The sequence below is a fragment of the Symplocastrum torsivum genome (genome assembly GCF_059505465.1).
Genome location: NZ_JCACKQ010000046.1, coordinates 1 through 54,036, shown reverse-complemented (window position 1 = coordinate 54,036; position 54,036 = coordinate 1). Strand labels below are relative to the sequence as shown.

The 54,036-nt window shown below is 44.4% G+C and carries 54 protein-coding genes and 1 pseudogene; 26 read left to right on the top strand and 29 right to left on the bottom strand.

Annotated elements, in window-relative coordinates; translation table 11 throughout:
• Positions 1 to 147: 147 nt before the first annotated feature.
• From AC5JL3_RS15910 to AC5JL3_RS15875, 8 genes are all read right to left on the bottom strand, one after another.
• Entirely contained in the window at positions 148 to 1,131 is a 984-nt protein-coding gene (locus tag AC5JL3_RS15910; protein WP_496075404.1) for a TIGR00341 family protein, read from the bottom strand.
• 105 nt (positions 1,132 to 1,236) lie between these two features.
• Positions 1,237 to 1,494 (bottom strand): DUF5985 family protein, encoded by a 258-nt coding sequence (locus tag AC5JL3_RS15905; protein ID WP_496075403.1) that lies wholly within the window; start codon positions 1,492 to 1,494, stop codon positions 1,237 to 1,239.
• Positions 1,495 to 1,532: 38 nt separating this feature from the next.
• Positions 1,533 to 1,790 (bottom strand): DUF5985 family protein, encoded by a 258-nt coding sequence (locus AC5JL3_RS15900; RefSeq protein ID WP_496075402.1) that lies wholly within the window; start codon positions 1,788 to 1,790, stop codon positions 1,533 to 1,535.
• Position 1,791: 1 nt separating this feature from the next.
• Complete coding sequence (locus AC5JL3_RS15895; RefSeq protein ID WP_496075401.1) at positions 1,792 to 2,184, bottom strand: hypothetical protein; 393 nt, start codon at positions 2,182 to 2,184, stop codon at positions 1,792 to 1,794.
• Between the two features lie 385 nt (positions 2,185 to 2,569).
• Positions 2,570 to 3,589 carry a TIGR00341 family protein gene (locus tag AC5JL3_RS15890; protein WP_496075400.1) on the bottom strand — a complete coding sequence of 340 codons (1,020 nt, stop codon included), beginning with the start codon at positions 3,587 to 3,589 and terminating at the stop codon, positions 2,570 to 2,572.
• A gap of 111 nt (positions 3,590 to 3,700) precedes the next feature.
• Entirely contained in the window at positions 3,701 to 4,978 is a 1,278-nt protein-coding gene (locus AC5JL3_RS15885) for a DUF389 domain-containing protein (protein WP_496075399.1), read from the bottom strand.
• 316 nt (positions 4,979 to 5,294) lie between these two features.
• On the bottom strand, positions 5,295 to 6,401 hold the full coding sequence (locus AC5JL3_RS15880) for an S-layer homology domain-containing protein (RefSeq protein WP_496075398.1): 1,107 nt from the start codon (positions 6,399 to 6,401) through the stop codon (positions 5,295 to 5,297).
• 63 nt (positions 6,402 to 6,464) lie between these two features.
• On the bottom strand, positions 6,465 to 7,034 hold the full coding sequence (locus tag AC5JL3_RS15875; RefSeq protein ID WP_496075397.1) for a DUF3611 family protein: 570 nt from the start codon (positions 7,032 to 7,034) through the stop codon (positions 6,465 to 6,467).
• A gap of 403 nt (positions 7,035 to 7,437) precedes the next feature.
• Here AC5JL3_RS15875 and AC5JL3_RS15870 point away from each other — a divergent pair, with 403 nt between their 5' ends.
• Together AC5JL3_RS15870 and AC5JL3_RS15865 are read left to right on the top strand one after the other, a co-directional pair.
• Complete coding sequence (locus AC5JL3_RS15870; RefSeq protein ID WP_496075396.1) at positions 7,438 to 8,358, top strand: DUF2382 domain-containing protein; 921 nt, start codon at positions 7,438 to 7,440, stop codon at positions 8,356 to 8,358.
• 33 nt (positions 8,359 to 8,391) lie between these two features.
• Entirely contained in the window at positions 8,392 to 8,841 is a 450-nt protein-coding gene (locus AC5JL3_RS15865; protein ID WP_496075395.1) for a potassium channel family protein, read from the top strand.
• Between the two features lie 39 nt (positions 8,842 to 8,880).
• Here the strand turns inward: AC5JL3_RS15865 and AC5JL3_RS15860 are convergent, their stop codons facing one another.
• Positions 8,881 to 9,513, bottom strand: a complete 633-nt coding sequence (locus AC5JL3_RS15860) for a tyrosine-type recombinase/integrase (protein WP_496075394.1) — start codon at positions 9,511 to 9,513, stop codon at positions 8,881 to 8,883.
• Positions 9,514 to 10,014: 501 nt separating this feature from the next.
• On the opposite strand from AC5JL3_RS15860, the gene AC5JL3_RS15855 reads away from it, so the two are divergent.
• Genes AC5JL3_RS15855 through AC5JL3_RS15845 form a run of 3 tightly spaced genes read left to right on the top strand, consistent with a single transcriptional unit; the run spans position 10,015 to position 11,876 of the window.
• Positions 10,015 to 10,767, top strand: coding sequence for a ParA family protein (locus AC5JL3_RS15855; protein ID WP_496075393.1), 753 nt, complete (start codon positions 10,015 to 10,017; stop codon positions 10,765 to 10,767).
• A gap of 6 nt (positions 10,768 to 10,773) precedes the next feature.
• Positions 10,774 to 11,688, top strand: a complete 915-nt coding sequence (locus tag AC5JL3_RS15850) for a ParB/RepB/Spo0J family partition protein (RefSeq protein WP_496075392.1) — start codon at positions 10,774 to 10,776, stop codon at positions 11,686 to 11,688.
• On the top strand, positions 11,685 to 11,876 hold the full coding sequence (locus AC5JL3_RS15845; protein WP_496075391.1) for a hypothetical protein: 192 nt from the start codon (positions 11,685 to 11,687) through the stop codon (positions 11,874 to 11,876). The genes AC5JL3_RS15850 and AC5JL3_RS15845 overlap by 4 nt, the downstream gene beginning before the upstream one ends.
• Before the next feature lie 305 nt (positions 11,877 to 12,181).
• Here the strand turns inward: AC5JL3_RS15845 and AC5JL3_RS15840 are convergent, their stop codons facing one another.
• From AC5JL3_RS15840 to AC5JL3_RS15825, 4 genes are all read right to left on the bottom strand, one after another.
• Positions 12,182 to 12,790, bottom strand: a complete 609-nt coding sequence (locus tag AC5JL3_RS15840; RefSeq protein WP_496075390.1) for a hypothetical protein — start codon at positions 12,788 to 12,790, stop codon at positions 12,182 to 12,184.
• Complete coding sequence (gene dnaB / locus AC5JL3_RS15835) at positions 12,783 to 14,147, bottom strand: replicative DNA helicase (protein ID WP_496075389.1); 1,365 nt, start codon at positions 14,145 to 14,147, stop codon at positions 12,783 to 12,785. Before dnaB ends, AC5JL3_RS15840 begins: the two co-directional genes overlap by 8 nt.
• Positions 14,147 to 14,896, bottom strand: a complete 750-nt coding sequence (locus tag AC5JL3_RS15830) for a hypothetical protein (RefSeq protein ID WP_496075388.1) — start codon at positions 14,894 to 14,896, stop codon at positions 14,147 to 14,149. Before AC5JL3_RS15830 ends, dnaB begins: the two co-directional genes overlap by 1 nt.
• Positions 14,897 to 14,968: 72 nt before the next feature.
• Complete coding sequence (locus AC5JL3_RS15825; protein WP_496075387.1) at positions 14,969 to 15,121, bottom strand: hypothetical protein; 153 nt, start codon at positions 15,119 to 15,121, stop codon at positions 14,969 to 14,971.
• Positions 15,122 to 15,255: 134 nt separating this feature from the next.
• Between AC5JL3_RS15825 and AC5JL3_RS15820 the strand changes: the two genes are divergently transcribed.
• From AC5JL3_RS15820 to AC5JL3_RS15800, 5 genes are all read left to right on the top strand, one after another.
• The gene (locus tag AC5JL3_RS15820; RefSeq protein ID WP_192219063.1) at positions 15,256 to 15,600 is read left to right on the top strand and encodes a helix-turn-helix domain-containing protein; all 345 of its coding nucleotides are present in this window, start codon (positions 15,256 to 15,258) and stop codon (positions 15,598 to 15,600) included.
• A gap of 618 nt (positions 15,601 to 16,218) precedes the next feature.
• Positions 16,219 to 16,518: a helix-turn-helix domain-containing protein gene (locus tag AC5JL3_RS15815; RefSeq protein WP_313929854.1), complete on the top strand. Its 300-nt coding sequence runs from the start codon at positions 16,219 to 16,221 to the stop codon at positions 16,516 to 16,518.
• A gap of 239 nt (positions 16,519 to 16,757) precedes the next feature.
• Positions 16,758 to 17,039: a hypothetical protein gene (locus AC5JL3_RS15810; protein ID WP_496075386.1), complete on the top strand. Its 282-nt coding sequence runs from the start codon at positions 16,758 to 16,760 to the stop codon at positions 17,037 to 17,039.
• A 63-nt stretch (positions 17,040 to 17,102) separates the two neighbouring features.
• Positions 17,103 to 17,408 carry a hypothetical protein gene (locus AC5JL3_RS15805; protein WP_496075385.1) on the top strand — a complete coding sequence of 102 codons (306 nt, stop codon included), beginning with the start codon at positions 17,103 to 17,105 and terminating at the stop codon, positions 17,406 to 17,408.
• A 742-nt stretch (positions 17,409 to 18,150) separates the two neighbouring features.
• Positions 18,151 to 20,115, top strand: coding sequence for a hypothetical protein (locus tag AC5JL3_RS15800; RefSeq protein WP_496075384.1), 1,965 nt, complete (start codon positions 18,151 to 18,153; stop codon positions 20,113 to 20,115).
• A gap of 678 nt (positions 20,116 to 20,793) precedes the next feature.
• Here the strand turns inward: AC5JL3_RS15800 and AC5JL3_RS15795 are convergent.
• Positions 20,794 to 21,390: a hypothetical protein gene (locus AC5JL3_RS15795; RefSeq protein WP_496075383.1), complete on the bottom strand. Its 597-nt coding sequence runs from the start codon at positions 21,388 to 21,390 to the stop codon at positions 20,794 to 20,796.
• A 337-nt stretch (positions 21,391 to 21,727) separates the two neighbouring features.
• Here AC5JL3_RS15795 and AC5JL3_RS15790 point away from each other — a divergent pair, with 337 nt between their 5' ends.
• Positions 21,728 to 23,038, top strand: coding sequence for a hypothetical protein (locus AC5JL3_RS15790; protein ID WP_496075382.1), 1,311 nt, complete (start codon positions 21,728 to 21,730; stop codon positions 23,036 to 23,038).
• A 615-nt stretch (positions 23,039 to 23,653) separates the two neighbouring features.
• Here AC5JL3_RS15790 and AC5JL3_RS15785 read toward each other — a convergent pair.
• Positions 23,654 to 24,190 carry an IS630 family transposase gene (locus AC5JL3_RS15785; protein WP_496075405.1) on the bottom strand — a complete coding sequence of 179 codons (537 nt, stop codon included), beginning with the start codon at positions 24,188 to 24,190 and terminating at the stop codon, positions 23,654 to 23,656.
• Positions 24,187 to 24,735, bottom strand: coding sequence for a winged helix-turn-helix domain-containing protein (locus tag AC5JL3_RS15780; RefSeq protein WP_496075381.1), 549 nt, complete (start codon positions 24,733 to 24,735; stop codon positions 24,187 to 24,189). The genes AC5JL3_RS15785 and AC5JL3_RS15780 overlap by 4 nt, the downstream gene beginning before the upstream one ends.
• Positions 24,736 to 25,000: 265 nt before the next feature.
• On the opposite strand from AC5JL3_RS15780, the gene AC5JL3_RS15775 reads away from it, so the two are divergent.
• From AC5JL3_RS15775 to AC5JL3_RS15750, 6 genes are all read left to right on the top strand, one after another.
• Positions 25,001 to 25,474: a hypothetical protein gene (locus AC5JL3_RS15775; RefSeq protein ID WP_496075380.1), complete on the top strand. Its 474-nt coding sequence runs from the start codon at positions 25,001 to 25,003 to the stop codon at positions 25,472 to 25,474.
• A 238-nt stretch (positions 25,475 to 25,712) separates the two neighbouring features.
• Positions 25,713 to 25,871, top strand: a complete 159-nt coding sequence (locus AC5JL3_RS15770; RefSeq protein ID WP_496075379.1) for a hypothetical protein — start codon at positions 25,713 to 25,715, stop codon at positions 25,869 to 25,871.
• Positions 25,872 to 25,887: 16 nt separating this feature from the next.
• A complete protein-coding gene (locus AC5JL3_RS15765) occupies positions 25,888 to 26,445 on the top strand; it encodes a hypothetical protein (RefSeq protein ID WP_496075378.1) in 558 nt (185 codons plus the stop codon).
• Between the two features lie 125 nt (positions 26,446 to 26,570).
• Positions 26,571 to 26,993 (top strand): hypothetical protein, encoded by a 423-nt coding sequence (locus AC5JL3_RS15760; RefSeq protein WP_496075377.1) that lies wholly within the window; start codon positions 26,571 to 26,573, stop codon positions 26,991 to 26,993.
• A 177-nt stretch (positions 26,994 to 27,170) separates the two neighbouring features.
• Complete coding sequence (locus AC5JL3_RS15755) at positions 27,171 to 28,031, top strand: SGNH/GDSL hydrolase family protein (RefSeq protein WP_496075376.1); 861 nt, start codon at positions 27,171 to 27,173, stop codon at positions 28,029 to 28,031.
• A gap of 121 nt (positions 28,032 to 28,152) precedes the next feature.
• Positions 28,153 to 28,422, top strand: a complete 270-nt coding sequence (locus AC5JL3_RS15750; protein ID WP_496075375.1) for a hypothetical protein — start codon at positions 28,153 to 28,155, stop codon at positions 28,420 to 28,422.
• Positions 28,423 to 28,481: 59 nt separating this feature from the next.
• On the opposite strand, the gene AC5JL3_RS15745 is transcribed toward AC5JL3_RS15750, so the two are convergent.
• The 12 genes and pseudogenes from AC5JL3_RS15745 to AC5JL3_RS15690 form a co-directional block, all read right to left on the bottom strand.
• Positions 28,482 to 29,135: a recombinase family protein gene (locus tag AC5JL3_RS15745; protein ID WP_496075374.1), complete on the bottom strand. Its 654-nt coding sequence runs from the start codon at positions 29,133 to 29,135 to the stop codon at positions 28,482 to 28,484.
• A gap of 157 nt (positions 29,136 to 29,292) precedes the next feature.
• Positions 29,293 to 29,895, bottom strand: a complete 603-nt coding sequence (locus AC5JL3_RS15740) for an SH3 domain-containing protein (protein WP_496075373.1) — start codon at positions 29,893 to 29,895, stop codon at positions 29,293 to 29,295.
• Positions 29,896 to 30,271: 376 nt separating this feature from the next.
• A complete protein-coding gene (gene pstB, locus AC5JL3_RS15735; RefSeq protein WP_496075372.1) occupies positions 30,272 to 31,099 on the bottom strand; it encodes a phosphate ABC transporter ATP-binding protein PstB in 828 nt (275 codons plus the stop codon).
• Positions 31,100 to 31,205: 106 nt separating this feature from the next.
• Positions 31,206 to 32,099 carry a phosphate ABC transporter permease PstA gene (gene pstA / locus AC5JL3_RS15730; RefSeq protein WP_496075371.1) on the bottom strand — a complete coding sequence of 298 codons (894 nt, stop codon included), beginning with the start codon at positions 32,097 to 32,099 and terminating at the stop codon, positions 31,206 to 31,208.
• Positions 32,100 to 32,144: 45 nt separating this feature from the next.
• Positions 32,145 to 33,095: a phosphate ABC transporter permease subunit PstC gene (gene pstC / locus AC5JL3_RS15725; RefSeq protein ID WP_496075370.1), complete on the bottom strand. Its 951-nt coding sequence runs from the start codon at positions 33,093 to 33,095 to the stop codon at positions 32,145 to 32,147.
• A 63-nt stretch (positions 33,096 to 33,158) separates the two neighbouring features.
• Positions 33,159 to 34,292 (bottom strand): phosphate ABC transporter substrate-binding protein PstS, encoded by a 1,134-nt coding sequence (gene pstS, locus AC5JL3_RS15720; protein WP_496075369.1) that lies wholly within the window; start codon positions 34,290 to 34,292, stop codon positions 33,159 to 33,161.
• Positions 34,293 to 34,839: 547 nt separating this feature from the next.
• Positions 34,840 to 36,105, bottom strand: a pseudogene (locus AC5JL3_RS15715) (IS701 family transposase).
• A gap of 161 nt (positions 36,106 to 36,266) precedes the next feature.
• Positions 36,267 to 37,157, bottom strand: coding sequence for a DUF1206 domain-containing protein (locus AC5JL3_RS15710; RefSeq protein WP_496075368.1), 891 nt, complete (start codon positions 37,155 to 37,157; stop codon positions 36,267 to 36,269).
• A gap of 153 nt (positions 37,158 to 37,310) precedes the next feature.
• Positions 37,311 to 38,390 (bottom strand): AI-2E family transporter, encoded by a 1,080-nt coding sequence (locus AC5JL3_RS15705; protein WP_496075367.1) that lies wholly within the window; start codon positions 38,388 to 38,390, stop codon positions 37,311 to 37,313.
• A gap of 152 nt (positions 38,391 to 38,542) precedes the next feature.
• Positions 38,543 to 38,902, bottom strand: a complete 360-nt coding sequence (locus tag AC5JL3_RS15700; protein WP_496075366.1) for a pentapeptide repeat-containing protein — start codon at positions 38,900 to 38,902, stop codon at positions 38,543 to 38,545.
• A gap of 139 nt (positions 38,903 to 39,041) precedes the next feature.
• Entirely contained in the window at positions 39,042 to 39,917 is an 876-nt protein-coding gene (locus AC5JL3_RS15695) for a hypothetical protein (protein ID WP_496075365.1), read from the bottom strand.
• Positions 39,918 to 40,085: 168 nt separating this feature from the next.
• Positions 40,086 to 40,754, bottom strand: coding sequence for a hypothetical protein (locus AC5JL3_RS15690; RefSeq protein ID WP_496075364.1), 669 nt, complete (start codon positions 40,752 to 40,754; stop codon positions 40,086 to 40,088).
• A gap of 645 nt (positions 40,755 to 41,399) precedes the next feature.
• On the opposite strand from AC5JL3_RS15690, the gene AC5JL3_RS15685 reads away from it, so the two are divergent.
• The 6 genes from AC5JL3_RS15685 to AC5JL3_RS15660 all read left to right on the top strand — a co-directional run bounded on the left by AC5JL3_RS15685 (position 41,400) and on the right by AC5JL3_RS15660 (position 48,829).
• Positions 41,400 to 42,509, top strand: a complete 1,110-nt coding sequence (locus AC5JL3_RS15685) for a sensor histidine kinase (protein ID WP_496075363.1) — start codon at positions 41,400 to 41,402, stop codon at positions 42,507 to 42,509.
• Positions 42,510 to 42,801: 292 nt separating this feature from the next.
• The gene (locus AC5JL3_RS15680; protein ID WP_496075362.1) at positions 42,802 to 43,491 is read left to right on the top strand and encodes a response regulator; all 690 of its coding nucleotides are present in this window, start codon (positions 42,802 to 42,804) and stop codon (positions 43,489 to 43,491) included.
• 292 nt (positions 43,492 to 43,783) lie between these two features.
• Positions 43,784 to 44,110 (top strand): hypothetical protein, encoded by a 327-nt coding sequence (locus tag AC5JL3_RS15675; protein ID WP_496075361.1) that lies wholly within the window; start codon positions 43,784 to 43,786, stop codon positions 44,108 to 44,110.
• Positions 44,111 to 44,115: 5 nt separating this feature from the next.
• Complete coding sequence (locus AC5JL3_RS15670) at positions 44,116 to 44,385, top strand: SH3 domain-containing protein (RefSeq protein WP_496075360.1); 270 nt, start codon at positions 44,116 to 44,118, stop codon at positions 44,383 to 44,385.
• Positions 44,386 to 44,706: 321 nt separating this feature from the next.
• A complete protein-coding gene (locus AC5JL3_RS15665; RefSeq protein ID WP_496075359.1) occupies positions 44,707 to 46,749 on the top strand; it encodes a serine hydrolase in 2,043 nt (680 codons plus the stop codon).
• A 28-nt stretch (positions 46,750 to 46,777) separates the two neighbouring features.
• A complete protein-coding gene (locus tag AC5JL3_RS15660; protein WP_496075358.1) occupies positions 46,778 to 48,829 on the top strand; it encodes a serine hydrolase domain-containing protein in 2,052 nt (683 codons plus the stop codon).
• Between the two features lie 222 nt (positions 48,830 to 49,051).
• Here the strand turns inward: AC5JL3_RS15660 and AC5JL3_RS15655 are convergent, their stop codons facing one another.
• On the bottom strand, positions 49,052 to 50,005 hold the full coding sequence (locus AC5JL3_RS15655; RefSeq protein WP_496075357.1) for a hypothetical protein: 954 nt from the start codon (positions 50,003 to 50,005) through the stop codon (positions 49,052 to 49,054).
• 370 nt (positions 50,006 to 50,375) lie between these two features.
• On the opposite strand from AC5JL3_RS15655, the gene AC5JL3_RS15650 reads away from it, so the two are divergent.
• From AC5JL3_RS15650 to AC5JL3_RS15640, 3 genes are all read left to right on the top strand, one after another.
• A complete protein-coding gene (locus AC5JL3_RS15650; protein ID WP_496075356.1) occupies positions 50,376 to 51,296 on the top strand; it encodes a metallophosphoesterase in 921 nt (306 codons plus the stop codon).
• A gap of 69 nt (positions 51,297 to 51,365) precedes the next feature.
• The gene (locus AC5JL3_RS15645) at positions 51,366 to 52,385 is read left to right on the top strand and encodes a mechanosensitive ion channel family protein (protein WP_496075355.1); all 1,020 of its coding nucleotides are present in this window, start codon (positions 51,366 to 51,368) and stop codon (positions 52,383 to 52,385) included.
• The gene (locus tag AC5JL3_RS15640) at positions 52,382 to 53,713 is read left to right on the top strand and encodes a DUF2254 domain-containing protein (RefSeq protein WP_496075354.1); all 1,332 of its coding nucleotides are present in this window, start codon (positions 52,382 to 52,384) and stop codon (positions 53,711 to 53,713) included. Before AC5JL3_RS15645 ends, AC5JL3_RS15640 begins: the two co-directional genes overlap by 4 nt.
• The last annotated feature ends 323 nt before the right edge of the window (positions 53,714 to 54,036 follow it).

Below are 54,036 nucleotides of genomic sequence, written 5' to 3'. Positions count from 1 at the left end.
CAAATTGGGACAGTTGAACTCATACTAGCGAACGTAGAATTGGAAATCAGGACACCCAAAAAAGCCTTAATTTGTAAGCTTTTCAGCCTTAACGACCAAAATTTTTCCGTTGCTATAACTAAGCCATTAGGGACAATATCATTGTCATCATTTTTGGGTTGGTGTTTCTGGTTCAAGTGAGTCAGATGATCGCACTTCCTGAACGCGACTGGCACGAATGACGATAACAAAATGCTGTTTCATTTCTTTTTCAATAAATTCTTCTACCAATCGCACCTGTTTAGGGGTGATTGGTTTATTTGCCTCAACACTTAAGTAAACTTCGGGGGGATTTTTCGTCCAATTTACTTTGGTTTTAACTAGCTGTACCTGTTGTCCAATAGTGACAGTGCGCTTGACCAAATTTCTCCTCAGCGTGGCTTGTAGCTGGGATTGTTTCACCAACTGAAAAAAACTTACTCCCAAGGGCAAAAGCAAGATGGCAGTTAAACCTAAAATCCAACCTAAGGCATGGCTTATCTTGGCATATCCATAAGTAATGAATACGATCATACAAGCAAGGGTAATGCCTAAGAGGTTAGTCAGGTAAAGTAAAAACGCTCCCCAGCTCAATTGCCAGATTCCCTGAGATAGGGATAAACCGACTACACAAATCGGTGGCATTAAAGCCACAGCGATCGCTGTCCCCGCCACTGCATCATTAATCTTTGGTCGAACTTTGGCATAACCGCTAATACCCCCAGCTGTGACAGCAATTCCCAAGTCCACCAAATTCGGTTGAGTGCGCGAGAGAACTTCCGAACCAAACTCTGAAATCCCAACTAGATTCCCCAGCACTCCAGCCAAGAGAATAGATATCGCACTGCCAACTCCTATAGAAATTAGGCTTTGGCGCAACAAATCCAAGTCTTCCTCCAAAGCGCTAAATGCTAGCGCTCGCAACGGTAACATCAAGGGAGCAATAATCATTGCCCCAATAATCACTGCTGCACTGTTGCTGATCAGTCCGAAACTGGCAATCAGACAAGAACTAACAATCAGAACTACATAGTTCTGACTGAGTTCAGCCTCTATTTTCAAAGACTCATACAGATTTTTCAGTTCTTCTTGAGAGGCTTTTGGTTTGGGCATAACAATCTCTACGGGCTAGTAACTAGTCCAGTTATTTTTGCACTGCACTAGATTACTCTCATTTGACTACCTCTTCTATTCAAAATACTTCCCAAATTCTAGTGATTACCCCTTATGCAAGTTTTTATCTAAAATGCCAAACAAGATGATGAGAAAAGCCGATAAACGCAATAAGTATAGTTCAGGAGTTGTTTCATTCGCATAGGAAGTAAAACCAAGCAAAGTTCTATTGATTGTCAACATAAAGAAGGCTAACGTAAAGCTGAGAAATAAACGGTCTTTTGTCTCTTTCCAGAAACGCAGGAAAAACAATCCCGCTATTGCACACCCCATAGCAACTGTTCCCATCAAGAAGCTCGTCATACTTTCCTATTTCAGTAGTTCCTTTCTGTAGGATATGCTTACTTTGCCTCCCACACTAATCCATATAAAAGAAAAATTATACCAACTAAGGGTACTGAAGTTCGCCAAGGTGATAGAGCCACTGAAGGAATAACCACTTTGTCAATAAAAAGAATCATATTGTCTAATGTAAACATGGCAAAACATAGTCCGCTCCACAACAACAGCCGAGCTTTGCTTTTCCGATAGCCTCGTAGAAGTAGAACGCAACAAGTAAAAGCAATGACTGCACACAGAATATAAACAATCCATGCCATATTATTCTTCCTCCTCACTTTTCAGCTTAAAAGCATCTGCAAATGATTGAATCGGATTCCTAGATAGAGAATAGATAAAATTAATCAGACTAACTGGATAGTGTCGATCAAGTTGAGCTAATTGATCGACCATGCTCAGTAAATCTTCATTTCTCGGATTGTAGCTGTAAAAATGCTCTTTCTCTTGACGTTCGACTTCTAAGAATCCACGTTTATTGAAAAACCCTAGAGTATCTTTCACAATTGTATGGTGCAGATAAAGTTTTTTACCTAGATTGTAAATTGTCCATTTCTGGTTTCTGTTTTCATTAAGGAAAAGCAGAATTTTTAAATAGTCTACAGATTTAATATTTTGACGAATAAATTGTTGAATTTCTTCAGAAAAATTTTTCATGCATCTTGTGGATAGATCAGCTCCAATCCAACAGTTAAGACTAGCTAAGGAATGGTTTTTGATTGCCTAACTATTAATTTGGTGAAATCCTTCTGATAACATTTACAGAAGGTTTAGCAAAACAAATCATCATCCCTTCTAGTGGAATACAAACCTTTTCGATATAGCATCCTTCAAAAAGCTTAGGTTAAAAGTTCTTGCATTATGACATGATTATGTACCACAGGCAGAGCTAATGCGCTGACGCGATCGCTTATTAGGCTGCTCTCAAGTTTTAGTGAGTTTTTAGCTGGCTCACTTGCTGCTGTCGTTGTTCCCTTGAACGCTCCGCTCAATCAGCACTCTCACGTTGAATTCTTGCATGAGTTAAGTGTGTCAAAGACTATCAGCTAAATCTGTAATTCCTCCACCACAGCCCAATCCCAAACATCAGTGCTGATAGCAGTACAAACCATATCCAAAAGGCAGCATGTCTTACCTTCTGAGCAAAATCGGCTTCCCACCATTTTCTTGGGCGAATCTTCTGTACTGAAAATGTAATCAATCCTGCTAAATTCAGGCAGATCAAGTTGGTTAGTAATAACAACATTGACCCTACAGCTACTTGCCAATGACCTGAGCCAATCAACAGTCCGAATGTCACCAAAGGCGGGAGTAAGGCTACTGCTACCATAACTCCCACAATCGCGCTTGTTACTCCGGATGTAAGTGATAGTGCGCCTGCCATACCTGAGGCGAACGCCAGGATAAGGTCTGAGCCACTCACCCTTGTCCTGGAGGCAATTTCAGGAATCTCTGGGCTGACAGTGAAAAAATATCCAATTAAGACAGAAAAAGAAAAAGCAATAGAGATACCAACAGCACCAATTTTTACTGCCCGACGGGCAAGAGTTGTATCTCCAAGAGTAGTAGCAAGCGATAACGCCATGTTCGGACCCAGTAAAGGCGCTATGACCATAGAACCGATAATGATAGTTCCGTCATCCCGCAATAGACCAATGGCAGCAATAACTGTGGAGAGCAGAACCATCAAATTATGAGTCCATGACAGAATTACCGTTGCAGAAACATCTTCATAAAGTTCTTGACGGTTGATACGGGATAGTTGAGTATCTAACTCTTGTTCTTTTAGTTCAGCTCTTATTTCTGGATATAGTAAAGGTCGAGGGATAGATGCTTCTACAGAAAGCAGAATAATACGAAATCCATCAACTTGAGAAAAGTGATTTGCTAACTGATCTATTGCAGTTTCGGCTTCTGCCCCATACAGCAGTATTTTAACGAGATTTTGATGGTTGGATAAGTTGGTCTGCCAAATCCCTACTAAAGAATAGTCTCGGAGTAATTCTGGTACTTTCTGGGCATCCTCCTCAGGAAGGAATACTTCAATCAGACGTAAGTTCATAAATAATTAGGTGCTTTCTTGCCTATACAAACTTTCGCCCTAAATAAAGAAACAATTTATAGTAGCAAAACTCTCGCCTACTAACTGCATATAAATTAAGTGTGGAATAGCTTATTGCGGCGCTTCGAGAACACTGACATCAATTAACGGTGTAACGTTAAACCCCTGCTCAAGTAACTGCGTCTGAATAGTGCTTGTGAGGCGGGAGCGAATCTCCTCAGAGGACTGGCTGACACCCGCTTGACGCTGAACATAAACGGTACCTAGCAATGTATTCTGCCCTTTGATATTCGCAGGAGGGAAATGAACATTCGCTTCCACCAGATTGGCTAAACCACTATCATTTACCACCTTCTGAATCTGAGCAGTGGCACGCTGCTCACGGCTGCTGCGCTGAAGCTCAGGGGAGGTAGAAAACTGCCAAGTCAGCAAGCTCAAGAGCAGCAGTACCGTAGCGGCAAGGACAACCGGAAACACCCATCGCTTGCCACGTTTATAGCGGGTTCCCTGAGCAGTCAGCCCATAGGTGCGGAACATCAGGGAAGCCGATAAATTAATCCCGACCAGTTGCAGCAAGAGTACAAAGACACCGTTCAAAGCCATATCCCAGCGACCCATCGCGCCTGCCATGCCCACCACTCCAGCAGGCGGTGCCAGTGAAGCCGCAACCAGCATCCCAACGGCTGCCCCTGACACGAGGCTACTTCGTTCCGATTGGACAAGATTGAGAGCACCTGCCGCACCCGCAATGAGTGGAAGCAGCACCGCCACGGCTGAGACAGTACTTGTTGCGTTCATTGAGGATGTCACAACTTCCTGTTGCAGAATCAGGCTGAGCGCTCCAGCTACAGTGATTGTCACTGCCAGGGCTGAAAAGTAGCGTAATAGGCTCTGCTTGAGCAGTTGTCCATCACCGCGTGCTGTAGCGATCGCAGCATTCATCGCTGGACCTGCAAACGGTGCAATCAGCATTGCCGCAACGAGAAGATAGCTAGTATTCGTGAACAAGCCAATCCACACTACCACACCCGCTGCCGCTGCATACCCCAGAAAGCCTTTCCATGAGCCAACGCTTTGCAAACCTGAGAGAAATATCTCGATCGGGCTGCGTGCCTCCACATTTTTCACCTGCTGGGGTGCCTCTGATGCCGGAGGCTGCAAGGCAATTACTCCACGAGGCAACAGCGTGATGTGCAAGTTGGGTAGTGGTTCTAACTTTTCTAGCAGTTCCTCAACCTTCCCATTCGAGACGTGAACGATTACCACGTCTAGTAGTTGGTCATTCCCAGTCGCGTCAAACTGGGCAAGGTTCGCGCCCTTACAAGCGTTGGCGATGTCTAGAACCTGTTGACCGTATCCCCGTGGAACCTGTACAAGTAGTTGGCGCATTGCTCTCCCTCTGTTTTATAGTTCAAGACTTACGCACAGCCGCAATATTATGGTGTTGGAGTAGGGGCAATCCCCTGTGGTTGCCCCTATCCCTACGGTTGATGCGTAAGTCCTAAGTTGCTGTCCGGGAAGCCTGATTGAGGTTCCACCTCTCCACGGGAGCATCCCAATTGTGCAAATACATTTTCTTGTGGGACAGGCCGGAAAACTTGTCAAAGCTAAAAAGCGGGCAGGATGCCCACCCCACAATAAATTATTTCTGCAAAAATGGGATGCACCCCCTCTCCCCTGCCTCGCGTGACGGGCAAAGCGAGAGCTATTGAGCCGTTTGAGTGTTTTGGTTGCTGTTAGTAGGGCGACCAACAATATAATTAGCTGCTTCTACGCTACTAGGAAGCTGTTCTATTCTTCCCTGAGCAACCAACGCTTGATAAATAAAAGCAGCAATATCACCACGGGTAGCAGGCTGATTAGGATTGAGAATCTTCTGATTGGGATAGTTGACTACGATATTTGCTTTTGTGGCTGCTGCTACATCATCAACCGCATAATAAGGAATCTTCTGGGCATCTGCATAATAGTTGCTAACAGTAAATGATGCAGGGCGTGTCGAAGACAAACCTTGCTTAGTTGCTACTGATGAGGGCAAATTACTAGGAGATACCCCTTTGTCACTCGCTACCGATGAGGGCGACTCACTAGGAGATACACCGTTGTCACTTGATGAGGGCGAACTGTTAGCAGGCGTACTCTGACTATTCGCTGGCGCAGTTACCAGTGGCTGCATCAAACTAGTCATTGCCAGAGGGATAAACAAACGCTTCTTGGTTGCTCGACCTGTGCTTACTGGCTGAGTGGTTGCTTGAGTAGTTGCTTGATTTGTAGTTGCTTGATTTGTAGCTGCTTGATTCGTCGTTTGAGTGGCGGATGGTGTCGGATTTGTCGAAGACGAATCCAAGTTCTTCTCTAAAGCAACTAATGCCTCAACCCTGGAAATCTCTTGATTTGGACGAAAGAAACCCCCAGGATAGCCCGTCATAAATCCTGTCTGGTAAGCTTCCTCGATTGCTGAAGCTGCCCAATAGCCAGAAGGAACATCTTTATATACACTTCCACCTGCTATTTTCCGAACGGGTTCCTGATTAAAAGCTTGGCGGATTACTGCGGCAAATTCATCGCGTTTTACTGGCTGATTAGGTCTGTATGTTCCATCAAGATATCCAGCAAGAATGTCTTTTTCAGCGAGGGGTTCAATAAATGGACGCGCCCAGTGGTCTTGAATGTCAGGAAAGCTAGCGTTTGAAGTTGGAGCCGCTACTACTGCACCTGAAGCCAAATTTACTAAAGGTGCAACTGCACCTATTGCTAATCCTAGAGTTAGGAAGGCTATAGTTTCTGATGACAGACGAGGGAAGTTTGACATGATAAATAACTCCTAATTTCTTGCTCTTTTTTTAACAAAAACTTTATATATTTTTCTTCTCTCCTACTGATCTACCCACTCAAGTAGACCAAGAGAAGTAACGCATCCTACAAAGTGAGCACCAATCATATTGATATTGGCTAAAACAACAAAAATATCCAGTGAACGAATGACATTTTGACGGTTATAGACTGCTATTCCTTGAGGTTCGGCTAGAGCTTTTGCCAGTACCACTACAACGCTTAATTCAGAAGCCAAGAAAGCTAATAACACCCCCACTAAACTAACAATTAGTCCAATTTGCAAGATTTGAATTATCTCCTCCTTCCTGGGATGCACTTCGCGATTAGATGACTGTAATCGTTTGGCTAAACGCCTGTATCGGAAAGCCCAATATACTCTGAAGCACAGCAACAAAATTCCAACACTAGCTAAAAAGATACCCAACCCAATCCCTGCATTATTTGTTTGAGCGCTGAGGTTACGGCTAAAGATAGCTAACAATAAAGTAATGACAGAAATAGCACCTAGCACTAACTGTATCCAGAAACTAAATCGGCTGACTGTGCGAAAAGTATCAGCAAATCGTTGTTTAGTTGGTGGTGGTAAGTAGGAGCCTAATTGATTTGACATATTCATCCCCCTTTAGCATGATTAATACGGTAATATAGAGCGTAAGTTGCTTGAAGAAATACTTCATTTATGCAAAACCTTACCTAGCTCATTAGTTGCTTGCTGTTCAAGTTCTTTTAGCAAAACCCTTAATTTATATAGCGACTCTAACGGTTTTGCTTTGTCTATAGAATCTGTCCCGTTGAAACTTATACTTAATATATTAAAGATAATTTAATATTAATCAAGGTATAAATCAGAGTTTAGAAGGAGTTTATTTAGAAAGTCATAGCCTTTCTAAACAGTAAAATTCAGCGAGTTTAGAATGCTTATAAACAATAAATATAGATATTTGCTAAACACTTGTTTTTTCATGATAGTAAGGATAATTTTGTTGATAGATAGATAATTGGAGAATAGAAACATGGTTCTTTACAAGCTCGAAGACTTTGATCCAAATTACCGAGACACTTTTGGTGATGAAATCAAAGGCTATGATGTTTATGCAGACAGAACTGATGAAAAGATTGGTAGCGTCAAAAATATCTTAGTTGATGAGTCAGGTCATTTCCGGTATCTCGTCGTTGACACAGGCTTCTGGATTTTTGGTAAGCAAGTCCTGCTACCAGTAGGTCGTTCCAGTATTGACCATAATGCACGGCATATCTATGCCCTAGGGTTTACCAAAGAGCAAGCGGAAAATTTACCTGAGTTCAACGACAGCTTGAAGGTTGATTACGATTATGAAGAGCGGGTGCGGGGAGTTTATCGGACTCCGTCTACAGAGACATCTGTGCAGACATCGGCACCTATAGGGGCATCAGCACCTTTAGATCCTACGCCTGCCTATGCAGCTCCTGGCGCTACCTCTAATCAACCTCGCAATGCTAGTTACAACCGTGATACCTACACCTACCAGCAAGATTCTTCTCTCTACGAGATGAATCAGCAGGATCATCAAACTCTCAAACTGTACGAAGAACGGCTCATTACCAATAAAAACCGCGTTAAGACAGGAGATGTAACAGTTGGCAAACACGTTGAAACAGAGACGGCACGGGTTTCGGTACCCCTTGAAAAGGAGCGAGTTATCGTTGAGCGCACTACTCCAGAAGATGCTGGAACTGTAGTTTCTCCTAGTGCCAATGCCTTCCACGAAGGCGAAGTTGCACGTATGGAAGTCTACGAAGAGACTGCTGATATTCAAAAGAAAGCTTTTGTGCGTGAGGAAGTTAATGTCAGGAAAGAAGTAGAGCGAGATACGGTTAACGCTTCTGAACAGCTTCGTCGAGAAGAGCTAGATGTGGATACCAAAGGTCAATCCGTTGTGGATAAAAAGGTCTGATACCAATTGAGTTTAGGCTTACAACATTTGAATTTGAAACTATCTACTGGCAAAGCTGGGACGCGATCGCTCAGAGCTAGTATGGCTCGTCGTGGCTTCGGCTACCTCATGGCGCTAACACTAGTGGTGACGCTGGTAGGAGCGGCAGGGATGTATGCATTTGAAAGCACCACCCCTGATGGGCGCGGACTGAAGGACTATGGTACTGCACTGTGGTGGACGGCGATGCTGATGACAACAATGGGTTCGGAATATTGGCCACAGACTTCAGAGAGTAGGGTGATTTGCCTATTTTTAGCCTTGTATGCCTTTGCTGTATTTGGCTATGTAACGGCAACACTCGCTACATTCTTTATCGGTCGCGATGCCGACAACAAAGAGGCAGAGGTAGCAGGTGCCAAATCCATTACCGCACTCTATGAAGAAATCGCAGCATTGCGGGCTGATATTCAGGCACTTTCCCGTCAGAACCCGGAAGTCTGAAAACCTTTTGATAAGTTTTACCAAAATTGGCGTGGTGAGCTAGCTTTTTATGGGCGTAGATGCCTCTGGATCGGGAAATAAATCTTTCCCGATCGGGGATAGCATGGATAAAGAGGCGATCGCACCTTTGACTTGTTCAGAGGGAACCTCTAGATATTTTTGCAGTTGTTCCAAATTGCGATGTCCTGAGATTTTTTGAATCACCCGCAACGGGATGCCAGCATTACTCATTTGAGTCAGTGCGGTGCGGCGAAAGCTGTGGGTACTGACACCCTGTAGACCGACTCTGTTGCAGGCTTCTTTGAGGAAACGAGCAGCGGTGTCCGGGTGGAGATAGCCTCGATTGTAGCGACCGGGAAACAAGTAATATTTGCCCGCGTGAGGGTAGTAGTTACTGAGTGTTACCCGCAAGTCTTCGAGCATGGGAATGTTGCGAGTGGCTAACTTCCCTTTGGTATTGGCTTTACGCAGGATGAGTACGGGATGCACTTCTCCCTTCAGGCTGTAGACATCGCTGGTGACGAGAGAGCAAGCTTCGGCAACGCGGCAGGCGGAAAATAAGCAAACGCTAAACAGGACGCGATCACGCTCGGTTTGTAGTCCTTGAGAAAAAAGTAGATCAATCTCCTCTGGTGTGAGGATTTTCGACTGTCCGTGTCGGTTAATTTTCATAAGGAACCATCCTACCCACCTCGCTTGTTGGAGCGCAGATGGATAGTTGATGTAGTGGATTTGTCAGCCTTTTTAGGATTCTCCAGCAAATTCCAGTTTACAGATGCAAGGTAGTGCGTGAGGATCGATCAAGCTCCAAGTGAAGCAGGATTAGTCAGGTAATCCTGCGTTAATGTCTTCAACTCAAGATTATCGTCACTACTCTATCCATGAAGAGTTTTCTTCATTGAGCTTTCTTATTTCCTTGAGGAACTTGAAATACTCCTCCATAGCCAACTCTAGTCGCTTCAAAAGCTTATTTTCTTGATCTGTTATTATTCCTGCTTGAGCATTATGCTTTAAATTATTCTGTTGCCTGATAAGCATGGGGTAAGCTTGACCCAGAATTAGGAAAGAGCATTTGCTCCTGCTTGACAACGAGAGCAAACGCTTTCCCATTGCCCTATTCGAGATGAACCGTAGTGAGGTATATTCAGCTCCAGAGTCGCAGGATGTCAGACCTTGACCAAGGTAATTTCACTATTTAATCAATCGGGAGGCGTAGCTAAGAGTACGCTAACCATGAACCTGGGCTACCACTTAGCCCTACGAAAGCATCGGGTTCTCTTGGTGGATATGGACCCCCAAGCAACGCTTACCACCTTCATGGGGCTTGACCCGGTCGAGTTGACGACGACCGTCTACGAAGCCATCGTCGGGGAAGAACCCTTGCACATTCATGGCAAAATTCACAAACTGGACATTGCTCCTTCAAACATCAACTTGAGTGCGGCTGAACTTGAATTGGTTAGCGCCCTGATGCGGGAGATGCGCCTTAAGGAAGCTTTAGCTCCCGTCGAAGATAAATACGACTTTATCTTAATTGACTGTCCTCCCAGCTTGGGAATTTTGAGCGTGATCAGCCTAGTTGCCTCCACTCACGTACTCGTCCCGATCCAAACGCAATTTAAAGCCTTTCAGGGAACAGATTTGCTATTGAATACGGTGGTAGGACTTCGCTCTAAAGCCAATCGAAATTTAATGATCGCAGGATTTATTCCCACGATGTACGACGGTCGCACAGCTCAAGAAAGCCGGACTTTAAAAGCTATTTCTGAACAGCTTTCGCCACTGGCTAAGGTTTACGAGCCGATTCCTCGCTCGATTGCTTTTGCTGATGCTTCCGAAAAGCGATTGCCCTTAGCCAAGTCCAGCCCAAAGCATCCAGCCGTTGCTATCCTGAAACACATTGCTATAGGTTTAGAGAAACTCTAAAGAGACGTGACCAAAAAAGATCAGCCCTATACAAGTAAGTTGAGAGGTGTAGCCGCTCTTTTAGGAGAACCTCCAGCCGCCGCTGCACAGTTTGTGGCAATTAGCTCGATCCGCCTACCTCAACAGCAACCCAGACGCTACTTCGATCCAGAAAAGTTAGAGCAATTGACTATTTCAGTTAAGAAACTCGGTATCCTAGAGCCTCTGTTGGTGCGAATTCTACATCTTGGAGAGTATGAGTTAGTCGCGGGGGAGCGTCGTTACCGAGCTGCCCAAAAGGCGGGTTTGTCGGAGATCCCTGTTGTTGTCAGGGAACTAACCGATGAAGAGGCTCTCCAGCTATCATTGATTGAAAACCTCCAGCGCGAAGACTTAAATCCCGTTGAGGAAACAGAAGCTATCTTGCAACTGCTAGCTACTCAACTATCGAGTAGTGTTGAAGAGGCTCGCACCTTGCTTTACCGAATGCAAAATGAGGTTAAAGGCAAAGTTACCCAAAACGTTTTGGGTAGCCAGGAAGGAGAGCTGGTGAAGATAATGTTTAACTCTCTGGGACTGATGAGTTGGGAATCATTCGTGAGCAGTCGGCTTCCCTTACTCAACCTAGCGGATGAGGTAATCGATGCCTTGCGCCAAGGTCGGATTGAATACACTAAGGCGCAAGCAATCGCTCGTCTTAAGGATGCCCAAGCTAGGCAAGCGTTACTGAACGAGGCAATAGAAGAGAATCTTTCACTTAAAGAAATCCTCGAACGAATTCGAGCGCAAAGGAAACCTCAAGAAAAACCCCAGTCCCTCAAAAACCTCTTCAAGGAAACATCTAATCGTTTGCAAAAAGCGAAGTTTTGGGACAATCCTGAAAAACAACAAGCACTCGAAAAACTGCTCAAGCAAATGGAAGCCCTGTTAGAGGAGAAATGATTCTCTCAGCTTACTCGTCACCCCTTCAGGATCGCGATTTAACAACTCAAACACCAGACGAATTCACGTCAACATCTAATCGGAATGCTAGTGGCAGTGTTGAAAGCAGTTATCTCATCTATGCAGAACCCGATCATCCAGAATACCGCTGTTATCCGACTGACTCGCTCCTGGTAATTTCACATTAATTTTTAATCTCTTGTTATTGTTATGCCAATTAAGTATAAAGAGCTAATTCAATTTGAACCAATTGAGACGGTCATCTAACTCCAGGATGCCGATCAACTCAGTGAAGCACAGCGGCTAGTCGGCACTTATCGGTTGCTTTCGCGCATGGGGCAGGTTCGCTCAAAGTCTTGTGTGGGAACTCACCTCACAGGCAACGATAAAAGTGGTGGAACTTTCTAGGGGAAATATAAAATGCTATTTTCCCTAGAATTTGAATGGTGAGCGGGATCGCACCTCTCCGAATAATTCCCCTAGAATCTCGCGGCTAGGAGCTGATTTGTCCCCTTGGCTTTTTACCTAATAGAGCAAGAATCTCTGGAATGGATAGCTCTGCTTTGATAGCATCTGTGATCGCAGGGACTTTATACTTAGGTACTCCTTCCTTTATTGTCTTCCAACGCCTTTTAGAGTCAGGGTCGCGGACATCATAGTTGTACTGCCAAGTGCTGTACTCCTTGCCTTTTTTGACCGATACGCACCTAACAAGAGAACCGCTGGCTGGCTTTTTATTAGGACTGCATTTTCTACGTCCCCTGGGCTTTTCTACTGGCTGTTGGCAATCACCCTGAGTCTTAAGCACAAGCCTTTGAGGGGAAACCTGTACCGATTCCGCTATAGAAGTCTGCACAGGCAAGTTCTCCAACCATTCGGGTTTTGCCAATATGCAAGGAGTTTCAAAATTTTGGGTTCCGTTGAGCTTGACCAAGACTAGCTTTCCAATACGGGCGACTACTCCAGTGCAGCAACAGGCGTATGAGAGTTTTTTAGGAAGTTTTGCATCAGCTTTGACTCTGACACCCTCGCCCTCCTTAAATCCCCTAGAATTTGTAGCATCTTGTCTAGCTGGTGTTTGCACCCTAGAATGACTAAGCATCGCTATTTTCCTCCCATGCTCCAAGACCAGCAATGGGCATAAATTTGGATATTTCCAGGCTGACTAACATCTTTGCCGTGCCAACTTTTCCGTAAATCCGGTTTTTGTCAACAATCAACTCAATCGTGTTGTCGTGGGAATTTTTGCTATAGTAAGCGTCGCGGTAGAGCATGATTACCGCATCTGCTACCTCTGCAATCTCCCCAGAATCCCTTAAGTCAGCCTTCGTCGGGCGCTTGTTATTGCGCTTTTCGACCTCCCGATTAATCTGAGAGCCAAGATAGAAAGGCACGTCAAAATCTTTAGCGATCGCTCTTAGTTCTCGCGTGATCTGCCCCAGTTCCAAATTGCGGTTCTTTTCCGCTGAACCTAAACTAAGCATCTGCACGTAGTCGAGAAATACTGCCCCCAGTTGCCCTTGCCTTAAAATCGCCTGCTTGACAACGGAGCGAATGGTGGAAATCGACGGGTTAGGCTCGTCATAGACCATCCAGGGCAAATTGCTAAATATACGTATTGCTTGCGCTAGCAACTCCCACTCGTCCTCTTTGACGCCTCCAGGCAGTGGTCCTTTAAACAGGCGGCTGTTGTGAATGCCTGAAAGACGAGCGAGGAGTCGCTGGTTAATTGAGTCTTTATCCATCTCGCAGGAGAAGAACAAAACTGGCTGGTTGAGTTCAGTCATAATGGCGTGTCCAAGCCCCAGCATGACTTGGGTTTTTCCCATTGAGGTCGCACCCCCAATTACACTCAGTGTCTTGCGGTGAACACCGCCAGTTAACGCTTCAAGGTCGTACCAGCCCACTAACTCACCTGCCCTTTTCCCAGTCTCGATGTTGGCGAACAAAGAGATACCCATTTCTGAGGTGTCTTCCAGTTGGTAGCGTTCTGATGCCTTTTGGGTGCTGATGCTGAAAACTTTTTGTTCGGCTTGGTCTAGGACAGTTTCTAACTCTATTGATGTCTCGTGACCCAACTGAACAATCTCGTTTCCTGCCTGAATCATCTGACGGCGGAGGTACTTATCCATCACCAGCGCTGCGTAGCGATCAACATTGACCGCTGATACGGTGCGCTCAACTAATTGGGCTAACTTGCTCTGACCGCCAACTTTCTCCAATAATTCATGGTCAGAAAGCCAGGTGGTAACGCTCATCAAATCCGTCGGCTTACCCTGGTTATGGAGAACTAAGGTAGCTTTGTAGATTTCTTTGTGGCTATTGATGTAAAAAGCTTCCGCACGAAGAAGCTCAGCCACCCTACCAATGGCTTCCGGGTCTAGCAGAATGCCTCCGAGAATCGATTCCTCAGCATCAACGTTTTGAGGTGGAAGGTTGTTGGCAAAGGAAAAATTCATCACCCTCTTGCCCCCTGACCCGGCTGTGTCCAACTCTGCTGTCGTTTTTGCAGTTCAGCTAGTTCTTTTCGGGCTGCGTTTATCTGTTCTTGCTGCTCTCGTTCTGATTGGGCAGGGTCAACTTGGCTTAGTGTTTGAGACGATGCGGTAAAAAACTCTCCCCTCAGCTCTTGCCAATTTCGCTCGATCCACTTTTTAGCGAGCGTTGGCGGTTTGGGTAGCTCGGCTGCCTTCTTCAATCCAAAGTCTAAAAATTTCTCTCTTTTGTCATCTGAGAGAGTCTGTATAAAGTCTGTATAAGTCTGAAAGGAGCCATAACCCTTATCCTGTGGGGGTTCTGGAGTGACATTTGGATCATTTTGTCTATTTTTGGACATTTCGATCCCGTTGCTGACATTTGGATCATTTTGTCCGCGTTTGGATCTTTTTGTCCGCATTCGGACATTTTTGTCCGTTGGGCTTGACTTTAATTTGACCGAAGCCGTTGTATTCCGGCACTTCCACTTCTCGATCTGAAAGTCAAATAGCTCTAAATCTTCCAATCTTTGGGCGGAGCGCCGGATAGTTCGCTCGTTTACGTTCAGAATTCTGGCAACTTCAGCAGGTGGGGGAATATCAACCCAGCGATCACCAAATGGATCGAGTTCCCACAAATAGAGCCACAGGTCGTACTGATTACCGCTAAGTTTGCGTAATCGCACATACCTGATTAACTCCAAAGGGATTTGGACAAATGTTGGCTGTATCATGGTGAGTGTAATCGATGAACTTACTCCGTCGTGCTTTCTAAAGCTCTGAAGGTTCGGCTGATTTTTTAGTTTTTAGCTCTTTGGCAGTGCTAGAGAGCCGTCTAAAGGTGTCGCACCTTTGATGCTGCAATACTTCAGTAACAGCTCAATCTCTGCTGAGAACTGCTGGTGCTCGTGCCAAATTTCGGTGCAGTCCCAGGCTAGATTAGGAACGGGGTAGTTCATAGAAAGCTCTCTGATATGGGTGTTAGTATGGTTTTGCCTGGTTTCCCTTACTAGTTTTAGGGAAATTACCAAGCTCGTAAATATAATATGTTGAAAATTACCACAGACGTTAATTTTGTGGCTAAGATATTTCCATGAAACGGAAACTAAGAGAAGCCTTTTTTTTAGCGGTTAAGGAATCCAAATTGAGTGGCAAGAAGCTTGCAGAGTTATCTGGACTTTCTGAATCACAGCTTTCTGAGTTCCGCAACGGAAAGAGAGAAATAACTTTGGGGAATTTTGAGCAAGTAGTGAACTCATTGCCGCCTGATGTATACCACCGCTTCTGCTGGCAGCTGACACTAACTCAGATGGATCAGGAGGAATTATGCGAGTTAATTGCAATGGCAGCTTCTCAGTTGAAGTCCAAGCAGGTACCGGGAACTAAGTACTCCGCATCCGAAAAGGAGTACGAACATCAAGCTGCCACGGTTTCATGAAACTGAATCACCTGAAACACCTCGGAAGCTGGAAGCCCCGTAACCTTAGCCAGCGAATGAAAGCGCGGAAGTTTGCGAGTTTTTAGTTGATTTGCCCTTGCTACGCGATCGCTTCTTCGTAGATCTTTTCTTTTTCAGTTTGAGCAGCCGTTGCACGAACTGGAAATCCTCTAAAACTAGCTTTTGACCCTCTCTCTTGACTTTTAAGTCGGCGAATGACCAGGATGGGTTCGGTAAGTGTCCCATCTCCTCTTCATGCCATGATTCAAGTAGATATCGTTAGTGCGTGACGGCAATATTTTCAGCTTAATGCTTTAAGGATTTTGTATTGTTGCACAAGCCGTTTTTTCTCTCACTACAAATTCAATCGTATAGGTCAGGAGCGTGATTGCATGAAAGGGGATGTCACTTGTGCCCTCACTATCCTGTACGGCTTGAATTCCAAGCTCTAGGCTAGTGGAAGGCAACTATATAGCTGAGTTCTTGCATTTGAGATTGCCGTGGTCGCAATTGCTCCCCAAACTATATAGATAAGCCCTAGCATTACATTGTATTATACTCCGCCTTCAACCTAAAATTATTGCAATGGTTGCAAGCGGGAGTTAGGGAAGGATTGTGGTGAGAGTACCTACACGGAGACACTGGGAGATATGGGAAAGCTATCAGTCTCTCCAAATGACTCCTGAAGAGTTTTTGTCCCTGTGGGATGTGTCGCGTGAAGAACTGGCGAAACTTTGTGGCAAAAGCCTCAGTACGGTCAATCATTGGTTTTCTAGGGGAGTTCACCGCATAGAACCGAGTGAAGACGATCAACGGCGGCTGGCAGAGATCCATGCTTTCTGGACTCAGTTTGAAAACGAACCTAAGCATCTGCGCGAGATTTTTGAGGCGAAACCCCGGCGCAGATACCAAAAATAGTTTGCAACCATTGCAAGTTTTTCTTGCAGTCTTTGCAAGGATGGCTATATCGTGAGTGCAGGGTTATTCAATCCGATTCAACAGCAATACATTCACCCAAGCTTTTGCGTACAAAGAACAGGAACATCGAGTTCTTACAGTATCTTGCGTCTGCATAAAGCACTTAAAAGTGTACGTTTATCGGTGATCAACTCCCCTCATGCAATTTGCATGGCAGTAACTCATCAGGAGCTTTCCTTATGTTCAGCGAGAAAATAAGTGTCCCAGAAGTTTCGTTGCTTCCAACCCTGCCTGCCCAACTCCCGCTGCCGAAATTTCAGCTTGATCAAACATTGAAGTTTGGCAAAGTCCCTTCAGGCGACTTCGGACGTGTGGTTGGTTATGTGTATGCCGCTAGCGCTACCGTACAGGCAACTGGATACCATTACTTGCTCTTACTCGACCCGCAAAGCGATTCACGTAAGGAACTAGGAATTTTGTGTGACTGGCTATTTGAGGATGATGCCTTACTAATGATGTAGCCATTTCTAAATGGTCAATTCACTCAACAAGGAACAGGCTTGCAACAAAGACAGGAATAGCCAATGTACCCAACGCAGCACCAGTGGACGTTACTCGAAGCCTATAAGCATTACCCCACACCCCTTTCTCCTCTTGAGTTTTTGCAAATCTATGATGAATTGTCTTATGGGGAGTTGGCAGTTATCTTAGGTCTGTCGGTTAGCAGTGTGGAACATTTTTTCTGTGATCGCACGGCGACTGGCTATCGGGAATGTGCGGAAAAACACTGCCGCAAGTTAGCAGAGATTCATGTGCTATGGAAAAATGCTCACCAATTGACACCGGAGCAGATTCGACAATGGTGTCAAGAGCCAGGAACTAGATTTTAGGCTAACAGCGAACCCGATCAGCAAGAGACAGTCGATTTATAACGTTAAAGCCATTGAGCTAATGCCTTGTTAGCGCTAGCTTTCGTTGAGGTGTGCAGATTTGAATCACTCAGATCTACCTCAAATGACTCAGAACTGGTTAGCCGTCAAATTTTAGCTATATATCGGGTTTGTATCTAAGACGTGAAAAACTGAACTTTACAAGGAGCAGGGTTGAGGTCAGTTCTGTTCACGAATTATATAGAAATACTACAGGCGAAGAGCTGTACTTACTATTTTTAACTATTTGTGTCAAACTATTTTTACTTGGCGAGACTAACGTCTGACTCTTGATTGAGTGGATGCAAATTATCCCTGTTCTGTCACTTTTGGGAAATTTGAGGAGTTTACGTTGTCTCTGCCCACGAAAATTCTTCAATCTTTCACCTCAGTTTGACAAAAGAGGGTTATAGCAGTCGCCAAAGCTGTTAGGACAAGTTGGCAATAGATGCCTTAAACAGCACCTTTGTGAATTGTTGTCCTAAGATTTTTGACTATTGCTATATTTCCAAACTTGTGGAATTCTGCCGAAACTTTTGGCAGGTAATTCTTCTATGTTTTAGATTTAAAAATCTAGAAATAGAGGAAATATTCTGTTGCAATAACAGAAGTTCTTCAAGGCTATATCAAGGCAGAGCGGTAATTGGAGGAAGAGGAAACGAGGCACAACAACCCGACTAGTTAATCGTCAAAGGAGCCGTTGATGAAGCCAGATTCTATAACAGAGCAAGACAAGCACACCCTAGCGTCCTTGTTTTACAAATGGGAGAAGCATATTCAAAACCCCAATCTATCAAAGTACCTGAGAATTGCTTTCAAGCTTTATGTTTTAGAAGTTTTAGGGTTCAAAACTAGAGACATGAAGCCAAACGAATTTGCTAAGCTTTGTGACAATTTGACGCTACAAAAGTTGATGGAACACTTGGAGAAATTTACTGAAAAAAACTCCAGTAAGGAGGAAAATCTAGAGATTTCTCCCCCATCGCCGAAAGAAAATTTAAAAGCTTGTCTACTTAATGCCTTTGACCAAGAGTTTGAAGCGGCAGTAGCATTAGGACGGGTTCAACGAAGTACCAAACATAACTATCGCTCGGCTGTAGGGCGATTTGGTGAGTACTTACCCCAACAGATTTGGTGGAAAGAACTGTTTCCGCAACAAATGCCTCAATTCATTCCACCGCGTCCAAAGAAAGTGGAAAAAGAAACTCGCCCACAAGGAGAGGATTATGGGCTACCTCTAGAAAAGTTTCCTCCTCACCTAATTAAGCAACTTGAGGAGTATAAAGAGTTCCGCCTAACGGGAGGTAAAAAAGTAAGAACGGAAGCTAGCTGGAGAAGTAAACAGCAGTATAAAAAACCTAAAATAACAACAATTAATGAACTAACTCTTAAAAAAGAGTTAGGTGGTATTACCCGTTTCTTTGGCTGGTGTGTTCATATTGAAGGTCACTCAAGCGAAACACTGAAGTTGGACTTAATAACGGATATAGAACTTTTAGAATACTACCTTTCTTGGTTAGTTGAAGAACGAAAATGCTATCATTCAAGCGGTGTAATGATGCTTGGTGTTGCTATTGCTGTTGCTAAGTGGCTCAATTACAACAAATCCGAACGACGTAACTGGTCAGATATTGACCTAATTATGGAATTACAAGGTTTTCAAAGCTATTGTAGCGAGGAGTATAAAAATGAGAGAAGGCAATACTTGCAGTCAAAGTGGGAGAAGAAGGAATTAACCCATAGTCAATTAAGAGAAGTAATTCAATATTTGCGGGATTGCTGTGCGGAGAATTCTGGTAGAGTCAGTCGTCTCACTGGAAAACGTGTAAAAAATGAAAAACGCTCCACCTTAGCAATTGTTTGGAGCTGGGAAATCTACCTCATCGTCAAAATCTTGGTCTTCTTACCTGTAAGACAACAAGAGATAAGGCAATTTAAACTTGGAGAAACTTTATTCCGAAAAATAGATGAAAAAGGCCATCCCTATTATGAAGCCAAAATTACTCAACACAAAAACAAGAGTAGGACGGGTAGGGATCGAAAATACAAGCTGCCAAGTATTCTTACGGCTGATTTAGATGCTTGGGTTGACATTTGGCGACCAAAAGCTGTTGAGGCAGTACAAACTTTAGAAAATTGGTTGGAGTTTTTTAATCATGAGATAGAGGATGTTGAGCGGCTCCAACAACGCATTGAGATGGCTAAACAGGGATATACCGAGACAAAAGTGAAGGACATACAGAAGTACATAGAAAACTTAGAAACAGGGTTGCTTGGTCTGGAACACCGAATTGAGGCTTGGTCTTCTGCCAAAGCTAATTTAGAAGAACACAATAGCTTGTTTTTTATGATAGGAAAGAGCCATCCTCAGAGCTTTGGAAAGCCTTTCACGATAATCGATTTGTGGTCACTAGTTACGGGAGCTATTGCCAAAGCCACAACAGCCTTATATGGCGTGCCGTACTACACTCATCCTCATGCACTTCGTCATATTGCTGCCAAGCACATACGTAAGCTTAAAGGTGATACAAAAGCTTTAGCCGAACTGATGGGACACAGCGAGACACAGGGAGACGAATACGCTAAGCAGATTATGACCACATTAGATCGGCTTAATAACTTCTCGGATAACTGGTGGGAAGAAGAGAACGAGAATGAAGATGATTAAAGAACCGGAATTAATTTTTCGATGTTGAAGAAGTCTTGATAAAAAGAACTCTACCTTGAATAGGTAAAGTTCTTTTTATCAAATTGATATATTTTGTTAAAAGTCAGTAACTACTTCTAAAGCTCCTAATTATTTGCTCAACCATTAAAATATTCGTATAATTCAAAATATTATTTTGAATCTAGCTAAAAAAACGAATTTATTCAAAGTAAGTAAAGACGATTTAGCGGAGTTGCTCGTTCTTAACTGGTTGCTAGGTACTAAATTATTTACTGAATGACGAGAGATAACCTATAGCTAATTAATGTAGTTAGTTAATTCGAGTGTGAGGTGCTGGTTTAAAACTAAGAATTTCTGTATAGTATTAGTGAGTGACTAAAACAGCACCAAAGTAAAAAAGTACGAAATTATGCTCTTCATATAAAACTTCATGGAATAGAGTTTTATGTAAACATAAGCGTCAAAAACCTTATAATCCATAGTAGACGGTCGTTTCACGAAACTTACAGCTCCTAGCTTCGTACTTTTTTCAGTACGAACTCGTACTCAATGAGTTTCCGTTGTTTCAGCTCCCTCTCTCTTTTCTGTTTCTTCTGAGTTGAAGCAAAAATAAACAGCTATTTAGTATTGTTACTACTAATCCTTGACAGTCTAGCCAACATTTCACTATTTATTTTTTCATTCAAGGGGATGAAATTTCCGAGTAGCAGAACGATATTCCCAAGCAATACCATCTTGGTCTAATGCCATTGACCACTCACTAAAATCAGGTTTCGACCGTTTATTACTAACAGTTGAAGAAGAGGATTTGAGTCTTTTAGCCAAGGCGGTTCCAGTTAACCCTTTCTTCACAACCTCAGTTGACAATCCTTTAGGTAGCACGAAAGAAGATGGCAGTGATGTCCTGTCTGCTGGCTTGAACTCTATTTGATTAGGTTGAGTTAGTACAGAGGAGGTTGTAGTACTTAATTGTTGAAGTGTTGTGTTCGGTTCGTTGGCTAGTTTAGCTAGTGCGTCGCGCAGGTACTCATACTTTAAAGATAAAACGGCTACTTTCATCTCCAAACTGATTTCATCTTTATTGGTACAGTTTCTCGATTTTTCCAAACCAACAGGAAGCAAAACCCCTTGTGCTTTTATCCCAAAGTAGTCGCAAAGAACTATTTCTACAGCTCGTGACAAAGATTGAATGCCATGCTCCTGCTTGAACTCGGCTAAACGCTCATAAACGGGAGTATGTAAATAGGCAAGAACTTGAGGTTTATTGGTAGCCATTGTTTGAAGTCGGCAGGAATTAACTGGCTACCTTAAACAATGCCTCTGCGTGTGTAATAAGACCAATCTTTCCTGTCATGACAACAGGCTTACGCAATAGCCCTTGACAATTTATCTTTTGCACTTAGAGAAAAGCCATCAAGCTTGAGTAGCTAGCTATCAGGAGAACCTACTCAAAGCGAACGATCCTGTCAATCCCTCTCATCAAAATCCTGTCAGGAGAACAGGCGTTCGATTAGTAGCATCTTCAGCTTTTGAGATGGCTTTATCGTTAGTAAAAGATTCTTTGTCTAAGCCTTCTCTTTGAGTTGATAGCTGCAACACTATACCTAGTTTTATGACCTTTATCTTTACTCCTAACGGTAATCAACCTCCCACTACTGTCGAGATTATCGACGACCATATCCTGATTCGTGACCTAGAAATCCGTCATCCAGAAGCAGCACAATACTTGAGACAACTCCCTTACTTACAACAAGAAGCGGCTCTTGTAGGGATTTTTGAGATGGGTTTTGCCTGCCGACAATTTGTTCAAGCCCGTCAAGATACAGCCTTTGTCGAACAACGGATGCAATCTCTATTGGTTGAATTTCAACAAGCCGTCAGAGGAATTGCCCAGTCCTTCGAGCAGGAGTTGGTGAGTCAAATCGGTGCGGAAAATGGTCAAGTCTTGGCACCTCTTAAGACCCAGATAGACCAGACAGCAACTGTCCTTACCATGCAGGTCGATAGTATCCGAACTCTCCTAGCACAAGATATCGATCCTTCTAAGGAAACTTCTGTTCTTGGTAACGCTCTTAAAACTATTCGGGATTTACTCAACCCGAAACTTTCTGATTCGATTCAAGGTGCATTCGACACAGCCATAAAGAATGTGAGTACAGACAAGGGGACTTTAGCTCAAACGGTAAGCAGTGTTGTCAGTGAAGCCGTCAAACCTTTAGCAGAGGAAGTAGACAAACTTGCTCGTGAGATTCGAGACAAAGCCGTTACGGCATCAGTACTAGAGCAAACGCTTGCCAAAGGTAACACTTATGAAGAAGCTGTTGTTGTGGAACTTCAGGATTGGTCAAAGGTCTGTGGAGCTGAAGTACATTATGTCGCTAAAGAAAACCGACCGGGTGATATTCTCCTCAAGCTCACTGCCAACTCGATAGCGACAATAGAGATTTCCATCATCATTGAAGCGAGAAACCGCCCTTCTGAACGTTGGGGTCGGCAATTGATTTCCAAGCGCTTAACCAAAGCAATGGCGATACATCAAGCAAATACAGCAATTTTCCTGAGTTCCTCTCAAGAGGGATTGGCGCAGGAAATCGGTATATGGGCATTGGGAGAATGTGAGTATGGAATCTGGGTAGCGACCACACACGAGCTACTTGCCGTTGCGATTCAGTTCCTTATCGTGCGACAGCAATTAGCCACCCAACAAGCGTTCAACTCGAAACTTGATGCTAGAGCAATAGAAGCTCAGATGCAGCAAATACAGTCATCGTTGAATTACATCAATCAAATCAATACACACGTAACGCAGTTACAACAACAAGCGGAGGGGATTCGGACGAAAGCTAAAGCAATGAGAGCGGAAATTAAGAGTGCGCTAGTCTTAACTAGTGAAGCTCTTAGTGCTGTTAAGAATGAAGGTTAAAGCGATGTTTAAGAAAACTTGGCTTAGTGTTCCCCACTAAAGAGGGTGGGGAACAGGTGAAAGGCGATCGCTAAACAGCAAAGCCTTTAGTCATTGCTACCACTACCATTACCTGGATAACGATTTTCCAAATATTGCAAAAGGCGTTCAAGGTTCTGTTGCATAATATTGAACCGTTCCTCACAGGCTAATATTCTCTCCCGCTCACCATCCAAATTTTCAAGAAGCTGTTAACGGGACTTAAACAAATATCAAGCCCAAACAAAGCCTAAACTAGCTTTGGGACTTAGATAAAAACTGAGGCAAAAATGGCTTCAAACCCAGACTGGGAAATTCATTCAGCTCAAAATGCATAAATCTAGTATTCATACCAAATCCGGGTTGACTACCCCCTTTATCAGGAAGGATAATCTCCCTCAATGCGATCGCAAAAATGGAAGTAGCTCAAACCCCGTTGACAAACAAGGTTAAAAGTTATTAATTCTCAATAAATAAAGTTTCTTGAAAAGAAAAAAACACACTGTCATGAACTTCTTTGTACAGAAGCTGTAATCCGAGTAAGAGTATGAAGTTAACACACAGCTAGAGGCTTAATTGCCTATTAAGTGTGTTCAATTATCCAGTCTCTAACGCTTCTGGATCAGGCCACCAATGATAGTTAGTAAGTGCTTGTACCTTAGAGGGCATTTGTGAGACGATACAACAGCGTTCGGCTAGAACTTGTTCTAATTCATCAAGTGTTTCAAAGCTCTTGTTAGCTAAAGGTTCATCTGACAGTTGCCACAGCCGTTCAGCCGGTTGCCACTCCGGAGAATAAGCAGGCAGAGGTTCCAGATATATCCCTTCTGGTACAATCACTTTCTCGCTCATGTGCCATCCCGCTCGGTCAATGACTAACAAGATAATTTTGTTTTTTCCTGTCCCGATAGCTTTGGCAAAAGACTCTAAAACTAAGTTGAACCAATCAATGTTAACTCTAGGGATAATGAACCACTCGGTTTGCCCAGTTTTGGGATGTACAAAACAAAAAAGATATAACCATTCATAGCGGTGATAGACAGTAGCTATGGGTCTTTCTCCTATCGGTGCCCAGACTCGACGCAGAATCGGTTTGAGTCCTACACGATGTTCATCGAATGACCAGACTTCTATGACCGCATCCGGAAATTTTTGTTGCAGTTCTCTAACTCTTTCGTGCAGTTTTTTTTAAACTCTTGTTGTGCTTCTGGGTCGGCTTTAGCGTGACGAGGACGTGGTCTTTGAGCAGAATAACGACATTTCTTTAGGTAGTCCCATCCTCTTTGAGACCAAACTTTCTCTCGCCCTGTCTTTTTGGCAATCCAATCGGCTACCTTCGGTCCAGTCCAGATGCCTTTGTCTTCTGGTTGCTGTTTTAGGCTTGAACGTAATTCTTCTAGTTGCTCAGTATTAAGCAAGGCGTGGGATGGGGGGGCTGTGCGCTGACGGCGGCGATTTGCGATCGCCACTTCCCCTTGTTGATTGTATGCCTTGACTATGTCCTTGGCGTAATCATAGTTCAATCCTACGGCAAGAGATGCTTGCTGGATTGTCCACTGTTTTGACACTAACCACAGTAGATGCCAACGACGTGATTCAACTCGATCTGAGCAACAGAGGTAGCGGGCTTTCAGTTCGCTGCTTGTCAGGTAAGGTTGGAGATGCGCTTTTTTGACCATGTCTCCAGTTCGCGATCGCCTTTTTGAAGATTATCCTTCCTAATAAAAGGGGTAGTCAACTCGGATTTGGTATCACAAGGGTTTCAGACGTTTTTAGAGCATTGACCTTTTTCCCTTAGCCAGAAAGCTTTTCAGCCCCTTTAGGGGCGAGAAAATGTCTAAGTACCAATAGGTGAGGTGTGAGCGCTTTGTGCCAAACAACGGAACGGGTGAGAAGTCTCGTTAAGGTTAAGATGGTGGACGCTCTTTTCAAGCAACACTCTAGATGACAGCAGCAGTCAAGGTTCAGCCTCAAGGTTTCAGCGTACAGTATCCAAAAACTCACTGGCGAGTAAGCTTTGTTGAGGATACGGCTGGTAAGTTCCGATTTCTGCTCTCTAGTGAGAACTTCAAGTTTGAGCCACGCGACCGTTACCGCTACTCAAATCATGATGCAGCTAGACGTGCTGCCCATTGTTTTCTGGAACTGCTGAAACGTCTGGAACGCTCACGAATGAAGCTAAGCATTTTGGCAGAAATCGGATTGCTGAAATTTCCACAATCTCCTTACCGCTGTTGTGAGCTTTGGCTTGTGATTGACCGTGAGCGTTATACCTGGGAGATAGTGACAGATAGTGGTCATTGCTTTCGGTCACAACGTTGGTATAAGCAAGTGGATACGGCGCTCACAAAGGCTAAAGCACATATTGATCGGGAAATCGCAATTTCTCAAATCAAGGAGGTAGTTGGATGGGTGTAAGCTTGAGGAAATCTCCCACTATCAGTCGTCAGGCTTATCCTTACGAACTATATTCCCAAAATCATCCATTCTTTAAAATTAAAACCATCTTTATCGCCATATTTTTGCTTCAGTAATAAGGTTATAAAGGAAGCTCAAACTGAACGGGTTTCAGATTATTTTGTATTATTAATGGGACTTAGACATTTTCTGGTTCCTAAAAGGGCTGAAAACGCCTCTTAGCAAGGGAAAGAGGTCAATGCCCCTCTTGGTGGAGAATGTTTCGGCTTTTAATGCTGGGAAAGAGAATATTGCAAAACTTGAAAATGCAGCACTCAAGTATCTGGAACGGAGTGAGGTAGATGAGAAGTTAAATACACTTGCCAAGATCTTGATAGAGCGCTCAACAACACTTTGATTCACAGGACGATGCTATGAGACACCCCTTTCAGAGTTTTTCAACTGGAACTTCGAGTGTTCTGCTGCCAGTGCTGGTTGGAGCTACTCTGTTTCTGATGTGGAAGCTGAGCAAGATTGGCAAGCCTTTGAATATCCAGGATGTCGTCCCTAATGGGATTATCTCGCTTGAGTTTGCAGGTAGCTCGGCGAATGCCAAGGCTATTGTAAAGGCTTGGCGCGCTAAAAATTTTCTGGAACAAGCTCAGAAGCTCCAATGGATTGATTTCCTGTTTATGGCGGTTTACTCTACGGCTTTGAGTTTGGGCTGTATTTGGGCGACGAAGTTGTTGCCTAATTTTGATGCAGATTGGATCGGCACAGGAGTTGTTATTGGCTGGGGGCAATGGGTTGCCGCTCTATTAGATGCGAGCGAAAACCTGACCCTGTTTCCTTTTCTATATGGTGAGGTAAAGGATAGTTTACCCTTGGCTCAAGTAGCAGCCATCTGTGCAGTTTTCAAATTTAGTCTTATCTTTACGGGGTTGCTGTATGTCTTGGCTTCTATTGTGATTAAGTTGATTCTGAGCATCTAGTCAACATACACATGAGCTATGAGTGGTTGCTCCTGCGGAAGGCAAGCTTGTAAAGGATTAGGTTTGTGGTAGCCCAAACCAGGGGGTGTTGGGAGTATTAATCAAGTACAGTGGAGAGCAGTAAGATGCAGGCTTTAAAGTTAGTTTTACTATTCAAGATCCTCTTGACGTTTGTCTTCTGGAGTTTGCCGCTGCTTGTGTTCCCTCCATCTTGGTTGATGGCGATAGGATTTCTCCATCCAGGGGCTGCGATCGTTTTTATACGATTACTGGGAGCCGCTTATTTTACGTTGGGTATGGGGTATGTTCTAGGTTATCGTGACCTTGGTGAAGGTAAGGATATTGGTAATGTTGTAACGGTCGGGATTATTAGCAATGGTTTGGCGTGCATTATTCTACTGATCTTCGGAATGCTGGGTAGGTGGAATGATTGGGGAATGTTGGCACAAGCTTTCATGTGTGGTTCAGCAGTGGCAACTGGCTTAATTACCTTAGGGTTGATTATTACAGGTAGTTTGAAAGATATGTCTGACAATCGCCTAGTATAAAACATTCAGCCAACCACAGGGCGGCAAAACATTGGGAAACGATAGACTAACTTAACATTGCCAGCCAATTACAACGAGATTGAAAAGGGAATATTCTGTCTATAGCTAGCTTCTCTTTTGACTAACATTGGCTAATCTTTCCATTGAGTACAGGACTTAATTTTTGAGGTTATAAATATGCCACCAGTTCGAGAATTGTCCGAGAACACAAAGAGAGAAATTAGAGAATCTTCAGATGAATTTTTCTTTGAATTGCGTAAGAGTAACTTTCCCAGTGCTCTAACTGGTATTGCTGAGGGAGATTCTTGGTTTGATTACGCTCCTTCCTGGTTAGAAGATGCAACTAAAGGAGACCTAATTAACCAGATTAATCTCTCAAGAAAATTTAATCTCTTGAGAGTTGCTAGAGCAGGAGACACCCTGGAGAACATGGTTTACGGTACAAAGTATGACAAGGACTATCGACCCGAAAAGAGTCAATTTGAGAAAACGCTTGAGTTGATTCGTAGACATCAGCCCAAGTTCTTCTTATTCTCTGGTGGTGGCAATGACGTAGCTGGAGCAGAACTTGAATCCTTCTTAAATCACGCCAATTCTGGACTGGAGCTTCTTCGTAAAAGCCACCTAGACTATATTTTGGGTAAAATATTCCCAAAAATTTTTGAAGATCTGATTACTAAGACCACAGAAGCTGCACCTGATATCCATATCTTTTTACATGGTTATGGTTATGCTATTCCAGACGGTAGAGCTGTTGCTAGAGTAGCAGGCTTTGATTTTGTTGGGCCTTGGCTTCGACCTGCGTTTGCTAGAAAGCGAATCAATGAAGTGACCAAAGCACAGGAAATTATTCGCACTCTAATTGATAGCTTCAACGATATGCTTGCTGAAATAGCATCCCAGTACAACAACGTTCATTACATTGACTTACGAGCAATAATTAAGGATGGAGATTGGGCAAATGAACTGCATCTAACCGTGAAAGGTTACGAGAAGGTTGCCCAAAAATTTATTCAGGAGATTAACCTAGTCTTTTGAGACAGACTTAGGAGAGTATTTTCTCGTCAACGCCAACAAAATTTTTGGAATTTTAGCCAACGGGATTAATGAATCAATGGCAGCATAATAACTCTCCTAAATCCCTCAATCTAAAATCTCGATGCTTCACCCCGACTTAGAAGAAGCCCTAGAACTCGAAACCCTTACCCTCTTTGGACAACTCGGCTACACCACCTGTTGGATTCCGCAACTTCCCGACAGGGGGAGAGGAAAAATCCAGTGGTTTACAGGACTTTTGCAAGTTTTAAGGGTGGTCACCACTGATATTACTCAGATGACCACCCTACCCAGTGCCAAAAAAGGCTTATCTTCCTATGCTATCGCCCCGCACCCCCAATCGGGGACGATTTTTGGGTTGTCAGAAGCTTAATTAAAGGCACTTTATTTAAATGGCTCCAACTAGACAAGATTTGGTAAAGACACACAGAATCAATTCAGCCGTTTACTCAAAGCTTGCTTACTCCAGTTCGTACCTCGACTAGTTAGTAATCCTTGAGAATTCAAAGTCTCAGCAATCTTACTGAGGCTGATTCCTTGTGCTTTCAATTCGCGTGCTATGGCGATCGCTTCTTCAGTTAACTTTCTAGCTTTATTAGCCCTTGCCTCTCTGCCTACCTTGCCGAGCTGCACACCCTGTTTTTTTCTTTCAGCTAGTGCTGCCTTAGTACGCTCTGAGATCAGCCGTCTCTCTTCCTGTGCTAGGGAGGCAATGATGTTGATTTCAAATTCGTTGGCATTAGGGCGATCGGCAATGATCAGCCTTGGATGAGACGGGTTATTTAGGTAACGGCTGATGTAAAAGACCTGGCGACTTAATCGATCAAGCTTAGCAATGAGCAACGAGGCACCGTTATCTTGAGCTAGTGTTACCGCCTTGACAAACTCGGTTCGCTCGTTGGGGTCGATCAAGCCGCTGACGATCTCTTGAAACACTCCTAGGCTTGATAGACTATCTGACTCGATTAACCTCTGACAGGATGCTAGTTGTGCCTCTAATCCTAATCCAGATTTACTTTGCTCCTCAGTCAAAACTCTCAGGTAAACAACCACAGCTTTCGGATTAGCCAAAATCTTCTTTTTCATCCGTCAACTTCTAACGGTATGCCTGATTGTGACAGTTGAGAGGTTATTTCGTCAACTGGTAACGCCCCCAAGAAAAACCTGCATAGATCACTTCGCTCCTCCTGCTCTTGCTATCTACTACGTTGAAATGCAAGTTGGTATCAGTACTTAGGCGGAACTAAGGACAATATTTGAGATCAGCTCCAGAGATATAACCCATCACAGGTTCTGAAATCGGTACCCAGCCATTTTCGCCACGATTCACAATTGTGACACGTTGTCTATTAGCTAATGTTCCAATGATTGGGCTGCTAATTGAGGCCTCTTCCCGGACACGAATACTACCCGTCACTCCAACTTGGCGGCAGTTATCTAATAAGGTCGCTGTTTCAGAAGGGGGTACTGGTTGTTCACATAAATTGAGATAAGCTCCAAACACATAACCTTGCCGAGGGGATGAAATCGTTACCCAACCGTTGCTGCCAGTATTTTCGATACTGACAAGGCTTTTGTCAGTTAATGAGCCGATAATAGTACCACCAGGGCTTGAGCGGACATTCAGATTGCTGCTGCGAGTGTCAACCCGGCGACAGTTGTCCGAGGCTTGTGCCAGTTTATATTCAGCCTGGTTTTGGACTGATGTTTGACTTGGGGCAGAGGGCTGAATTTCCAGTGGCGTAGCTGTACTAGCGACTGTAGAGGAAACGGGAAAAGCCGTCCAAACAAGCGCAATTGAGGCTGTCACCGCCACAGATGTTTGCCAATCAATCATCTGTTTCATGATAAAAACTCCTAAACGTTCACAAGGTATCAATGGAATATATGTGCAATGATTTGAAATCTATTGCTCTTTAACATTCTTTTAAAAAAGATTGAAAAGCTTGTACCAAATTGATTACCTAACATCCAATTCTGGTACATATTTTTATCAAGAACAAGATATAGTCAGAGCTTAAATGCCAAGTTAAATAATTTGTTATAGATCTGTTTCTAATAAGCTTTAAGTGTTTAAATGATATTTATATTAGATGATTTATATTTAATATAAACGGTAGTTTCACTGGAACTAAACGCTAGTTTATTCCATAAAGCACTATCAATAATTACTTTTAAATAGCTAATCATCCAACTGTAGTATATTAACTCCAAATCAAGCTTTAACCAAAGCGTCCGCTCACATAGTCTTTAGTCGCTTCCTGTTGCGGATTTTGGAAAATTATTTCGGTTGGGCCGTACTCAACCAGATAGCCCATTTTTCCTCCCTTTTCTGTTTCCTGGGCATTGAAAAAGGCAGTTATATCGGCTATCCGTGTTGCTTGCTGCATATTGTGAGTAACAATCACAATGCTGTACTGCTCTTTGAGTTGGTGCATTAACTCTTCAACTTTGAGCGTCGAGATCGGGTCGAGGGAGGCACAGGGTTCATCCATCAGAACAACATCAGGATTGGTTGCGATCGCACGAGCAATGCACAGACGTTGCTGTTGTCCGCCCGATAGGGACAAGCCATTTGTTTTTAGCTTATCTTTGACTTCATCCCACAAAGCCGCTCGTCGCAATGATGTTTCTACCAATTCATCCAGATTGCCTTTATGACCAGTAACTCGTAGTCCATAAGCGATATTGTCATAAATTGATTTTGGGAAGGGGTTCGGCTTTTGGAAGACCATCCCAATCCGGCGCCGTACCTCTACTGGATCGATGCTTTTATCGTAGAGGTTTTGATGGCGATAATAAACTTTGCCATTAATATGAAATCCCTCAATTAAATCATTGAGGCGGTTAAAGCAGCGGATTAAGGTGCTTTTGCCACAACCGGAAGGACCGATTAAGGCAGTAATGCGGTTTTTAGGGATTTCTATAAAAACACCTTGAACAGCTTTGAAATCGCCGTAATAAATATCAAGGTTTTCTGTTCGCAAAACTGTTTCAGTTGAATTGGAAGTTAGCTGATTATGGCTGGCAGCTTGCTGATTAGAAGACATAAGAGTTGAGGTAGAGTTTTAAGTGGGTATCAGAAAAGTAGCAAAGTGGTTTAGCTGGCGATCGCCTACAAGGTTCAGAACTATTACTAACTAGCTCAACCTCTTTTCAATAAATACTTTTACGAGTTGCCCAGCGAGAAATAGCGCTAGTTAGTAGAACCAACAACACTAAGAGTAAAGAGGCTGCCCAAGCTAGCTCCTGCTGCTCTTCAAAGGGACTCTGCGCGAAGTTGTAGACAAAAACAGCCAAGGAGGGGGTTGGCTGCCATAACCCTTGGGGCCAGAAGAACGAGTTCAGTGCCGTGAAGATTAGAGGTGCTGTTTCTCCAGCCGCACGAGCAACAGCTAAAGTTACGCCTGTGACAATGGCGGGCAAAGCAGCCGGTAGCACGACTCGTAACACTGTTTGGTAATTAGACGCTCCCAGCCCTACAGATGCCCATCTGACCTCTTGGGGAACGATTTGTAGCGCCTCTTGAGTAGTACGCACGACAATCGGCAACATCAGCACTGCCAGTGCCACACCGCCAGCGACAGCTGAGAAGGTTCCTGTCAGAATTACGATAGTTCCATAGGCAAATATCCCCGCAATGATTGAAGGAACGCCACTGAGCATGTTTGTCGCGAAGCCTATCCAACGAGCAATCTTACCGGAGCTGAACTCTGAGAGATAAACGGCTCCCAAGACACCAATCGGAACACTGATGAGAGCAGCAATTCCCACCAAAATTAGGGTGCCAACAATCGCATTAGCAACGCCGCCTCCTTCTAAACCTGCTGCTGGCGGCAACTCGGTAAACAAGTCTAAATTCAGGCGGTTAAATCCCTTACGGATGACATAGGTAATTACTGCAAACAACGGTACAAGGGTAATAACTAGACAGGCACCTGCTACTGTGGTCATTGCCATCCCAATCAGCGATCGCAAACTCGTATAAGACCGAGTCAGACCTTTAGCAGTGGAGCCAAAAGAGGATCGATCTCGAAGGCTACTTGACATAGGGCGAGACAGTAAATAACAACAGGGTTTTGCTTGTCTTGGCGGCTAGAACTTCTTCACTTTGCGAACAATCAGCTCAGCCAAGATGTTGACAATTAGGGTGAGCGCAAACAGAACTAGTCCTGCATACATCAGAGAGGCGACTTGCAAACCGGACGCTTCGGCGAATTGATTAGCTAGTAGAGAAGCGATCGTATTTGCGGGTGCTAGCAAGGAAATATTCAGGTCATTGGAATTGCCGATGAGCATCGTCACCGCCATCGTTTCCCCCATCGCACGACCTAGCGCTAGCATGATTCCCCCAACAATGCCGGAGAACGCTGCTGGTATCAGTACCCGAAAAATCGTTACCCAGCGTGTTGCCCCCAAACCGAGTGAGGCTTGCCGGAGTTCCGGTGGAAGAGAAGCTAAGGAATCGCGGGAGATTGCCGTAATGATTGGCAAAATCATAATCGTCAAGATGATTCCAGCCGGAAGCATTCCTGGCCCGATGTAAGGTGTTCTAAAAAGCGGAATCCAACCCAGGTTATTGTGAAGCCACGCTCCAATCGGTTTAAGCAGGGGAATCAGGACAAAAATCCCCCATAGACCATACACAACACTAGGAATTGCCGCTAAAAGCTCCACTAAGAATACCAGCGGTGTCCGCACGAACCTTGGCAAAAAGTCTTCGCTCAAAAAGAGCGCAGTTCCAATGCCTAAAGGTATCGCCAAAAGTAGCCCAATTGCTGAACTAACGAGTGTCCCATAAATCATAGGTAACACTCCGTAAGTATCTTCAACGGGATTCCAGGCACTAGTGGTTAGAAATCCTAAACCAAATTCTCGGATGGCGGGTACAGCCTCAAGACCAACCTCTACTGCGATAAAGATTAAAATCCCAGCAACTGCCAACGCCAAGATACGAGTTAGCCAGACAAAGCCTCGATCTAGTGATTTTTCCGTCTGGGAGCGGGGTGGAACTGCATCTTGTGCATTCGTAACTTGCGTTGTCATGATTGACTTAAAGGAAATAGAGTTGATGCCGTCATTTCTGAAGTGAATTAAACGTTTTCAGTTCTATAATTTGCTAGCGGCAGCTTTATCGACTGTGATGTTGTAATCTGGGCTGAGTTTGTCGGCAGCAGCAGCAACTTTTTCAACAACACTTGGAGGTAGAGGAACATACCCAAGCTCTGCACTATACCGCTGACCTTCAGTTAAACCATATTCAATCATGGCTTCCATTGACTTTGCTTTCGACGCATCAGGGTAGTTCTCATAAGCGAGAAGCCAAGTGTAGGTGACGATTGGGTAGGATTCTTCCCCTTTTGGATCGGAAATGAAGGCACGGAAGTTTGCAGGTAGTTCCACTGCTTCAAGGGTTTTGGATGCTGATTCTTCGGACGGTACAATAAAGTTTCCCGATTGATTTTCCAACGCAGCAACTGGTAGATTATTTTGCTTGGCGTAGCCGTATTCGACATAACCAATTGCCCCTGGAGTTTGTTTGACTTGGGCGGTGACACCTTCATTCCCCTTCGCGCCTACACCAGTTGGCCAGTCTACAGTCTTGCCTTCTCCAACCTGATTTTTCCACTCTGGGCTGATAGCACTGAGATGTTTTGTAAAGACTCCCGTGGTACCACTTCCATCAGAACGATGTACTACGGTGATGGGTTGGTTTGGCAGTTGGACTCCTGGATTAGCCTGCGCGATCGCGGGATTATTCCAACTTTTGATTTGGCCCTGGAGTATACCTGTATAAACTTCTCGTGGTAGCTTCAAGCCACTTTCGACATTGGGAAGATTATAAGTTAGTACAATGCTACCCGCTGCCATTGGCAGCAAGAGAACACCCCTTTCTACCTTCTGAATCTCTTCATCCGTCATCGCAACATCGCTGGCTCCAAAGTCTACAGTGCCAGTCGTGAATTGCTCAACACCAGCACCACTTCCAACTGACTGATAGTTGATCCGTAGATTGGGATAGTCCTGATTGATTTCTTGAAACCAACGCTGATATAGCGGTGTGGGAAAGGATGCACCCGCGCCCACTAGTGATACATTTTCATTAAGAGCGAGTTTCCCTCCATCAGCATTAGGGGATGAAGCTTCCTGTTGACCGCAAGCTACTAAACCAGCTGACAGAGCAACGACAGAAATTGAGGTGAGTATACGACTTGAATTAAATAGATGGGAATACAGAAACATGGTTTGGAGCCTGAAACTTTTTTCTATGCAAATTCAAGTCCTGTTATCCTCTCGTTATTTCTATTAAAGATTTAATTTGTAAACGAGATGAGCTGCATTATTTACAGCAGCTCTATAACTTGACTTGATATCTAAATATTTAGCGGGTTTCTAATATAAATCAAGATATAGTTCTAAGTTTACAAATGATTTATTTGTAAAGTTTAGTTTTGCTAATATTTTTGTTTAGTAGATTTGCCTAGTTTCTAAATTATAAATAGAGCTTACCTAAACACTAATCTCTTAGCCAGGTTAGGGAGATAATTTGCCTAATTAATTTCTAAGAAAGCCAACTATTCATATTTTACCATCACTTAAACCTAGCTTAATCTAATATTAATAACTAATACTTTATTTTCCACTAATTATTAAAGATTTAAACTAGTAGATCACTGCGGAAATAAAGCTACCGTTCAAAACCGCTGGAACGATTTCAATATAAGTCTTTTGACTTTTGACTTTGACTTTTGACTTCCGCGAAGCGGTACTAGCGGGACTTAAACAAAAATTAAGTCCAAATAAAACCCAAACTGGCTTTATAAGCAGCAAACACGTCACGATTAAGGGTCAGCCACTCCACTTGCGCGGAAAGACATCGCTGTCCGAAATGCCTCTAAGGCATCAGTAAAGGTGTTTAAGGGTTTGTTCGCCCAACGCCTTCTTAATCCTCCAGTTAAGGTATGCCATAAAATAAATGTATAGGCACAAAACACAAGAATAAAATGTCTGAGTAGACTACGAGAATCTCTAACTTGATATTCTTTAAGCCCTAGCCATCCCTTGGCTTCTCGATAAAAAACTTCCACCCAATTCCTTTGACCATAAGTGGTTACTATCCACTCATCTGTGGCAATGGATGAGTCAACGTTGGTAATAAAATAGTCAATATCACTGGCTTCTTGGAAGGTTGAGGCATTCATGACGATAGCAATTGTTCTCGTTCCTTCAAGCTGTGATAGTTCAACTTCAACAGTTGCCACCCAAACAGTTTTCGGTTTATCTAAATTGAGTTGGACAGGGGTAAAAGCTTCACTCTGCAATGACTGGGCTAATTTATCTAAACGAATCTCTTGCAGTTTATTTGCTTCGGTTTCAATTATCACTTTGCGGTTTTTGGCTAATCCCCCTAGATACTTCAATTTCCTTTTTTCCAGTGACAGCAGAAACGTTGTGTTATTTCCATAGCCAGCATCAATTAGCAGGATACCGGGTCGATATCCTCTCATCAAGCTTCGGTCAATTAATTCTAAAGCTAGCTCTGGCTTTTTCTTGAACTCAATATCTGCTTTCCCCTGAGGTAAAGAATTAGAGTGTTGATATAACTCTATATCTAACGGCAGGCTTTTTTTACCATCATATAGATGTGTTGTTACCATCACTATCCCGTTATCGGTCTTCCCGATTTCTCCGATGTACTGCCGTCCCACTCCTGCCGTGAAATTGCCACTTTTTCTATGCCCTGAGTCATCCACAATTAACGTGAATCCTCTACTGATTCGGGTTTGAGAGCACTGATTCATCACAACCAGGCGGCGCTCATTAACCTCTTGGACTGACCAGGGTGCTTCTGTCAAAAAATGGTGTAATCGGTGGTAAGTCACTCCTACTGCGTTATCCGCCATTTGAGACAGGTTTTCTCGTTGACTTTCTCCTAATAATCCCCCGATATAGTGCCTAAACTCCCGTTTTTGGGCTTGATGTGTCCAAATATCATCAAAGCGTTTACACCATCTATCGATCTTGGGGGCATGGCGGCAGGAGTTGTCTCTTTCATGAGTAAATCATTAACGTAAAATGCTTGCCATGCAGGAATTATATCGTTTTTATTCTCTATTTTCGTTTAAGTACCACTAGCCAGTCTTCTCCTTCATTCAGTTCAAGCTGAGATATGTGCAAGTAGCAGAAATACTCCGAAAAAGCGAGAAGCCCTGAGAGTCAACTCTTTTGGATTGTCCTTGCACGACAGGCAGTACTATGAATCCGTCGATACCGCGACTGAACTATATAGTAGACACCATAAGAAATCAGACCAAGCGCCACAATTCCCAATAGCCAGCGACCATAGGGTTGTTGTTCCAGTAAATCTAACGCTCCTTCTAATCCTCTGACTTGGTTAGACTTAGACAGTCGTGCCGCTTGAATTAAGAAGAAGCCAATAATGCTATAAACAATCCCCCGTGCAGCTAGACCAAATCTGCCAATGCGTGTTGCCCAAGTTTTTTCGGTGTCGCTCATCTCGTTGAGATTGAACTTTCGACAGAATTTTGCAGTATAGGCTTGATAGAACTCGTAGAAACCTAGCCCAATTACGATCGCCCCTACTGTTCCAACTAACCACTGGCCCAAGGGTTGAGCTAGCAATAGCGCTGTCCAATCTATAGAGCCATAGCCATTATCAATCTCTACTTCACCGAAGATGATCTTCACGGCAGTTACCGCTAGCCCACCGTAAATCAAGCCATTTCCTGCATAACTGAGACGCACAATAATCGCCTTTGCGTCTGTGCCTTGATTCTCCGTGTCCATAATTGCCTGGACAAGCCGCCAGAGTACATATCCTGATAAGCCAATTGCAACGAAGCCGAGCAAGATTCGCCCAAATGGTTGGTTTACCAGAGAGCGGAGAGCGCCCCGCGTGCCAGTCGTTCTGCCGCCTGGACCCAATGCGGCAGAAGCTGCTAGCCATCCGACAATCGCGTAGACTACTCCCTTAGCTGCATAGCCGAATCGAAAGAGTCGTTCTGCCCAAGGGTTAGCAATTGCAAGATTCGCTATCGGTTCTAAGTAGTTCTTAGCATTCTTAATTGCTGAATTCCAGCCTTTCATGCGTTCTGTTTAAGACAGAGTATCTAACCTCCAATTAGTTAGAAATATCCTCGTTGTAGTTGTGTTGTCGATAAACTTGTGAAGTGGAGCTATCTTCACCCTTCAAAAATCACCTGAACTGTTCAGTAATATTAATAATGGTGAATGCAAAAACTATGAACTACGCATTCTGCTATTAAGGGTTGGTGAATTTTTTAGAGAATTATCTTTTTTATCTTTGTGCCAAGTGTTGAGTATATCTTTAATCAAAACTTCTTTTAGCCAAATTTTGGAGACAATCACTAACGGCACGGAAAGAAATATTCCTAAAAAGCCAAAAAAAGTGCCAAAAATTACCACAGATAACAAAGTGACGGCTGGCAGCAAAGACACATGTTGCTTCATAACGAAGGGCACTAGAAGATAAGCCTCAAACTGCTGAATCAGAATGTACAAAATCAGTACAGCCAGGGCTTTCCAGGGAGCAACAATTAGGGCAACCGCAATTGGTGGAAATACACTCAAAACGGGTCCAATATTAGGGACAAACTCCAATAATCCTGCCAAGAGCGCATTCGCTAACGGTAGTGGCACTCCCAAAATTGACAGACCAATAAAGCTCACAAAAGCAATAGCTGCCATATCAATAAGAGTGGCACTCATCCAGCCAACTAGATTAGCTTCACACTCAGAGAGAATCTCATAAACACGCCGACGATAAAAGGCAGGAAATAGTAGTACTAAGCCTCGTCGATATGGCGCGGGATTCACGAGTAGCATGAGCGTCAGAACTATAACCAATAATAAGTTGAGTAGGATTCCCAGCAAGTCGGAAAACCAGGTATAGACATTACCCAATAACTGAGTGACCAACGGTTGAAGCCTGGGAATGAAATTACCAAGGTTACGGACATTTAACAGTTGCTCTGGAATTTGGGTTTGCAAGGAGTTTAATCGGTTACGCAACTGCTCTAAAAACGTCGGTGCAAGGCTGATTAGTTGTTGCGATTGCTCAATAAAAGACGGTCCAATTAATGCGAATAGACCAACTAAAATTACCAGTAAAGTAACAACTGTTAGTGCGATCGCGATGCCTCGTTTAGCACCCGATCGCCGAAGCCGTCGCACAACTCGGTTCAAGACGACAGCAAAAACTACGGCAGCAAAGACCAGCAAAAGGACTTGCCGGATTTGCCACAAAATATAAAGAGAAATGGCAAAGGCTAGCAAGCCAATCAATTTCCCTAGACTCACAACTTTAGCTCCGTTTGAATGCGAACCTGTTGAAGTGCTTTGTTAACAAAGCTTCCAATGCCACAGGAAATCTTAAAAGTAATATTAGAATCCCCGACCTTAGCTAATAAGGTTAGCGGGGGAGGAGGTAATTTTCTCGCACTCAGTTAAGTCTAATTTTGGGTTATCCCATCGGGCATTATTGCCCCAGATAGATTTACCTGAATCAGTATTGTTCCACTTAAATCTGCTCCACGCAGGTCTGCTCCACGCAGGTTGGCTCCACTCAAGTCTGCTCCGCTTAAGTTTGCCCCGCTCAGATTTGCCCCACTTAAATCTGACCAAGCTAAGGATGTCAGCCTTAGATTTGCCCTTTTAAGGATGGTATTAGTCAAGTCTGTTGACCAAAGGATGGAGCGACTTAAATTTATCCCACTGAGATTTTCTCCAACCAAGTTTGCGTTGCTCAGTTTCGTTTCTGGAAAATCTCGCTCTCCTGCTGCATAAAGCTTCAAAAGTTCAAAAGTATCCATAGCATCTGCTCCAATTGAATAGTTTGCACATTAATGTAAGCTTGGGTACCAGGATAGTTAAACAGCCGCAAGGCAGCTAAAATTAAGTCCGTAAAAGAGGAAAGCAATTTGCTCCCCCCTTATTACCTAATCAAACAACTTAATCGTCTGCGGCTGGGAATATGGATTTAGCAACGAGTGCAGGCTTTTGGCTGTATTCTGCCTCTAGCTTTCTTTGCAGAGTCAAATCCCAGTTTAAATCGTAGTCCCTCTCAATGTCGGTGACCACAAAGGGTCGGAGTACACCCGTTACGACAACCTCCTGACCATCGTTGATGGTTTGACCAGGGGCTGTATTCAAGACCAGTAAATCTTGGGTGCTAGTTAGCTTATCCTCATCAAGGGTAAACGAACTTGGACCAATGATGTCTTCGACTTCAGCCCTCACGGCAATGGTCTTGTTGTAGAAGGCGCTGGGGTTTTTGGTGACTTCACCGGGTTCAGGTGCTAGAGCAATGGACTGGGCAACAATCACAGGTCTGTCTTTGTACTCTACCTCTAGCTCTGGCTCCAAGTCCAAACTGTATTCTCTCTCGATATCAGCAACGACAAGCTTTTGAACTTCGCCTGTTACTTGAAGCTTTATATCTTCAGGAAGGACAGTAGGCTCTCCTGAAGCATTAATAACGAGAACTTTTTCAGTGCCAAAAAGCTTGTCATCACCGATAGTGAAGGAATTGGCTCCAACTTTTTCTTCAACTTCGCTTCTTACTGTCACGCTCTTCCCAAGGAGTTCGTTCGTCTCCTCAGCAACTTCCTCTGTTTCAACGTTAGTCTGAGCGGTAGGACCACCAGCGTTTGGATCATTGGTGCTGCAAGCCGGAAGAAGCAGTGCAAAGAATGCTAAAGCGATAGCGAAGCGCTGCGGCGAAGCGCAGATCGCAGCACCCTTAGTATGCCATGACATTTGCGCGGAATCGTCCGGCTGGACACCTGCGTAGCTGGCAACCCGAACTTTACTAAATCTATCGTTCATTGAAAGAATCTCCTTAAAATTATTACTGGTCATGCCCTGGCAGTTATGCCAGAAATGAGGTCGAAGGTTTCCTTATCCAATTGTTGGTAGTTGTTTCCCTTCTACTGCAAGGCGATGTGGATGCCACTATCTCAACGTCACTAGGCATCTGTGCAAACTGTACTTGCGCTAGTTCAAAAAGACTTGACCATCTCTTTGAATTCTTAGTACGCCCTGGTTATCGTCTAAATTCATTGCTTCATCCAATAAAACCTCTAGCATTCCTGCCTCAGAGGTAGAAATTGGAACTACATCCAGTAGCCCTTCATCCTGACGAACCATGGTGACAGTTACAGGAGTTGGTAAACCTTGCAGAACTATTTCTTCTCCACCTGCTAAAAATCGACCTTCAGTATGTCCGACTGCTTCATAGGAGATGGGAGCGTTGGTGTTATTTTTCAGTTTTACGCTGACCAGACCATTCATTGGCATGATTGCGGCAATTGGTTCGCTACGCTCCTCTGGTAGAGGCGGCTGAGTAACACTTGTTGGCGGCGGCGCGGGCGTCAATGGTTCAGTGAAAACTCCCTGATCCCTCATAACTGGTCTTTCAGAAACCACACCTGTTTGAACATGCTGTGTAGCCGCATTTTGTGTACATCCCTGGGGGACTATATTTCTACTATTGAAAGGTTCTTCGTAGTAAATTCCAGGGCAGGGATTAACCTTATCAAGAGTAGAAACAGGTACTGCCGATGCCGCTAGAGGAATTGCTGGTAGACCAATCATTAAGCTACCAAAACCAAGCATTCTTCTCACTAATCCAGCGTTAAAACCTATCTGCTGGTATTTATTCATATATACCTCCTAAAAATCATTTTCTTTTCAACAATCTTTTCTTGAATCAAGCTGTGCTTGCTTAGTTTTTCTACCTGACGTACAGCAAGCATCAGGGAATTCGATGTCACACTGGCGTTGCTACAAACCTAAGGATTTGAGAACTATACCCAAGATCTCTTCTTTCTCATCCTTATAGCAGCATCACAACTGGCTACTAAGGCTATAAAGGAAGCAACTGCTACTAAACAAATTAGTTTTTTTTGCCTTTTCTATCTCCCTTAAGTTCTCTCATTTTTTAATTTAATTTGCCTCTACCGTATGACTTATTTATCTAAAAAATGTGAATGGCGCTTATGAAATCAAAATCTTCTGCTTTGGATATTATTTCAAGCAATCTAAGTCTGAAGAGAGCTACAAGTAAGTTATTTCTTCATCAGACAAACTTAGTTTAGCGAATTTATTATAGTTATCAAGATATAGTTTCCAGTTTATGGTTTTTTTGAATGTCTAAATATGCATTTGTTATAAACTCGGAAGTCAGCCTGTTTATCTACTATTTATATCTCTTGATATAAATAGTAGATAAACACTAATTCATTGCTTAAGATAGAATCTTATCTACTTCTATTGTGTATCGAGTAGTGTAAATTACAGTAGCTTGAAATGCTACGCCGATTAATGGCAATTTTAAAAACACGTTGGTCTCAGGAGCAGCACTTCCATACGCGCTGTCTCATTGCCGGGTTATTCGCAATTATTGCCACATTAGATTTCTTCACACCACCACCTTATGCCTTGGGGTTCCTGTATACCGCACCAATTTTGTTGGCTTCTTCACGCCTGAGTCGTTCGGTAACAATTCAAGTCACGGTGATGGCAATCGGCTTAACTCTTCTGAATGTATTTTTCCCTAAGCCAGAGTGGCTCAACTCAACGACAGTCATAAATCGCCTGCTTATGGCGCTTGCCCTCGTAGTCACAGGTTGGCTAAGCGATCGCATTTTACGTCATGAAGAAGCGATCACCCGACACAAGACGAAGCTACAGGCACAAAAGCAGTTAGCTAGTGCGCGAGAGGATTTCGTGTCAACGTTAACCCACGATCTGAAAACACCACTCCTCGGAGCGATTGAGACATTGAAATCGTTGCAGCAGGAAAAATATGGTGCAGTAACAGCCGCACAGCAAAAAGTTTTGGCAGCAATCACTCGGAGTCATGAGAACTCACTTGGGTTAATCGAGACGCTATTGGATGTCTATCGTAACGATACAGAGGGATTAAGGTTAAAACTCGCTCCTGTTAAGCTGGTCGATCTAGCCGAAGAGGCGATCGCTACAGTATCAGGTTTAGCCTCAAAGCGGCAGGTGAATATTAGTCTGAGTTATGCAGAACTCGACTTTGACCGCTTCCTATGCGTAACTGGAGATGCGCTACAACTCTTGCGAGTCTTTACCAACTTGTTGACGAATGCAATTAATAATTGCTCTCGTGGTGGCAACGTGGAGATTTTCTTTGAGTCTGATGCCGCCTATCAGGTTGTGAAAATTCTCGATAATGGACGGGGGATGGCACCCGATGAACTTCCTCGCTTGTTTGAGCGGTTTTACCAAGGAGATAGCGATCGCCAGTCGATGGGGTCTGGGCTGGGGCTATACTTGACGCGACAGATTATTGAAGCCCACGGTGGTACTGTCTGGGGCAACAATCGCTCACCAGGCGGTGCTTTGTTCGGATTCACATTACCTCTACACCATCAGTCAAAACAACTGTAATTACAGCTCTTAATTCGATTAGGCAACACAGAAGCTTCATGCAAATGACAATAAGCTGCCATATCTGTGTTTCAAAGTGAGAGTGTTAGCTAGATCATGCCTAATACATCGATAACAGCCGACTCCTCATCGGCTGTTGTTTTCTTGTAAGCTTTCGCTTTTCAAGGGAAGATTATTGGGGATTTTGCACTAGTTCACTTCTAGAGAGGATGGATAGGGTAGGAAACTTCTGTAACATTCGCTTTAGTACTTACTTCTGTCTGCTGATGAAAGCCACTTCTATCTGGTAAAAATGACCTCGAATGCACTACGGATTTTGCTGGTTGAAGATGACGAATTGTTTCGTCTCGGTTTATCTATGCGCTTGCAACAGGAACCGGGATTAGAAGTAGTTGCTGAGGCTGAGGATGGTGAGACGGCTATAGAATTAGCCAATCGACACCCGCTTGATATTGTTCTACTCGATGTCGGACTGCCGGGGATTGGTGGTCTTGAGACTTGTGAACAACTTAAGCAACAGCACCCAGAGCTACCGATCCTTGCTTTAACCTCTCGTTACCAAAAACCTCTGATTGCTCGCTTAATTGAAGTGGGTGTCAAAGGTTACTGCTTAAAGGGAATTAATGCAGATACTCTAATTCTGGCGCTCCGTTCTGTGGCAGTGGGTGCTTCCTGGTGGGATGAAGCCGCCACCACCGAGATTCAATCTACTTTTCATCAAAGCGCACAACCTGGTTCTACCCCCTCAGAGGCTGAAGAATCACTCCAAAATCCGCTCACAAGGCGCGAACAGGAAATCTTGGCAATGATTGCAGCCGGACGGAGCAATCAGGAGATTGCAGACCTTCTCTACATTGCTCCTGGTACCGTCAGAGTCCATGTTCATTCGATCTTGAAGAAGCTAGAGGTACGCGATCGCACTCAAGCGGCTGTCTTAGCCATCCAAAAACAACTCATTTCTCCAGATTTGTTAGCAGATTAACTGTTTTTACTCTAAGGAAGAATTTGGTCTAGTTCATCTCTAAATTCAGGTATAGATGTAAACTAAACTGGCTAGGCAAAAGTGTTTATCAGGTTACGCTTTAATATATAAATTACCTTCTAAACCTGGATTATATCTTGATTTTATTGAGAAGAATCTAATAATTAAAGTATTGATTAACCAATTTTAGGTACTTCAGTTTCTAGGCTACTAGAATCTATTGGAATTCCAATTTTAGCTAGAACTAGAAAACCGTACCCCCAGAAAAATTTTCACGAGGAAACAGATGAAGATGAGCCGTTGGCAAAAAATTGTAGCTGTGCCTACTTTACTAATGTCAGCTTTGACAGCTATTGTCCCTCCCTCTACCGCCGCTAGTACAGCCACACTTCAGGAATTTCAGACCTCTACTTTAGGAAAAACATCTTTCCAGAACGAAGGCGTATATCAACTGGCACAAGGTTCGGACAACTGCCTGGAAGTTGCAGCAAGGAATGGTCTTCATGTCCGGGAAGAACCCACAGTTTACAGCAGAGCACTTGGAATAATCCCTCAGGACGGAATGTCACCGTTGTTGAGAATAGAGGTGCAGATGTTGTTGTTGGGAATCCCGGCGTAGAGTGGATGCCGATTTCAGCCCCCCTACAAGGTTATGTATATGCGGGTTTTCTCACCTCTTGTCAGTCGTCTCCTCCCCCACAAAACTGCCGCGAAGTTTCAGCCAAAGGTGGTCTTGCTGTCCGGCGAGAGTCATCAATTAAGAGTGCTGTTGTCAGGGTTGTAACCAATGGGGAGAATGTTGCCATTGAAAATCGTGGCGTAAATGGTTGGGTACCCATTTCAGCACCCTTGCAAGGTTATGTATCTGCGTCTTATCTCACCTATTGTCCTTAATTGTCTGGGTGTGATGGCAGTAACCTCTGCTTAAAAGCGAACTGAAATGAAAAACCCACGTCCTAGGAACATTGTGATACTTGTTTTTCTATCAATTTTGGCACTCCTTGTGATCTTTGCGATCGGGGCAATCATCAATTACGTTTCTAATGCTAGGGAAAGTGATGAAGGGCTTGGAGTGCCTGAACAGGAATTGTTGAATTAAGCTGACGATTCCTCATAGCAAGTAGCCATCAGCCATCAGCGGTCAGTTTTGACTCGATAGCTTGTACCCAGATGCGCTATTTCAATGCAACTGGGTATCAGAAATAAAAAACAGGTATGAAAAAACGCACGTATAACCCCATCAAGAAAATTTGTTGGGGAATTATCGGGATTATCCTATTCTTTTCACTGTCCGGGTTTCCCTATCTGGCTCAGGGAGCGCCAACTGAAACCAGTCAGCTTCCCTTCTTATCTCCCCAACAGCCCAAACCTCCTGAATCGGAGCGGGTTGCGCCACCACGCCCGACTCGTCAGGGACCAAGCAATCCGCAGGAAGTGGAAGCCTTTTTAGACAAATTCTTTACTCAGGAAATGCAGAAAGAACACGTCCCTGGCGCGGTTGTTGCTTTGGTAAAAGATGGGGAAATCCTTTTGACCAAGGGATATGGCCATGCTGATGTGGAAAAGAAGATACCTGTTGTCCCCGATAAAACTCTCTTTCGCGTTGCTTCTATCTCTAAGTTGTTCACAGGGACGGCAGTGATGCAGCTATACGAGCGAGGATTGCTTGACCTAAACAAAGATATCAATCAGTACCTCAAGCACTTCCAAATCGAAAACCCATATCCAGAACCGATGACGCTTGCCAATTTAATGACTCAAACAGATGGCAGTAGTCAGCGACTATTCGGGATTGCGGCTCGAACGGCAGAAGAGATGGTGCCTTTGAAAGAGTTCATCCCCGCTCATATGCCTCCGATAGTATGGCAACCCGGTGAACTCTACAGCTATTCCAACATGGGAGTTACTTTGGCAGGCTATTTGGTGGAGCTTATCTCCGGTGTTCCTTTTGTTCAATATATCAACGAGAACATCCTGCAACCGCTAAAGATGCAGCGCAGCACTTTCCTCCAGCCACTGCCGCCAAACTTGGCATCTGATCTGGCTGTAGGCTATCAGTATCAAGATGACCACTTGCAGTCGCGACCATTCCTCTATCTCAACATCGCCCCGGCTGCTTCGCTCAGTGCGACTGCCACCGATATAGCTCACTTTATGATTGCCCACCTCCAGAACGGTCGCTATGAAAACTCGCGTATCTTGAACGAGGAGACTGCAAAGTTGATGCATCGGCAGCAATTCACCCACCATCCAAAGTTACTGGGCATCACCTACAGCTTTCATGAACGTTTGGAAAATGACATTAGGACAATTGGGCACCTTGGCAGCTTACGTGGGTACTCCAGTTCTCTGAGCTTACTTCCTGACCAGAACGTAGGACTTTTTGTTGCTTGCAACAGTTTCAATAGAATCCATGAAAAACTGAGTGATCAGTTTATCGATCACTATTATCCCGTTCAAGAGAAACCTGTACCCCCTAAGCCTCTACCCAACTTTGCAACGCAAGCTGATCGTTTTACTGGCGTTTACCGTGGTGTTGAGTATCCTCGTGGTACCCTTGCTAGTCTCGGTGCCCCATTAGGAGACCTCCAGGTGAAAGCCAATAGGGATGGGACCTTGACCGTTCAGACTCCAAATTTCTTCTTTCCTGAACGGTTTGTAAAAACACAGTTGATCCCCGTGGAGCCGTTGTTATTCCAACGAACTGATGATGATGCTTACACAGCTTTTGGAGAGGACACTCATGGCAATATTAACTACTTGTTTAATCCCATTGGTTCAAGAATTTGTGCTTTTCGGAAGATAGCCTGGTACGAAACCATCCCTTTTCAGTTGAGCTTAGCTGGATTTTGCGCGGTGCTTTTCCTGTCGGCGGGCATTACCTGGTTTGTCAGGTCTTTGAGCCACCGTGTCCGTAAGCGGCGTTTTCAGGACGACAGATTGACTCGACTCGCTTGGTTAGTGGCTGGTTTGGTCGGCGTTCTAAATCTGGTTTTCTTGATTGGTCTATCTTTAGTCGCTTGGCAAATTGGTGTCTGGCAGCTCTTGTATGGTGTCCCTGTTGTAATGATTGCCTTGCTTGGCATTCCGCCCGTGACTACTGGCATGGCTTTGGGATTACCTACATTTGCTGTACTGGCTTGGAAAAACAAGAATTGGTCAGCGAACGATCGCGTGAACTACTCATTGATTACGCTAGCAGCGCTGGCGTTCATCCCATTTTTAATGTACTGGAATCTCTTGGGGTTTCAGTTTTAACCAGCTTACGAGAAGGTAAAAAGAAACTATGAGACAGCGAGGATTTCTTAGTAGAAAGCTAGTTCATTGGTTGCTGCTAGCAATTCTTTCCTTTTCGCTTTCGTTGTCAGGACTGACGATGCCCAGTGTGGCTCAAAGTGGCTCGAAGCAGCTGCCCATTTTAGACAGTCAACCACAGCAAGTCACTGAACCGGAGAAGTCGGTGCCTGCATCTCCTACAGGATTAGGACTTAAGGAACCGCAGGAATTGGAAGCTTTCGTAGACAACTTCTTTAACGAGGAGATGTCGAAGACTCATGTTCCCGGTGCAGTCATCTCTGTGGTGAAAGATGGAAAGCTCTTTTTCGCCAAGGGTTACGGCTATGCCAACCTGGAGAAAAAGATACCCGTTGAGGCAGATAAAACCCTCTTTCGTGTTGCCTCTCTCTCCAAACTATTCACAGCGACAGCAGCGATGCAGTTGTACGAGCGAGGACAGCTTGACCTGGATGCCGATGTCAATAAGTACCTCGACTTTGAACTAGAGAACCCTTACTCCGAGACAGTCACAGCCGCCAGGATGATGATGCACACAGACGGTACTACTGTCCGACGCATCGGACTGGCAGCTCGCACTGAAGCTGAAATGGAGCTGTTGGGAGATTATCTGGCTGACCATATGCCACCCATTGTGTCGCGCCCCGGTGAACTCTACAGCTATTCCAGCCACAGCACTGCTTTGTTGGGCTATGTAGTGGAAAAGATTTCTGGTACACCCTTCGCAGAATATATTGATAAAAATATCCTTCAACCACTGGAGATGCGCCGCAGCACGTTTCTCCAACCACCGCCGCCTGCGTTAGCTGATAACTTGGCGGTGGGCTATCAGCATCAAAGTGGCAACTTCAAACCCGTCCCGTTCCTATATCTCAATATTGCCCCAGCAGCGGCAATGAGTACGACGGCTACCGATATGACTAATTTTATGATTGCCCACTTGCTGCGCGGTCGCTACGAAAACTCACGCATTCTGGAGGAGAATACGGTGCGGCTGATGCACAAGACGCACTTCGCCCACCATCCCAAATTGCCGGGTACTGGCTACAGTTTTCGCGAACGTTTGGAAAACAACATTCGCATGATCGGACACCTAGGAAGTTTGCGGGGGTATTCTAGCTCCCTCACCCTAATGCCTGACCAAAATATTGGCATTTTTATTGCCAGCAACAGCTTCAGTGGGATACATGGAAAACTACTGTCTCAGTTGTTAGACCATTATTTTCCCGTTCCCGATAAACCTGCACCTTTAAAACCCCTTGCCCTTACCAATGAACAACTCGATCGCTTCACTGGCACCTACCGCGATGTGGAGTATCCCCACGCCACCTTCCTCAAGCCATCGGCAGTGTTTAAGCATATCAATATTAAGAAGGGCGATAACGGAACTTTAGTAATTCAAACCCCTGGTCTGTTCTTTCTGAACAATCCTCAAAACATAAAGTTAATCCCTGTAGGACCGCAGTTATTCCAGCGAGCTAATGATGATGCCTTGACTGCCTTTGGAGGAGCTATTGAAGATGAGGGCAGTAATCTGATCAAATTCGCGTTTAATCCACTTTGGCCGAAGATAGGAGCCTACGAGCGAGTACCGTGGTATGAAACGGCTTGGGTGCAGTTAGGATTGCTTGGCTTTTGTGTACTGATTTTCCTGTCAGCTTTCTTCATCTGGCCGATACGTCCGCTGATTCGCCGTTTACGAGGCAAGCCTTTTCAAATTGAGCGGCACTACAGCCGAGCCTGGTTGTTAGCGGGACTTGTCAGTACTCTGAATTTGGTCTTCATCGTTGGTTTGCCTTTGTTGCTTTGGTTTTACGGGGCATGGAAGCTGGCATATGGAGTACCAGCATTTGCGATCGCGTTCCTCTCTCTTCCCCTAATTGCCACTGTCTTGACCTTGGGATTAGCTGTCTTTACTGTTCTGGGTTGGAAGAATAAATATTGGTCAGTTATGGCGCGGTCTTACTACTTGTTAATTACGCTGGCTGCGTTAGCTTTCATTCCCTTCCTAACCTACTGGAATCTATTGGGATTTCAGTTTTAACCGGAGAAATGTTTTAGAGAATATCAGGCGCTCAACAATAACGGAAAAGTGTAATCAAATTTTGGCTAATACAACGTTTTCAGTTCTTCTTTACTAAATAGATATCTCCGTACCCCCTGGGCGATCGCATTCCTCCTACACAGGAAAGAGTGGACTCTTTCTTAAGATCCACTCTCTGTTAAACTCTTTTAGCGCCAGCTTTAACAAGCTAAAGTTAAGTCCTTACTTTACCTCGTCCTTAATCATTCTCTTGTCATTAATGATCACTCTTTCCTTGACTTCTGCACTGCCGGAGATGTGAATATCATTATCCTGATTTTCCTCTTTGGCGGATTCGGCTGCATTTTGGGCAGATGACTTAACATCGTGCGCTGCACCTTTAGCAGATTCGGCTGCACTCTTGCCAGATGACTTCATTGATTCGGCTGCACTTTTTATCGATGGCTCAACTGCCTTCGCTGTACCTTTTACAGTCGATCTAACATCCTTAGTGGTACCCTCAATTTCCTTCGCTACAGCTTTGACGGAAGGCTTAACTTCATCGGCAGTACTCTTAATAGAGTCCGCTGCACTTCGTACAGAAGGTTTGACACCTTCGACTGTCTGCTTGACTGAATCTTTTACTTCTCTAATCGTAGGTTTGACTTCCTCTGATGCGCCCTTGACTGCATCTACTATAGAAGGCTTGGTTTCCTTAACTGTCTGATTGACAGATTCGGCTATACCTTTAATCGAAGGCTTAGTTTCCTCAACTGTCTCCTTGACTGCTTCTACTGTACCTTTGATAGATGGTTTAACTTCCTCAGCAGTTTCCTTTGCTACTGTCCCTAGCTCTTCTACAGTCTCTTTAATACCGTCTGCTACAGTGTGTGCTGCATCCCCTAAATTATCTACAGCACGGTTAACCGTATCAGCCGTACCTTTACCAATCATCGCGCCAGCAACTGAGCCTGCTACAGCACCAACAATTCCTCCAGAGCGGGCACCGAGTACGCCACCGACTGCTGCTCCAGCTATCCTTGCACCCATGCCTGAGCCTGATGATTGATCTTGCTTAGATTCTGCATTTTCGTCAGTCTGAGCCTGAGGCTGCTGCTTCTCAATATTGTCGATATTCTTTTCCTGGAAGCCAGTATTTGTGTCAGGTTGATTAAACTGTGGCTTGTTTTGAGTCATTATATATACCTTTGCCTTATTGCTACGCTTACAAGATTAACTATTACTTCTAAGAAACTCTACAAATTAGCTGTTTAAATCTAAGAACAAGCAATATATCAAGCATCTATAAACATAAGTATAGATACTTGGTAAACTTTATAAACAATAGTTTACTCAAGCTTATAACTTAAAGCTTAAAGATGGCATAAATTTTAAACTATATCTTTGTTTTGCTAGACAAAGTTCTAATATTAAATTATTGCATTAATCATTTTTGTGTAAAACCACGTATTAATTATTTCAAAAGTTGTGTCTTGTACTTAATGGAGTTAATTAGGGCAGTAGTTGCCTAAAGTTTTCTCTAAAAGTATCAGGAAGCTTATCAAAGATGAAGAAATTTAAATACACATTATTAGGTTTGTTAGGAATTTTGGGATTACTTCTCTTTTGGGGATTGCTCGAACCTTACTTCATCGACACAGAAGAAGAAGTTGCAGAAATCCCCAATCTTCCCTCCGCTTGGGAAGGGCAACGAGTCGCACTCATCGCTGATTGGCAAATAGGAATGTGGATGGACAACACCAGTACTATCCGCCGCATTGTGAAACAACTAATTGAGGAGCGTCCTGCAATCGTGCTAATTGCTGGTGACTTTATCTACGATCCAGGCAAAGACCCAAGCGAAGAGATTAACAAGGCTGTTGAAATTGTGCGATCGCTTACCCTAGCAGGCATCCCTACTTATGCTGTCTTGGGCAATCATGACTATGCAATGAAAAACAAGCACGCACCACCGGACGAGAAGTTGGCGGCTAAATTGCATAAAGCGCTTGAATCAGTGGGTGTCCAAGTCCTCCAGAACGAGGCTGTTATCCTTGCACCATCTGAGAATCGCAACCAAACGACAGCAAACACGGAAGTCAACGCACCCCTATACCTAGTAGGTATCGGCGCACATTGGTCGAATAACGATAAACCGAAAGTTGCGCTAGCGCCAGTGCCGGACGGAGCAGCAAGGTTAGTAATGATGCACAATCCAGATTCCTTTGAAGCGTTACCTCCTGGCACTGCACCGTTGGCTGTCGCCGGACACACACACGGCGGGCAAATTCGCGTACCCTTCACACCAGAATGGTCTTGGTTGACTTTCATTAGGGAGGATGAAGTACACGCTGATGGCTGGATTAAAGGATATGGACAGCCAGGGAATCGTCTTTACGTGAACCGAGGCATTGGTTTTAGCCTCGTACCGATACGGCTCAACTGCCCACCAGAGGTCACTTTATTCACTCTGCAATCCTCCCTCTGATTGAGGAAGAAAATACTCAGAGCCTTAATTTAGAGTCTGACTGATCCAAGTTTTTCAAGCGGAGGAGTAATGAATCCCAAAGACTCAGTAACAACAGCCTGGGGAAAAATTCAGGCCATGATCGACAGCCTGGTACTGATGCTGCCAAATATTGCGTTAGCGATAATCGTCTTTGCGCTCTTTTATTTGGCGGCAAGGGGTATCAGGTCACTGGTCAGACGCCTTACCCGAAGGCATCGGCAGGCGCGGAATTTAGGACTGGTACTCGGACGTTTGTCCCAAGGAATTACCATTTTAGTCGGTCTATTTGTCGCGTTATCCATTGTTATTCCGTCATTCAAGGCAGGAGATTTGGTTCAACTGTTGGGCATCAGCGGTGTGGCAATTGGTTTTGCGTTCCGCGATATCCTTCAGAACTTTCTGGCTGGGATTTTGATTCTTTTGACTGAGCCGTTCCAAATCGATGACCAAATTGTCTTCAAAGACTTCGAGGGAACGGTTGAAAACATTCAAACACGCGCCACGACAATCAGAACTTATGATGGTCGCCGCATCGTCATTCCGAACGCTGAACTGTTCACCAATTCAGTGATGGTCAACACCGCCTTCGATAACCGCCGACTGGAGTACGATGTTGGCATCGGCTATGGAGACGATATTGACCGAGCGAAGGAATTGATTTTGGAAGCGATCGCCAGCGTGGATGATGTCTTGAGGGAACCCGCCCCCGATGCCTTGGTGATGGAACTTGCTGAGAGTACCGTGAACATCCGCGCCCGGTGGTGGATCAACCCCCCGCGACGTGCAGATGCTCTCGACTCGCGAGACAGGGTTCTTTCTGCCATTAAGAACAAACTCACTGCTAACGGCATTGACCTACCCTTCCCGACGCAGCAGATTCTCTTCCACGACCAAACAGAAGAGACAGATGGCGATCGCTCACGTCAACGAGAAGGATGGCCGGCTGGGAACAAACAAGTGCCGAAGCCACGTAGCATTGGTGGTTCACTCAGGAAGCTTGCCGAAATACGGGCGCAAAGAGATGGGAATGGGAGCGATCATCCTCAAGCCGTTAACGATGGTCGATGAAAAACATCAAGTTAGGCAAACTTTGGGACTCCCTCCACTCCAGCTACTGGTTCGTGCCGACACTGATGGCGGGTATGGCGATCGCTTTGGCGTTTACAATGCTATCCCTTGATCGAGCAGGCAAGTCTGGACCAATTGAGAAGTTAGCCTGGATCTACACGGGTGGTCCCGATGGTGCGCGTACAATGCTTTCTACCATTGCTGGTTCGATGATTACCGTTGCGGGTACTGCCTTCTCGATCACCATCGTTGCTCTTACACTGGCATCCTCACAGTTCGGTCCGCGACTGATGCGTAACTTTATGCAGGACACGGGCAATCAGGTTGTGCTTGGCACGTTCATCGCCACATTTATCTACTGCTTGCTCGTACTGCGAACAGTCCGAGGGGATAACTACAATGTGTTTGTGCCGCAGATATCGGTTACGGTCGGCCTCTTGCTGGCGATCACGAGTATCGGCGTGCTAATCTACTTTATCCATCACGCCTCAACCTCGATTCAGGCAGCGCAAATCATCGGGGAGGTCGGCAGCGATTTGGACAAGGCGATTGATCGCCTCTTCCCCCAAAAGATTGGCTATAGTGGGTCGCAGAACAAACGGCGGTGGGTTGAGGAAATCCCCATGGGTTTCGACCAGGAAGCTTCTCCAATTCTGGCAACGAGTAGCGGTTATCTTCAGGCAATTGATGACGAGACGTTGATGAAAATTGCCAAGTCGAAAGACCTCCTGGTGCGTCTTAAACATCGCCCAGGCAAGTTCGTCGTGCAAGGAAGCGAACTGGTGAGGGTTTGGCCTGGGGAACGAGTGAACGAGAAGCTCACCCAGCAATTCAATGATGCTTTCATCTTGGGTAAAGAACGCACTGAGCAGCAGGATATAGAGTTTTGCATCAACGAACTCGTTGAAGTCGCGCTTCGTGCCATTTCCCCAGGCATTAACGATCCATTTACCGCTATCCGATGTATTGACCAGCTAAGTGCAGCACTGTGCCGCTTAGCCGAAAGAGATTTCCCCTCTCCCTATCGCTACGATGACGACAACAAGCTGCGCGTGATTGCCGACCCGGTGACGTTTGCAAAGCTAACCGATGATGCCTTTAATCAAATTCGACAGTACAGCAAACCGGATGTAGCGGTAAGAATCCGAATGTTGGAAGCGATCACCGTTATTGCAACCCATACTCGCAACAAGAAAGATCGGGTAGCACTTCTGCATCATGCCAATGTAATCGAGAGCAGTAGTCGTGAGGAGGTAGCTCAGGAGTGCGATCGCGCTTGTATTGAGGAGCAATATTTGGCGGCAGTCAAGGCGTTAGAGCAGCGATGAGTAAGGAAAAGCTGTGATAACTACCAACTGACGAGCGCATCAAGTGACAACCATTAGGGCTTAGTCTTAACAATGGAAAAATTTTGGTCGTTAGTGACTGGAGTTTAGACTAATGTCACAGGTAGCGCTTTTTTCGGAAAAATTGTCACCGAAATGCACTACATATAGCGTGGTTTTCGATTTAGTCTAAAGTCCAGTAGTGAGGAGTCAGAAGGAACTGTCCCATTTTTGATGTCTGACCGCTCACTGCCTAGAAGTCTGTAATGGTGAAAAATCGTTGTTCGGGATGGCGACTGTCCCATTTATGGTTCAAATTGGGACAG

Excerpts from the sequence above, each read along its gene's own strand:
- AC5JL3_RS15830 (WP_496075388.1), bottom strand. The coding sequence starts at position 14,896 with ATGATACAGCCAACATTTGTCCAAATCCCTTTGGAGTTAATCAGGTAT.
- AC5JL3_RS15675 (WP_496075361.1), top strand. The coding sequence starts at position 43,784 with ATGAGCCGTTGGCAAAAAATTGTAGCTGTGCCTACTTTACTAATGTCA.
- AC5JL3_RS15905 (WP_496075403.1), bottom strand. The coding sequence starts at position 1,494 with ATGACGAGCTTCTTGATGGGAACAGTTGCTATGGGGTGTGCAATAGCG.
- AC5JL3_RS15775 (WP_496075380.1), top strand. The coding sequence starts at position 25,001 with ATGACAGCAGCAGTCAAGGTTCAGCCTCAAGGTTTCAGCGTACAGTAT.
- dnaB (WP_496075389.1), bottom strand. The coding sequence starts at position 14,147 with ATGAATTTTTCCTTTGCCAACAACCTTCCACCTCAAAACGTTGATGCT.
- AC5JL3_RS15665 (WP_496075359.1), top strand. The coding sequence starts at position 44,707 with ATGAAAAAACGCACGTATAACCCCATCAAGAAAATTTGTTGGGGAATT.
- AC5JL3_RS15655 (WP_496075357.1), bottom strand. The coding sequence starts at position 50,005 with ATGACTCAAAACAAGCCACAGTTTAATCAACCTGACACAAATACTGGC.
- AC5JL3_RS15910 (WP_496075404.1), bottom strand. The coding sequence starts at position 1,131 with ATGCCCAAACCAAAAGCCTCTCAAGAAGAACTGAAAAATCTGTATGAG.
- AC5JL3_RS15885 (WP_496075399.1), bottom strand. The coding sequence starts at position 4,978 with ATGCGCCAACTACTTGTACAGGTTCCACGGGGATACGGTCAACAGGTT.
- AC5JL3_RS15820 (WP_192219063.1), top strand. The coding sequence starts at position 15,256 with ATGAAACGGAAACTAAGAGAAGCCTTTTTTTTAGCGGTTAAGGAATCC.
- AC5JL3_RS15895 (WP_496075401.1), bottom strand. The coding sequence starts at position 2,184 with ATGAAAAATTTTTCTGAAGAAATTCAACAATTTATTCGTCAAAATATT.
- AC5JL3_RS15670 (WP_496075360.1), top strand. The coding sequence starts at position 44,116 with ATGCCGATTTCAGCCCCCCTACAAGGTTATGTATATGCGGGTTTTCTC.
- AC5JL3_RS15750 (WP_496075375.1), top strand. The coding sequence starts at position 28,153 with ATGCTTCACCCCGACTTAGAAGAAGCCCTAGAACTCGAAACCCTTACC.
- AC5JL3_RS15700 (WP_496075366.1), bottom strand. The coding sequence starts at position 38,902 with ATGGATACTTTTGAACTTTTGAAGCTTTATGCAGCAGGAGAGCGAGAT.
- AC5JL3_RS15650 (WP_496075356.1), top strand. The coding sequence starts at position 50,376 with ATGAAGAAATTTAAATACACATTATTAGGTTTGTTAGGAATTTTGGGA.
- AC5JL3_RS15790 (WP_496075382.1), top strand. The coding sequence starts at position 21,728 with ATGACCTTTATCTTTACTCCTAACGGTAATCAACCTCCCACTACTGTC.
- AC5JL3_RS15685 (WP_496075363.1), top strand. The coding sequence starts at position 41,400 with ATGCTACGCCGATTAATGGCAATTTTAAAAACACGTTGGTCTCAGGAG.
- AC5JL3_RS15900 (WP_496075402.1), bottom strand. The coding sequence starts at position 1,790 with ATGGCATGGATTGTTTATATTCTGTGTGCAGTCATTGCTTTTACTTGT.
- pstA (WP_496075371.1), bottom strand. The coding sequence starts at position 32,099 with ATGTCAAGTAGCCTTCGAGATCGATCCTCTTTTGGCTCCACTGCTAAA.
- AC5JL3_RS15860 (WP_496075394.1), bottom strand. The coding sequence starts at position 9,513 with ATGAAAATTAACCGACACGGACAGTCGAAAATCCTCACACCAGAGGAG.
- AC5JL3_RS15660 (WP_496075358.1), top strand. The coding sequence starts at position 46,778 with ATGAGACAGCGAGGATTTCTTAGTAGAAAGCTAGTTCATTGGTTGCTG.
- AC5JL3_RS15890 (WP_496075400.1), bottom strand. The coding sequence starts at position 3,589 with ATGAACTTACGTCTGATTGAAGTATTCCTTCCTGAGGAGGATGCCCAG.
- pstC (WP_496075370.1), bottom strand. The coding sequence starts at position 33,095 with ATGACAACGCAAGTTACGAATGCACAAGATGCAGTTCCACCCCGCTCC.
- AC5JL3_RS15745 (WP_496075374.1), bottom strand. The coding sequence starts at position 29,135 with ATGAAAAAGAAGATTTTGGCTAATCCGAAAGCTGTGGTTGTTTACCTG.
- AC5JL3_RS15770 (WP_496075379.1), top strand. The coding sequence starts at position 25,713 with ATGCCCCTCTTGGTGGAGAATGTTTCGGCTTTTAATGCTGGGAAAGAG.
- AC5JL3_RS15695 (WP_496075365.1), bottom strand. The coding sequence starts at position 39,917 with ATGAACGATAGATTTAGTAAAGTTCGGGTTGCCAGCTACGCAGGTGTC.
- AC5JL3_RS15875 (WP_496075397.1), bottom strand. The coding sequence starts at position 7,034 with ATGTCAAATCAATTAGGCTCCTACTTACCACCACCAACTAAACAACGA.
- pstS (WP_496075369.1), bottom strand. The coding sequence starts at position 34,292 with ATGTTTCTGTATTCCCATCTATTTAATTCAAGTCGTATACTCACCTCA.
- AC5JL3_RS15640 (WP_496075354.1), top strand. The coding sequence starts at position 52,382 with ATGAAAAACATCAAGTTAGGCAAACTTTGGGACTCCCTCCACTCCAGC.
- AC5JL3_RS15845 (WP_496075391.1), top strand. The coding sequence starts at position 11,685 with ATGATTCTCTCAGCTTACTCGTCACCCCTTCAGGATCGCGATTTAACA.
- AC5JL3_RS15740 (WP_496075373.1), bottom strand. The coding sequence starts at position 29,895 with ATGAAACAGATGATTGATTGGCAAACATCTGTGGCGGTGACAGCCTCA.
- AC5JL3_RS15780 (WP_496075381.1), bottom strand. The coding sequence starts at position 24,735 with ATGGTCAAAAAAGCGCATCTCCAACCTTACCTGACAAGCAGCGAACTG.
- AC5JL3_RS15810 (WP_496075386.1), top strand. The coding sequence starts at position 16,758 with ATGTTCAGCGAGAAAATAAGTGTCCCAGAAGTTTCGTTGCTTCCAACC.
- AC5JL3_RS15710 (WP_496075368.1), bottom strand. The coding sequence starts at position 37,157 with ATGAAAGGCTGGAATTCAGCAATTAAGAATGCTAAGAACTACTTAGAA.
- AC5JL3_RS15645 (WP_496075355.1), top strand. The coding sequence starts at position 51,366 with ATGAATCCCAAAGACTCAGTAACAACAGCCTGGGGAAAAATTCAGGCC.
- AC5JL3_RS15880 (WP_496075398.1), bottom strand. The coding sequence starts at position 6,401 with ATGTCAAACTTCCCTCGTCTGTCATCAGAAACTATAGCCTTCCTAACT.
- AC5JL3_RS15690 (WP_496075364.1), bottom strand. The coding sequence starts at position 40,754 with ATGAATAAATACCAGCAGATAGGTTTTAACGCTGGATTAGTGAGAAGA.
- pstB (WP_496075372.1), bottom strand. The coding sequence starts at position 31,099 with ATGTCTTCTAATCAGCAAGCTGCCAGCCATAATCAGCTAACTTCCAAT.
- AC5JL3_RS15760 (WP_496075377.1), top strand. The coding sequence starts at position 26,571 with ATGCAGGCTTTAAAGTTAGTTTTACTATTCAAGATCCTCTTGACGTTT.
- AC5JL3_RS15805 (WP_496075385.1), top strand. The coding sequence starts at position 17,103 with ATGTACCCAACGCAGCACCAGTGGACGTTACTCGAAGCCTATAAGCAT.
- AC5JL3_RS15765 (WP_496075378.1), top strand. The coding sequence starts at position 25,888 with ATGAGACACCCCTTTCAGAGTTTTTCAACTGGAACTTCGAGTGTTCTG.
- AC5JL3_RS15840 (WP_496075390.1), bottom strand. The coding sequence starts at position 12,790 with ATGCTTAGTCATTCTAGGGTGCAAACACCAGCTAGACAAGATGCTACA.
- AC5JL3_RS15800 (WP_496075384.1), top strand. The coding sequence starts at position 18,151 with ATGAAGCCAGATTCTATAACAGAGCAAGACAAGCACACCCTAGCGTCC.
- AC5JL3_RS15755 (WP_496075376.1), top strand. The coding sequence starts at position 27,171 with ATGCCACCAGTTCGAGAATTGTCCGAGAACACAAAGAGAGAAATTAGA.
- AC5JL3_RS15680 (WP_496075362.1), top strand. The coding sequence starts at position 42,802 with ATGACCTCGAATGCACTACGGATTTTGCTGGTTGAAGATGACGAATTG.
- AC5JL3_RS15825 (WP_496075387.1), bottom strand. The coding sequence starts at position 15,121 with ATGAACTACCCCGTTCCTAATCTAGCCTGGGACTGCACCGAAATTTGG.
- AC5JL3_RS15870 (WP_496075396.1), top strand. The coding sequence starts at position 7,438 with ATGGTTCTTTACAAGCTCGAAGACTTTGATCCAAATTACCGAGACACT.
- AC5JL3_RS15795 (WP_496075383.1), bottom strand. The coding sequence starts at position 21,390 with ATGGCTACCAATAAACCTCAAGTTCTTGCCTATTTACATACTCCCGTT.